At 61.0% G+C, this 57,230-nt stretch carries 50 protein-coding genes (1 of these 50 running past the window's edge); 38 read left to right on the forward strand and 12 right to left on the reverse strand.

Annotated elements, in window-relative coordinates; genetic code table 11:
- Positions 1-282: 282 nt before the first annotated feature.
- The 4 genes from B0E42_RS14730 to B0E42_RS14745 all read right to left on the reverse strand — a co-directional run bounded on the left by B0E42_RS14730 (position 283) and on the right by B0E42_RS14745 (position 5,336).
- Positions 283-1,953, reverse strand: coding sequence for a bifunctional protein-serine/threonine kinase/phosphatase (locus B0E42_RS14730; protein ID WP_077506720.1), 1,671 nt, complete (start codon positions 1,951-1,953; stop codon positions 283-285).
- 9 nt (positions 1,954-1,962) lie between these two features.
- Entirely contained in the window at positions 1,963-3,174 is a 1,212-nt protein-coding gene (locus B0E42_RS14735; protein WP_014337339.1) for a NarK/NasA family nitrate transporter, read from the reverse strand.
- Between the two features lie 360 nt (positions 3,175-3,534).
- Complete coding sequence (locus B0E42_RS14740) at positions 3,535-4,110, reverse strand: ANTAR domain-containing response regulator (RefSeq protein ID WP_003199539.1); 576 nt, start codon at positions 4,108-4,110, stop codon at positions 3,535-3,537.
- A gap of 14 nt (positions 4,111-4,124) precedes the next feature.
- The gene (locus B0E42_RS14745) at positions 4,125-5,336 is read right to left on the reverse strand and encodes a CmpA/NrtA family ABC transporter substrate-binding protein (RefSeq protein WP_018608725.1); all 1,212 of its coding nucleotides are present in this window, start codon (positions 5,334-5,336) and stop codon (positions 4,125-4,127) included.
- Between the two features lie 180 nt (positions 5,337-5,516).
- Here B0E42_RS14745 and B0E42_RS14750 point away from each other — a divergent pair, with 180 nt between their 5' ends.
- The 30 genes from B0E42_RS14750 to B0E42_RS14895 all read left to right on the forward strand — a co-directional run bounded on the left by B0E42_RS14750 (position 5,517) and on the right by B0E42_RS14895 (position 32,415).
- On the forward strand, positions 5,517-6,254 hold the full coding sequence (locus B0E42_RS14750; protein WP_077506721.1) for a helix-turn-helix domain-containing protein: 738 nt from the start codon (positions 5,517-5,519) through the stop codon (positions 6,252-6,254).
- Positions 6,255-6,312: 58 nt separating this feature from the next.
- The gene (gene sctC / locus B0E42_RS14755) at positions 6,313-7,908 is read left to right on the forward strand and encodes a type III secretion system outer membrane ring subunit SctC (RefSeq protein ID WP_256578310.1); all 1,596 of its coding nucleotides are present in this window, start codon (positions 6,313-6,315) and stop codon (positions 7,906-7,908) included.
- Positions 7,905-9,011, forward strand: a complete 1,107-nt coding sequence (gene sctW, locus B0E42_RS14760) for a type III secretion system gatekeeper subunit SctW (protein ID WP_077506723.1) — start codon at positions 7,905-7,907, stop codon at positions 9,009-9,011. Before sctC ends, sctW begins: the two co-directional genes overlap by 4 nt.
- Before the next feature lie 23 nt (positions 9,012-9,034).
- Complete coding sequence (locus B0E42_RS14765) at positions 9,035-11,086, forward strand: EscV/YscV/HrcV family type III secretion system export apparatus protein (RefSeq protein ID WP_053186759.1); 2,052 nt, start codon at positions 9,035-9,037, stop codon at positions 11,084-11,086.
- Positions 11,087-11,100: 14 nt separating this feature from the next.
- Positions 11,101-11,508, forward strand: a complete 408-nt coding sequence (locus B0E42_RS14770) for an invasion protein B family (protein WP_033062704.1) — start codon at positions 11,101-11,103, stop codon at positions 11,506-11,508.
- Complete coding sequence (gene sctN / locus B0E42_RS14775) at positions 11,505-12,791, forward strand: type III secretion system ATPase SctN (RefSeq protein WP_077506724.1); 1,287 nt, start codon at positions 11,505-11,507, stop codon at positions 12,789-12,791. The genes B0E42_RS14770 and sctN overlap by 4 nt, the downstream gene beginning before the upstream one ends.
- On the forward strand, positions 12,775-13,230 hold the full coding sequence (locus tag B0E42_RS14780) for a type III secretion protein (RefSeq protein WP_053186769.1): 456 nt from the start codon (positions 12,775-12,777) through the stop codon (positions 13,228-13,230). Before sctN ends, B0E42_RS14780 begins: the two co-directional genes overlap by 17 nt.
- On the forward strand, positions 13,227-14,135 hold the full coding sequence (locus B0E42_RS14785) for a type III secretion effector protein (protein ID WP_077506725.1): 909 nt from the start codon (positions 13,227-13,229) through the stop codon (positions 14,133-14,135). Before B0E42_RS14780 ends, B0E42_RS14785 begins: the two co-directional genes overlap by 4 nt.
- The gene (locus B0E42_RS14790) at positions 14,132-15,055 is read left to right on the forward strand and encodes a FliM/FliN family flagellar motor switch protein (RefSeq protein ID WP_077506726.1); all 924 of its coding nucleotides are present in this window, start codon (positions 14,132-14,134) and stop codon (positions 15,053-15,055) included. Before B0E42_RS14785 ends, B0E42_RS14790 begins: the two co-directional genes overlap by 4 nt.
- Complete coding sequence (locus B0E42_RS14795; RefSeq protein ID WP_077506727.1) at positions 15,048-15,707, forward strand: EscR/YscR/HrcR family type III secretion system export apparatus protein; 660 nt, start codon at positions 15,048-15,050, stop codon at positions 15,705-15,707. Before B0E42_RS14790 ends, B0E42_RS14795 begins: the two co-directional genes overlap by 8 nt.
- An 8-nt stretch (positions 15,708-15,715) precedes the next feature.
- Positions 15,716-15,970 (forward strand): EscS/YscS/HrcS family type III secretion system export apparatus protein, encoded by a 255-nt coding sequence (locus tag B0E42_RS14800; protein WP_014337351.1) that lies wholly within the window; start codon positions 15,716-15,718, stop codon positions 15,968-15,970.
- A 4-nt stretch (positions 15,971-15,974) separates the two neighbouring features.
- Positions 15,975-16,769: a type III secretion system export apparatus subunit SctT gene (gene sctT, locus B0E42_RS14805; protein WP_018608706.1), complete on the forward strand. Its 795-nt coding sequence runs from the start codon at positions 15,975-15,977 to the stop codon at positions 16,767-16,769.
- Positions 16,744-17,778: an EscU/YscU/HrcU family type III secretion system export apparatus switch protein gene (locus B0E42_RS14810; protein WP_018608704.1), complete on the forward strand. Its 1,035-nt coding sequence runs from the start codon at positions 16,744-16,746 to the stop codon at positions 17,776-17,778. Before sctT ends, B0E42_RS14810 begins: the two co-directional genes overlap by 26 nt.
- A gap of 279 nt (positions 17,779-18,057) precedes the next feature.
- Positions 18,058-18,540 carry a type III secretion system translocator chaperone SicA gene (gene sicA / locus B0E42_RS14815; RefSeq protein ID WP_018608702.1) on the forward strand — a complete coding sequence of 161 codons (483 nt, stop codon included), beginning with the start codon at positions 18,058-18,060 and terminating at the stop codon, positions 18,538-18,540.
- Between the two features lie 2 nt (positions 18,541-18,542).
- The gene (sctE, locus tag B0E42_RS14820; RefSeq protein WP_077506728.1) at positions 18,543-20,312 is read left to right on the forward strand and encodes a type III secretion system translocon subunit SctE; all 1,770 of its coding nucleotides are present in this window, start codon (positions 18,543-18,545) and stop codon (positions 20,310-20,312) included.
- A gap of 24 nt (positions 20,313-20,336) precedes the next feature.
- Positions 20,337-21,434: an IpaC/SipC family type III secretion system effector gene (locus tag B0E42_RS14825; RefSeq protein WP_077506729.1), complete on the forward strand. Its 1,098-nt coding sequence runs from the start codon at positions 20,337-20,339 to the stop codon at positions 21,432-21,434.
- A 13-nt stretch (positions 21,435-21,447) separates the two neighbouring features.
- Complete coding sequence (locus B0E42_RS14830) at positions 21,448-22,554, forward strand: IpaD/SipD/SspD family type III secretion system needle tip protein (protein WP_077506730.1); 1,107 nt, start codon at positions 21,448-21,450, stop codon at positions 22,552-22,554.
- Positions 22,555-22,683: 129 nt separating this feature from the next.
- Complete coding sequence (locus tag B0E42_RS14835) at positions 22,684-22,893, forward strand: acyl carrier protein (RefSeq protein WP_256578313.1); 210 nt, start codon at positions 22,684-22,686, stop codon at positions 22,891-22,893.
- A 43-nt stretch (positions 22,894-22,936) separates the two neighbouring features.
- Positions 22,937-23,323: a hypothetical protein gene (locus tag B0E42_RS14840; protein WP_139353159.1), complete on the forward strand. Its 387-nt coding sequence runs from the start codon at positions 22,937-22,939 to the stop codon at positions 23,321-23,323.
- Between the two features lie 14 nt (positions 23,324-23,337).
- A complete protein-coding gene (locus tag B0E42_RS14845; RefSeq protein WP_256578311.1) occupies positions 23,338-24,699 on the forward strand; it encodes a hypothetical protein in 1,362 nt (453 codons plus the stop codon).
- 313 nt (positions 24,700-25,012) lie between these two features.
- Complete coding sequence (locus tag B0E42_RS14850; RefSeq protein ID WP_174599579.1) at positions 25,013-26,272, forward strand: winged helix-turn-helix domain-containing protein; 1,260 nt, start codon at positions 25,013-25,015, stop codon at positions 26,270-26,272.
- Positions 26,269-26,733, forward strand: a complete 465-nt coding sequence (locus tag B0E42_RS14855) for a transglycosylase SLT domain-containing protein (RefSeq protein WP_053181442.1) — start codon at positions 26,269-26,271, stop codon at positions 26,731-26,733. Before B0E42_RS14850 ends, B0E42_RS14855 begins: the two co-directional genes overlap by 4 nt.
- A gap of 146 nt (positions 26,734-26,879) precedes the next feature.
- Positions 26,880-28,097 (forward strand): hypothetical protein, encoded by a 1,218-nt coding sequence (locus tag B0E42_RS30225; RefSeq protein WP_139353160.1) that lies wholly within the window; start codon positions 26,880-26,882, stop codon positions 28,095-28,097.
- A gap of 132 nt (positions 28,098-28,229) precedes the next feature.
- Positions 28,230-29,402, forward strand: a complete 1,173-nt coding sequence (locus B0E42_RS14865; RefSeq protein WP_077506732.1) for a PrgH/EprH family type III secretion apparatus protein — start codon at positions 28,230-28,232, stop codon at positions 29,400-29,402.
- 7 nt (positions 29,403-29,409) lie between these two features.
- Positions 29,410-29,670, forward strand: a complete 261-nt coding sequence (gene sctF / locus B0E42_RS14870; protein WP_018608684.1) for a type III secretion system needle filament subunit SctF — start codon at positions 29,410-29,412, stop codon at positions 29,668-29,670.
- Positions 29,671-29,728: 58 nt separating this feature from the next.
- Positions 29,729-30,037, forward strand: a complete 309-nt coding sequence (gene sctI, locus B0E42_RS14875) for a type III secretion system inner rod subunit SctI (RefSeq protein WP_053181429.1) — start codon at positions 29,729-29,731, stop codon at positions 30,035-30,037.
- Positions 30,034-30,756 (forward strand): EscJ/YscJ/HrcJ family type III secretion inner membrane ring protein, encoded by a 723-nt coding sequence (locus B0E42_RS14880; protein WP_077506733.1) that lies wholly within the window; start codon positions 30,034-30,036, stop codon positions 30,754-30,756. The genes sctI and B0E42_RS14880 overlap by 4 nt, the downstream gene beginning before the upstream one ends.
- On the forward strand, positions 30,743-31,309 hold the full coding sequence (locus B0E42_RS14885; protein ID WP_077506734.1) for a secretion system protein: 567 nt from the start codon (positions 30,743-30,745) through the stop codon (positions 31,307-31,309). Before B0E42_RS14880 ends, B0E42_RS14885 begins: the two co-directional genes overlap by 14 nt.
- Entirely contained in the window at positions 31,281-31,988 is a 708-nt protein-coding gene (locus B0E42_RS14890; protein WP_077506735.1) for an oxygen-regulated invasion protein OrgB, read from the forward strand. The genes B0E42_RS14885 and B0E42_RS14890 overlap by 29 nt, the downstream gene beginning before the upstream one ends.
- A complete protein-coding gene (locus B0E42_RS14895) occupies positions 31,978-32,415 on the forward strand; it encodes a hypothetical protein (protein WP_235862389.1) in 438 nt (145 codons plus the stop codon). Before B0E42_RS14890 ends, B0E42_RS14895 begins: the two co-directional genes overlap by 11 nt.
- Positions 32,416-32,592: 177 nt before the next feature.
- Here B0E42_RS14895 and B0E42_RS14900 read toward each other — a convergent pair whose 3' ends face one another.
- Positions 32,593-34,104: a hypothetical protein gene (locus tag B0E42_RS14900; RefSeq protein ID WP_256578312.1), complete on the reverse strand. Its 1,512-nt coding sequence runs from the start codon at positions 34,102-34,104 to the stop codon at positions 32,593-32,595.
- Between the two features lie 218 nt (positions 34,105-34,322).
- Here B0E42_RS14900 and B0E42_RS14905 point away from each other — a divergent pair, with 218 nt between their 5' ends.
- A complete protein-coding gene (locus tag B0E42_RS14905; protein ID WP_018608672.1) occupies positions 34,323-35,342 on the forward strand; it encodes a quinone-dependent dihydroorotate dehydrogenase in 1,020 nt (339 codons plus the stop codon).
- Between the two features lie 289 nt (positions 35,343-35,631).
- Here B0E42_RS14905 and rmf read toward each other — a convergent pair whose 3' ends face one another.
- Positions 35,632-35,847 carry a ribosome modulation factor gene (rmf, locus tag B0E42_RS14915; protein WP_003223300.1) on the reverse strand — a complete coding sequence of 72 codons (216 nt, stop codon included), beginning with the start codon at positions 35,845-35,847 and terminating at the stop codon, positions 35,632-35,634.
- Between the two features lie 531 nt (positions 35,848-36,378).
- Here rmf and rlmKL point away from each other — a divergent pair.
- Together rlmKL and B0E42_RS14925 are read left to right on the forward strand one after the other, a co-directional pair.
- Positions 36,379-38,649, forward strand: a complete 2,271-nt coding sequence (gene rlmKL, locus B0E42_RS14920) for a bifunctional 23S rRNA (guanine(2069)-N(7))-methyltransferase RlmK/23S rRNA (guanine(2445)-N(2))-methyltransferase RlmL (protein ID WP_077506737.1) — start codon at positions 36,379-36,381, stop codon at positions 38,647-38,649.
- Positions 38,650-38,792: 143 nt separating this feature from the next.
- Positions 38,793-41,177 (forward strand): diguanylate cyclase, encoded by a 2,385-nt coding sequence (locus B0E42_RS14925; RefSeq protein WP_077506738.1) that lies wholly within the window; start codon positions 38,793-38,795, stop codon positions 41,175-41,177.
- Between the two features lie 261 nt (positions 41,178-41,438).
- Here the strand turns inward: B0E42_RS14925 and dacB are convergent, their stop codons facing one another.
- Positions 41,439-42,905, reverse strand: a complete 1,467-nt coding sequence (gene dacB, locus B0E42_RS14930) for a D-alanyl-D-alanine carboxypeptidase/D-alanyl-D-alanine-endopeptidase (protein WP_018608653.1) — start codon at positions 42,903-42,905, stop codon at positions 41,439-41,441.
- A 231-nt stretch (positions 42,906-43,136) separates the two neighbouring features.
- Here dacB and B0E42_RS14935 point away from each other — a divergent pair, with 231 nt between their 5' ends.
- On the forward strand, positions 43,137-43,481 hold the full coding sequence (locus B0E42_RS14935) for a YggL family protein (RefSeq protein WP_003199553.1): 345 nt from the start codon (positions 43,137-43,139) through the stop codon (positions 43,479-43,481).
- A 158-nt stretch (positions 43,482-43,639) separates the two neighbouring features.
- Here the strand turns inward: B0E42_RS14935 and B0E42_RS14940 are convergent, their stop codons facing one another.
- A complete protein-coding gene (locus tag B0E42_RS14940) occupies positions 43,640-44,830 on the reverse strand; it encodes a benzoate/H(+) symporter BenE family transporter (RefSeq protein WP_077506739.1) in 1,191 nt (396 codons plus the stop codon).
- Positions 44,831-45,074: 244 nt separating this feature from the next.
- Here B0E42_RS14940 and B0E42_RS14945 point away from each other — a divergent pair, with 244 nt between their 5' ends.
- Positions 45,075-45,839, forward strand: a complete 765-nt coding sequence (locus B0E42_RS14945; RefSeq protein WP_003183531.1) for a GntR family transcriptional regulator — start codon at positions 45,075-45,077, stop codon at positions 45,837-45,839.
- A 125-nt stretch (positions 45,840-45,964) separates the two neighbouring features.
- On the opposite strand, the gene guaD is transcribed toward B0E42_RS14945, so the two are convergent.
- The 4 genes from guaD to xdhA all read right to left on the reverse strand — a co-directional run bounded on the left by guaD (position 45,965) and on the right by xdhA (position 52,100).
- A complete protein-coding gene (gene guaD, locus B0E42_RS14950; RefSeq protein WP_077506740.1) occupies positions 45,965-47,269 on the reverse strand; it encodes a guanine deaminase in 1,305 nt (434 codons plus the stop codon).
- Positions 47,270-47,288: 19 nt separating this feature from the next.
- Positions 47,289-48,131, reverse strand: coding sequence for a xanthine dehydrogenase accessory protein XdhC (gene xdhC, locus B0E42_RS14955; protein ID WP_077506741.1), 843 nt, complete (start codon positions 48,129-48,131; stop codon positions 47,289-47,291).
- Between the two features lie 122 nt (positions 48,132-48,253).
- Positions 48,254-50,653: a xanthine dehydrogenase molybdopterin binding subunit gene (gene xdhB, locus B0E42_RS14960; protein ID WP_077506742.1), complete on the reverse strand. Its 2,400-nt coding sequence runs from the start codon at positions 50,651-50,653 to the stop codon at positions 48,254-48,256.
- Positions 50,646-52,100: a xanthine dehydrogenase small subunit gene (gene xdhA, locus B0E42_RS14965; protein WP_077506743.1), complete on the reverse strand. Its 1,455-nt coding sequence runs from the start codon at positions 52,098-52,100 to the stop codon at positions 50,646-50,648. The genes xdhB and xdhA overlap by 8 nt, the downstream gene beginning before the upstream one ends.
- Positions 52,101-52,482: 382 nt before the next feature.
- Here xdhA and B0E42_RS14970 point away from each other — a divergent pair, with 382 nt between their 5' ends.
- From B0E42_RS14970 to zipA, 3 genes are all read left to right on the forward strand, one after another.
- The gene (locus B0E42_RS14970; protein WP_003199566.1) at positions 52,483-53,142 is read left to right on the forward strand and encodes a GntR family transcriptional regulator; all 660 of its coding nucleotides are present in this window, start codon (positions 52,483-52,485) and stop codon (positions 53,140-53,142) included.
- Positions 53,143-53,144: 2 nt separating this feature from the next.
- Positions 53,145-56,633 carry a chromosome segregation protein SMC gene (smc, locus tag B0E42_RS14975; protein WP_077506744.1) on the forward strand — a complete coding sequence of 1,163 codons (3,489 nt, stop codon included), beginning with the start codon at positions 53,145-53,147 and terminating at the stop codon, positions 56,631-56,633.
- A gap of 258 nt (positions 56,634-56,891) precedes the next feature.
- A protein-coding gene (gene zipA, locus B0E42_RS14980; protein WP_018608644.1) for a cell division protein ZipA crosses the window boundary here: on the forward strand, positions 56,892-57,230 show its 5' end (the start). The gene runs 507 nt beyond the window's last position; only the first 339 of its 846 coding nucleotides appear in the window; it begins with the start codon at positions 56,892-56,894; its stop codon lies off the right edge, out of view.

The raw sequence follows: 57,230 nt of genomic DNA on the forward strand, positions 1-57,230 counted from the left end.
CCCTGTGGCAGCAAATTCCCTGTGGGAGCAGATCCCCTGTGGCAGCAAATTCCCTGTGGGAGCAGATCCCCTGTGGCAGCAAATTCCCTGTGGGAGCAGATCCCCTGTGGGAGCAGATCCCCTGTGGGAGCAGATCCCCTGTGGCAGCAAATTCCCTGTGGGAGCAGATCCCCTGTGGCAGCAAATTCCCTGTGGGAGCAGATCCCCCTGTGGCAGCAAATTCCCTGTGGCAGCAGATCCCCTGTGGGAGCAAAGCTTGCTCGCGATGGGCGCGACCGGATCTCAGCTATGAAACACCAGAAACAGCAGCACCAGATTCACCACCAACGACACCAGCGCCAACGTCCGCCAGACCTTCAGCGGCTCCCTTTCCAGCAACGGCCTGGGCCTGACGCTCAAGCTGCGGCGCTCGCCCTGTTCCAGCAGCAACAACCATTCCTCGGCCGTCTCAAAACGCTGCTCCGGATCCGCCGCGACGGCGCGGTCCAGGCTTTGCCCGAGCCATTCGGGCAGGTCCGGCCGATAGCGGCTGGCACTGACCGGCACGCCAAAGCGCGGGCGTTGGAAGGCTTCGATTTCGCCGTAGGGATAGTGCCCGGTCAGCAGGAAATACAAGGTCACGCCGACGGCATACAAATCCTGCTGCGCCGTGGGTGCGATGCCGCCGAAAGCTTCCGGAGCAATGTAGCTGGGCGTACCGGGCAAGACGTTGGCCTGGTCCTCGGACAGGCCTGGGCAGTAGGCCAGGCCGAAATCCAGCAGGCGCAATTCGCCGTCGTCGCCCAGGTGCAGGTTGTCCGGCTTGATGTCGCGGTGGTAGATCTGCCTTCGATGCAACAGGCCTACCGCCCGTACCAGCCGTTGCGCCAAGTCCAACCACTGTGCCAGGGGTAGCGCCCCGGCCTGGTTGAACAGCTCGGCCAGGGTCGCACCCGGATATTCCCGCATCACGTAGTACAAATGCTGGCGCTGGGGAACACCATGGACCTCGGGAAACTGCCGCCCGGCGACGCGCTTGAGAAACCATTCCTCCGAGAGCAAGGCCTGCCCAGCGCGGCTATCGTCCCGTAACTGCACGGGCAAGGTTTTCAGCAGCCAGGGTTGGCCCTGGCCGTCGCGTACCCGGTAGAGCAACGATTGCTGACTCTGGCCGAGCAGGCTTTCGATCTGCCAGCCCTCGAACACCTGGCCCGGTTTCAGCGCAGGCGGCAGGGGCCATTGCTGTAACTGGATCAGGGCATCGCCAATGCTGGCTTCGCCCACGGCATCGACCCGCACCAACAAGGCGCTGGCGTTGTCCTGGCTGCCGGCCAGGTGCGCGGCGTTGACCAGCGTCTGGGCCGCAAGGTCCAGGTCCGGTTGGTCGCGCAGGATGCCGGCGATGGCCGTGTCCCCCAGGACTGCCCAGACGCCATCGCTGAGCAATACGAAGGTTTCGTCGGTGCGCAGTTCACCGTCGAGGAAGTCGAGGATCAGGTGTTGATCCAGTCCCAGGGCGCGCTTGAGCACATGTTGCATGCCTTGCTGTTCCCAGACGTGATCTTCACTGACCCGTTGCAGATGATCGGCGTGCCAGCGGTAGACCCGGCAATCACCGACGTGGGCCAGGGTGAAACGCCGGCCCCGCAGGACCAGGGCGCTGACGGTGGTGAGCAGCGGTTGCCCGCCACCGTTGGCTTGCAGCCAGCGGTTCTGGGCCAGCAACAGCCGGTCCAGCGCCTGGGCCACGCCCCAGGTTTGCGGCGTGGAATAGTAGTCCAGGGCCAGCGCCTGCAAGGTCGAACGGGCGGCCAGTCCGCCATCGGCGCATTGGCTCACGCCGTCGGCGATGGCGAACAGGTAACCCTTGCTGGCGGCCAGGGCCGGGGCGGGGGTGACCAGGCGCAGGGCGTCCTGGTTTTCCTCCCGCGGGCCGATGGCGCTGGCTTCGGCGAAACTCAGTTGCAGGCTCATGGTTGCAGGTTATACCCGAGCGGCGGTGACAGCTGCCGAACCCCAAGTGGTTCTCCAGCGACGCTTGACGCCGTACAGGCCGAACCAGGCCAGGACACCGAGGCTGGCGAACAACCACAGGGCCAGTTGATAGCTGCCGGTGCTTTGCTTGATCGCGCCCATGCCCGCCGCCAGGGCGAAGCCGCCGATACCGCCGGCCATGCCGATCAGCCCGGTCATCACGCCGATTTCGCGACGGAAGCGTTGTGGCACCAGTTGGAACACCGCGCCGTTGCCTGCACCCAAACCGAGCATGGTGCAGACGAACAGGGCCAGGGCTGCGTAGGAGCTCGGCAGGTTGAAGCCCACTGCGGCGATGCAGACGGCCGCTACGGTGTACATGCCCAGCAAGGTGCGGATGCCGCCGAAACGGTCCGCCAGGGCGCCGCCCAGGGGACGCATCAGGCTGCCACCGAAGACGCAGGCGGCGGTGTAGTAGCCAGCGGTGACCGGGCTCAGCCCATATTGGTCGTTGAAATAGCCGGGCAGGGCGCTGGCCAGGCCGATGAAGCCGCCGAAGGTCACGCTGTAGAAGAACATGAACCACCAGCTGTCACGGTCGCCCAGGGCCTTGAGGTAGTCGGCCATGGATTTGGCTTTCGGCCGCTCGGGGGCGTTCTTGGCCAACCAGGCGAAAAGGACCAGGGTCAGCACCAGTGGGATCAGCGCGAAGCCGAACACGTTGCTCCAACCGAAGGCTACCGCCATCACCGGTGCGATCAGCGCCGCGAGCACGGTGCCCGAGTTACCGGCACCGGCGATGCCCATGGCCTTGCCCTGATGCTGTGGCGGATACCACTGGGAGGCCAGCGGCAGGGCCACGGCGAACGAAGCGCCGGCCACGCCCAGGAACAGGCCGAGCAGCAGGGCTTGTTCGTAGCTGTGGATGCCCAGTTTCCAGGCGCAGAACAGCGCACCGATCACGATCACCTGGCCGACCATGCCGGCGGTTTTTGGCGAGATCCGGTCGGCCAGCAGGCCCATGAACAAACGCAGCACGGCGCCAGCCAGGATCGGTGTGGCGACCATCAGGCCGCGTTGCTGGGTGGTCAGGTGCAGATCGGCGGAGATCTGTACCGCCAGTGGACCGAGCAGGTACCAGACCATGAAGCTCAGGTCGAAGTAGAGGAAGGCCGCGAACAGAGTCGGGGTATGGCCGGATTTCCAGAAGCTTGAATTCATCGCGCACCTCAGCTGTAAAAGTCTCGAGAAATGAGTCAGTGCTTAGAGCAGTGCGCCGCCTGTGGTCGCACCACCGGCCCCGAAGAGCCAAAACAAAAAAACGCCGCAACCCGGATCGCCAGAGAGGCAAGGAGGGTGTGCGACGTCTTTGTCGTAGGTGGGGCAACCGCCGTTGGTTACCTGTGGGTTTGCTTAAGCGAGATCTGTGCCAGGTCTGTCATGATCGTTCCTACGCTCTGCGTGGGAATGCATCTCGTGACGCTCTGCGTCACCTTGTGAAGCGGAACGCGGAGCGTCCCTGGCGGCATTCCCACGCAGAGCGTGGGAACGATCATTAGTAGGCCAGGCGCTACAAGGCTTTCAGCCGAGCAGCTCATTCATGGCAATGATCTGCTCTGCAACCTGGATCAGTTTCTGCTGGCGGCTCATGGCCTGGCGGCGCATCAGGGTGTAGGCCTGTTCCTCGTTGCATTCCTTCATCTTCATCAGCATGCCCTTGGCCAGTTCGATGCGCTTGCGTTCGGCCAGTTGCTGGTCCCGGGCCAGGAGCTGGGCGCGCAGGGCCTGGTCGCTTTCGAAGCGGGCCATGGCCACGTCGAGGATCGGTTGCAGGCGCGCGGCGTGGATGCCTTCGACGATGTAGGCGCTGACGCCCGACTTGATCGCCTGGCGCATCACATTGGGGTCGTGCTCGTCGGTAAACATGACGATTGGTCGTGGCTGGTCGCGACTGACCAGCACCACTTGCTCCATCACATCGCGCCCGGGTGACTCGGTATCGATCAGGATCACGTCCGGACGCACCGTTTCGACGCGCGCTGGCAGGTCGATGGTCAGGCCGGATTCGTCAATGACTTCGAACCCGGCCTCAATCAGGGCAGCCTTTAGGCGCCCGACTTTTTTCGCGGTGTCGTTGATCAGCAGGATACGCAGCATGGTCGTGGCTCCTGTCAGCGGCTGGCGAGAAGGGGAGCCGCATCGCTCAAGGCGTGCAGTTTGAAGCTGCGGGCGTACCCGGCCGGGTCCGAGCCGTCCCAGGTGGTGCCGTCGATCAGTTGGCTGCTGCGCATGTCCTGGCGCGGGGACGCGATGTCCAGCGCCGCGCAGGCTTCGCGGTACAGCTTGAGTTGCTGGACGCCCTGGGCCACGGCCAGGTAATCCGGGTCTTCGCGCAGTAGGCCCCAGCGGCGGAACTGGGTCATGAACCACATGCCGTCCGATAGGTACGGCAGGTTCACCTCGCCATTGCCATGAAAACGCATGGCGTGGGGGTCCTGCCAGCTGTTGCCCAAACCGTCGGCATAAATCCCCAGCAGGCGCGGCTCGATGCAGTCCAGCGGGGCGTCGAGGTATTCGGGCGCACTTAACAGTTGCGCGGTGCTGCGACGGTTTTCGCTGCTTTGTTCGATGAAGCGGCTGGCTTCGAGGATCGCCATCACCAGGGCCCGGGCGGTATTGGGGTATTGCTCGACGAACGCGCGGGTACAACCCAGGACTTTTTCCGGGTGATCGGGCCAGATGGTCTGGGTAGTCGCCAGGGTAAAACCGAGGTTCTGCTTCACCGCGCTGGCGCACCAGGGCTCGCCGACGCAAAACCCGTCGATACGCCCGGCTTGCAGGTGCGCGATCATTTGCGGCGGAGGCACGACCACGCTGTCGACATCCGACAACGGGTGGATGCCCTGGGCGGCGAGCCAGTAATAGAGCCACATGGCGTGGGTGCCGGTGGGGAAAGTCTGGGCGAAGGTCAGTTTCGGGCGAGTTTGGTGCACGTGCCGTTCCAGTGCTTCAGGACTGGTCACGCCTTGGGCCTGCAAGCCATGGGACAGGTTGATGCTCTGGCCGTTCTGGTTCAGCCCCATCAGCACGGCCATGTCGCTCGCCGCGACCCCGCCGATGCCCAGGTGCACCGCGTAGATCAGCCCATACAGGCTGTGGGCGGCATCGATTTCACCGCTGACCAGCTTGTCGCGCAGGTTGGCCCAGGACGCCTGGCGCTTGAGGTTCAGGGTCAGGCCGTAGGGCTGGGCGAAGCCCTGGGTGGCGGCCACGACGACCGGGGCGCAGTCGCTCAAGGCCATGAACCCGAGGTTGACCGCGCTCTTTTCCGGGGCATCGCTGCCGTTGACCCAGGCCAGGGGGTTGGCTGGAACTTCATTCATCGCGCTTCACCTTCCACTTAATCAGTCTGGCACTCATTTGGCCTTTGGCACCGGCGCCGATGAGCAGTAATGGTGCAAGGCATATGCCAGCCGAGCCCTCATCACCTTCCCATCAAGATTCCAGGCGTCGTGTCTTTCATCCTGTCGGTCCTTCCAACGCCAGGCAGCAAAGGGGACCGTATGCAGGACACAACAATTCGCGCCACGGCATTGCCCGATCTGGGTGAACGCGTGCTGCACCTGCGCGTGGCCCGGGCCCCGGTTCAACTGAGCGCCGGGCGGTTGGGCCGCAGCCACTGCCTGCCCGTCGGTTGGGAGGGGTTGGTGGTGCAGAGCGATTCGCTGCGCTTGAGTGGCGGCGAGTTGCATGTCACGCCGGTTTGCGAAGCGACGCTGGTCAAGCTGCAGGCGTTCCTGGACATGAGCGATGCCCTGGTGGATGCCGGGCAACGACTGCACGCGGAGCCATGGGCCCTGTTGCCGGTGGCGGGGGAAACCGTCCGCTCGCCGCAACGGCTTGAACGCTGGTACATCGGCCAAGCGATGAGCGGCACGCCGGCCTATCACGCGGTCGCCCACCTGCTGCGTCATCACGAGAGCTACGGGCTCGTGCGTTTCCTTCTGGAGCAAGGCACCCACAGCGAAAAACTGAACACGCTGGCGCAACGCTACGGCGTATCGGTTTCGCACTTTCGCAGGCTCTGTCGCCAAGCCCTGGGCTCTGCCGCCAAACCGGCCTTGCGTGGCTGGCGCACGGCCCAGGCGCTGTTGAACATGAGTCTTCAGGACGGCTCGTTGACCGATGTCGCGCTGGAGTTCGGCTTTGCTTCGTCGTCACATTTTTCCAAGGAGATCCGCGAACTGGTGGGTTTCGCACCCAGCAGCCTGGCGGATATCACCTACCTTCCAGGCAAGTGAGCCGATGAGCCGCCAACCGTTATCCCCATCCCTTTTATTCGTCTGCCTTAGCGCTGTGATGCTGCTCGCATCCGGTGCCGCAAGGGCCGATGTCTATACCTTCGAGGCTCGCGAACAGAGCGCGCGGACCTTTTTCAGCGAGCTGTCCGGGTCATTGGGCAAGCCGGTGATCGTCAGCAAGGCCGCGGCGGCCAAGCGCATTGGCGGTACGTTCGACCTGCGCACGCCGCAACGGACCTTCGAGCGAGTCAGCGTGCAGATGGGGTTGATCTGGTACAGCGATGGCCAGGCGATCTATTTGTATGACGCCTCGGAAATCAAGAGCGCGATGATGTCGCTGCAGACCCTGACCGTCGCCAAGCTCCAGGCGTTCCTGGGGCGTTCGGGCTTGCACGATGCGCGTTATCCGCTGCGTCACGACGGTTTGCGGACCTTCCATGTGTCGGGCCCGCCGATGTATGTCGACCTGGTGGTGCAAGCGGCCGGGTTGATGGACAACCAGCGCTCGGAACTGTTGCTGGGCAAGCAGCAGATTGGCGTCATCCATGTGCGCAACACCTTCGTCAGCGACCGTAAATATGAGCTGCGTGACGACAAGGTGACCATCCCCGGGCTGGCTACCGTGATCGAAGCGCTGTTGCGCGGCGAGAAGCAGCAGGTCGAGCCAACGGTGGCCCAACCTTCCACCCAGCAGCCACGAGGCGCGATGCCGGTGTTTCCCCTCGAAGGCCTGGCGAACAGCTCTTCGGACCAGGACCCGACGGCACCGCGAATCATTGCGCGCGAGGTGGCCGCCGGCAACATTCGGGTGGTCGCCTACCCGGACACCAACAGCCTGTTGGTCAAGGGGCTGCCCGAGCAGGTGCGCTTTATCGAGAACCTGGTCAATGCCCTGGACACGCCGAAACGCCATGTCGAGCTGTCGCTGTGGATCATCGATCTGCACAAGGATGAACTCAATCAGTTGGGTATCAACTGGCAAGGCGCGGTGAAGTCCGGCGGGCAATTCAGCGCCTCGCTCAACGCCGGTTCGGCCACCACCCTCGACGGCGCCTCGTTCGTGACCCAGGTCATGGCGCTGGAGCGCACCCAGCGGGCGAACGTGGTCTCGCGACCGGTGATCCTGACGCAAGAGAACGTGCCGGCGATCTTCGACAACAACCGCACGTTCTACGCCCCGCTGGTGGGGGAGCGCAGCGTTGACCTGCAGCACATCACCTACGGCACGCTGGTCAGCGTACTGCCGCGTTTCGCCCAGGCGGACGAGATCGAGATGTCGCTCAATATCGAAGACGGCAACGAAGTCGAGAACCCCGGCCGGGGTGAGCAACAGAGTGCGTTGCCGACGGTCGGACGCACGCGCATCAGTACCGTGGCGCGGGTGCCCCAGGGCAAGAGCCTGCTGGTGGGCGGCTTCACCCGTGATGACCATGGCGAGCAGATCGGACGCGTGCCAGTGTTGGGATCGATTCCGTGGATCGGCCGCTTGTTCAGCTATCGCCAGAACCGCTCGGCCAACACGGTGCGGGTGTTCCTGATCCAGCCCAAGGAAATCCGCGACGCGCTTGAACCCGTGGAGACGGGCATGCCGTTGCTGACTCCCGAGCAGCACGAACGTGTGCGTCGAATGTACTTCCGGATGTCAGAGCGATGATCCTGCCAACGGTTTCCAGCGGTGGCCGGGTTGCCCAGGCGCGGCTGAACGCCGAGAAGGCCGCCGAACATCCACAACCGCAAGTCGACGCCGAGGCGGGGCTGGACGACAGCGCAACGGCGGCGGTGGCGCAGCGCATCGTGCAGATCAGCGACGAGCTGTCGGCGGCGCTGACGCAGTTCCGTGGCCGGCGCTTGTTCGAACTCAAGTCCGAGACGCTGACCGACACCTTCGAACGCGTGCTCGAGGACGACACCGTACCCAAGGCACGACAGGTGCTGAGCTTGGCGCGGCTGGCGGACAAGCCCGTGGCCTGGTTGCTGCAAATGGCGCGCAGCCTGTTCCCCGACGACAGCGACCTGGCGCTGGTGCTGCGGGCGTTGTTGCGCCGCCGGAACCTGGAAACCCGCACCCGCCAGCGGCTCGAAACGCTGTTGCAGACGGTGGTTGCCCAAAGCTCGCCCAAGCGCATGAACGCCGGGATCAACGCGGCGCTCAAGGCCAGGATGTTCGGCGGGAGCATGGCGGTGCGGGCCGGCCTGCTGCGCGAGACCTACCGGGATTTCCTCGAGTCCGACGAAGGCCCGCTCAGTTGCTACCAGGACTGGATTGCCCTGTACGGCCCGGCACAGCGCACGAATGTGCTGGCCTTCATCGAAGCCGCGCTGCTTACCGACATCAGCGCCCAGGACCCCAGTTGCTCGCGCATCGAGTTCGGCCAACTGTTGACCCGGGTCACCGACCTCAAGCGCCTGCGCTCGGCCGATGCGCTGTTTATCGGCGCTGTGCTCGGCGATGCACTGCTCTGCCGGCACAACCCCCACGAGGCCGACTGGCTGGTGTTCATGTTCGGCGTGTTGACCTACCCCGATGACCTCGACCAGCTGTTGCTCGGGGCGTTGGGGGAGGGGGTGCTGCTCAGTGCCCACCGGGAGCGTTCGACGGTGTTGCAGGCCGTGCGTCGGCTCAGCCTGCAATTGCCGACGCCGCTGTTTGCCGATGAAGAGGCGCCACAACGCCTGGCCATCCAGTTCACTCGCCTGGCCGACGTCGCCTATGCCCACGAACTCATCGAGCAGCGACTGCCCGGTGGCCGCCCATGATCTTGTCCCGGAGCCAGGCCTGAATGCTCAACGTGTTCCTGCGCAATGTCGGCGCGCGCCCGGAGCTGCTGATCCTCACCTTGATGGTGATGATCATCGCCATGCTGATCATCCCCTTGCCAACGGTGCTGGTGGATTTTCTTATCGGCCTGAACATCGTCATCTCGTTGTTGGTGTTCATGGGCTCGTTCTACATCGAACGGATCCTCAGCTATTCGACGTTCCCAGCGCTGCTGCTGTTGACGACCTTGTTCCGCTTGGCGCTGTCGATCAGCACCAGCCGGCTGATTCTCAGCCAGGCCGATGCCGGCGAGATCATCGCGTCGTTCGGCGACTTCGTGATCGGCGAAAGCCTGGTGGTGGGTTTCGTGATTTTTTCCATCGTCACCATTGTCCAGTTCATCGTGATCACCAAAGGCTCGGAACGGGTCGCCGAAGTGGCGGCGCGCTTCTCCCTGGACGGCATGCCCGGCAAGCAGATGAGCATCGACGGCGACCTCAAGGCCGGTGCCATCGACGCGGCCCAGGCGCGGGAAAAACGCAGCGTGCTGGAGCGTGAAAGCCAGTTGTACGGTTCTTTCGACGGGGCGATGAAATTCATCAAGGGCGATGCCATCGCCGGCATCATCATTATCTTCGTCAATTTCATCGGCGGCATGGCCATCGGCGTCGGGCAATTGGGCATGGACATGTCCACGGCCTTGTCCACCTACACGCTGTTGACCATCGGCGATGGCCTGGTCGCGCAGATCCCCGCGCTGCTGATTGCCATCGGCGCCGGCTTCATTGTCACCCGGGTCAACGGTGATGACAGCAACCTGGGGCGCAACATGCTTGCCCAGATGCTGGGCAACCCCTTCGTGCTCGGTGTCACCGCGTTGCTGGCGGTGGGCGTGGGCCTGTTGCCCGGTTTTCCGCTGCTGACCTTCCTCTCGATTGCCAGTGTGCTCGGGCTGGTGGTGTTTGTGCGCCACCGCAAGTCCTTGCGCCAGGCCAGCCCGGGCGAAAGCCGTAGCGAACCTGCCGAGCCAGGCGCGGCGCAGGGTGAATCGGGATTGCTCGACGACGTCGACAACGTTGCCACTGAAACCATCGCCCTGATGCTGCTGGTGCCCCCAGCGCGCCTGCAAGCGTTGGAGAAGGAGCGTTGGGCGGCGCGCTTTCGCAGCCAGTTCTTCGTCGATTACGGGCTGCGCATTCCCGAACCGCGGCTACGGGCCAGCGAGGCGTTGCCAGCCCATCAAGTGGCAGTGCTGATCAATGAAGTGCGCGCCGAGCAGTTCGATATTCATTTCGATCACTGGCGCCTGCTGGACTATTCGCCGGAGCTGGAGCCGTTGGGCTTTGCCCTGGTGCGTGGCAACGACAGCAATCGCCTCGGTGGTGTCTGGCTCACCGCCGCCGACCGCGAGCGCGTGCAGCAGTTGGGCTATCACCTGCGACCTGCCGACGAAGAATGCTATCGCTGCCTGGTCACGCTGCTGGCGCGCAACATCCAGGAGTTTTTCGGCGTGCAGGAAACCAAGCAGCTGCTCGACGAAATGGAAGCGCGCTACCCCGACCTGCTCAAGGAAGTCTATCGCCACGTCACGGTGCAGAAGATCGCCGAGGTGCTGCAGCGCTTGATCGGCGAGCGCATCTCCGTGCGCAACATGAAGCTGATCCTCGAAACCCTCGCCCATTGGGCCTCCCGGGAAAAGGATGTGCTGGCGCTGGTCGAGCACGTTCGTGGCGCCATGGCCCGCTACATCAGCAACAAGTTTGCCCAGGGCAACGACCTGCGCGTGCTGCTGTTGTCGGCGGAGTTCGAAGACGTGGTGCGCCGGGGCATCCGGCAAACCTCGGGCGGCAGTTTCCTCAACCTGGAACCGGCCGAATCGGAAGAACTGATGGACCGCCTCAGTGTCGGCCTGGACAGCGTGCACATCGCCCACAAGGACATGGTGCTGCTGTGTTCGGTCGATGTGCGGCGCTACATCAAGAAATTGATCGAGGGGCGTTTTCGGGAGCTGGACGTGATGTCGTTCGGCGAGGTTTCCGAGACGGTCTCGGTCAATGTCATCAAGACGCTATAAAGGAAATTTTACCAATGGTACCAACGGATATCGCCGGGCTATTACGCGAAGCGCTGCGACACAGCGGCTGCGTAGACAGTCAAATAGGGCATTTCGACAGCCACAGCACGATAGAAATGCAGATGAAAAATCTGCCGGATATCAGTGTGGCTGAGGTGGAAGGTGATGTGTGGGTCTGGGCGGCGGTCGCCGAAGCGACGCCATCGTCATTGAATTATTGTGCTTTCGACCTGCTGCAGTTCCTGCTCGAAGGCAACCCGTTTTCCCGTACCGGGCAATTGCACTTGTGCGAAGTCGAAGGGCGGCTGGAGTTGCGTTTTATGGCTAGCGCCTATGCCTTGAACGCTGCCGAGCACTTGGCCCAAGCGCTGGATTCCTTCGTGCAAGCCATTGAACGGCTGTTGGAAATCCTGCGTCGATGAGCATCCACCTGGAAAGACGGGCGGCCCATCCCTTGCGTTTGAGCGGCCCATTGATCGAAGCGGCGCTGCGGGAGGTGGTGGTCGGCGAAATCTGTGAAGTGCGCCGGCATTGGCGTTCGCACCAGGTTGCCGCCCGGGCGCAGGTCATCGGCTTCAAGCCTGGTGCGGTGCTGCTCAGTTTGCTGGGCGAGGCGAAAGGCTTGTCCCGGGAGTCGATGATCGTGCCCACTGGTTCGACCCTGCAACTGACCTGCAGCGATGCCTTGCTCGGCAGTGTGGTCGATCCCCAGGGCGTTATCGTCGAGCGCCTGGCGCCGTCGACAGCGGTGGCCCAGCGCGACTGTCCGGTGGATGCCGCCCCGCCGTCGTACCAACAACGGCGCCCGGTGGTGGAGCCCTTGCGCACCGGCATTCGGGTCATCGACGGTTTACTGACCTGCGGTGTCGGCCAGCGCATCGGCATTTTTGCCGCCGCCGGCTCCGGCAAAACCACCTTGATCAACATGCTGATCGAACACACCGACGCGGATGTTTTCGTGATCGGCCTGATTGGCGAGCGCGGGCGCGAAGTGACCGAGTTCATCGAGCATTTGCGCCAGTCGCCCCAGCATTCCCGTTGCGTGGTGGTGTACGCCACGTCGGATTTTTCCTCGGTGGATCGTTGCAACTCGGCGCTGCAGGCCACCACCATCGCCGAGTATTTTCGCGACCAGGGCCGGCGCGTGGTGCTGTTGCTGGACTCGTTGACGCGCTACGCCCGCGCTCGCCGCGACCTGGCCTTGGCGGCCGGTGAAGCACCGGCGCGGCGCGGCTATCCGGCCTCGGTGTTCGATGCCTTGCCGCGCTTGCTCGAACGTCCGGGCGTGACCGCGTCGGGCAGCATCACCGCCTGGTACACGGTGCTGCTGGAAAGTGACGACGAGCCGGACCCGATCGCCGAGGAGATTCGCTCCATTCTCGACGGCCACGTCTACCTCAGCCGGACCCTGGCCGCCAAGGGGCACTACCCGGCCATCGATGTCTTGCGCAGCGTCAGCCGGGTGGCGACGCAAGTCACCTCGCCACAGGTCCGGCAACTGGCGGCCGCGACCCGGGACACCCTGGCGCGTCTGGAACAACTGCAGGTGTTTCTCGACATGGGCGAGTACAGCCCGGGCGTGGACGCGGCCAATGACCACGCGCTGCAACGTCGCGAAGCCCTCAGCCAGTGGCTGCGCCAGCCGACGGATCAGTGCGTTGAACCGGATGAAACCTTGCGGAGCCTGCATGAACTCATTGCTTGATCGACGGCGCCTGCTGGCCTTCAGTCAGTTGCGTCGGCAACGCGGCGAGCAGGCGCTGTTGCGCGTCCAGCGTCAGTTGCAGCCGCTGTTGCAGGAACAGTCCGGTTTCGAGGAACAGGAGGCTGCGCTGCAACGTTTGTTGAGCAGCCATCGGGCCAATGACTGTGTGCTGGATCACGGGCAGTTGTTGGCGCTGTTGCGGACCCAGGCGGTCATCCGTCGGCGCATCGATCTGCTGCGCGTCGAGCGTGACCGCGTGGATCAGCAGCGCCGGCAGGTCGAGCAACAGCTGCAGGTGCAGCGCGAACAACTGCGCGGGCTGCAACGCAAACACGACAACTATGAGCGCGCTGTCCAGCAGCTGTTGCGTGGGCAACGGTTGGAGGCGGTGCGCCGCGAAGAGCGAGAGCTGGAAGAGTTGATTGGAGTTCGGCGATGAAAGAGGTCTGTGTGCCGCCAACCCGTCTGGTCCACGCCTTGGAACCGGTCGACGAAGACCCGCTGGATGAGCTGCAAGATCTGCTCATCCCGGTGCCGGAGGATGAGCTGCCGCAAGGCGTGCTGGACCTTGTGGTTGCGCTGGTTCGGCAGCAGCGGCCCCCGATGGAAACCGCCCGTGTGCCGGCCTGGCAGGCGATGAGCGTGGGGCAGGAAACGCAGGCGCTCGATCGTGATGAAACGCAGCCGATTGCCCGGGAGACGCGGGCGGTTGAACCCTATGGCAGACGATTGCCCGCCCGGGAAACAATCGCTGTTCCACAAGCAGGTCCATTGTTCAGCGAGCCCACGCAACGTCCGTCACCGCAACGCCTGCCGCCTGTTGTTGCTGTCATCGATAAAGCCACAGTGCCGAGGGATGGGGTGTCGATCGAGCCGCTACCAATGGCCCCTGTCATTGTTCCCCGTGCACGGTCGGCCCCCCGTATCGACGAACAGTTGCCTCAAGCGCCGTTGAGTTTTCAGGGCGCGCGCCATGGGTCACCGGTTGCACCGGTGGCGCTGCCCGCACCAGCGCTACCGCCAGCGTTGCCGCCAACGCTACCGCCAGCACTTGAGGTCATGGTCGAGGCCTTGCCGGACACGGGCCGGGGCTTGCTGCAAATACCGTTCAGTCGAGGGGCCGCCAGTGGACAGATCACGATCAGCCGGCTGCCTGAAGAGCCCACTCGGAACCTGACGCTCAGCCCAAGCAATGCCCTGGTGCTCGAGCAGCTCAAGGCACCTTTCGAGCTGGCCCGGGAGCCAGCCTGGCGCTTGGCTGACAGTGGCGGCGAGCAGCCGCGCCAGGGCTCGCATCAGGCGCCGGATGAGGAGCAGGACGAACAGGGCGAGCGTCCGGCATGAGCGCGTTGCAGTTACGGCGGGTCGACCCTCTGGCGCATGCCCAGGCCCAGGCGATTCAACGCTGGCGGCGTGCCGGGCGCGACGCGGGGTTGGGCAAGGTGCCAGAGCGCTCCGGCTATTTGCGGTTTTGCGCCCAGGGTGACGGCGGCGAGTGGCAGGGGCTGATCGTGGCCCATGATTGGCTGCATCGCGCGCTTCCACAGTTGCGGTCTTTGCTGACGAGCGAAACGTCGTGGACGAATGTCCTCGGATTGTTTCGCGCCGCGCCGCACCCCTTGCTGCTGGAGGTGGATGAGCTGCACTACCGGGCGTTGTCCGACATCGAAGGCGTCGCCCCGGCGCGATTGCCAACCCGCGACCTGCCATGGCTCGACACCCCTCGGGGACGGGTTTGGTTGCTGCAACTGCCGCCGGCACGTTTTGCCAGCGAGCGCTTGGACGCCGACTCATGGCTGGATGAATTGCCGTTGCACCTGGAGCTGATTCTCGGCGTCAGCCACCTGAGTCTTGCCAGCCGCAGACGCCTGGGTGAGGGCGATGTCCTGCGCGTCGTCCAGCGCACTCAACGGTGCTGTCTGGCCAACCGTTGCCTCGGCACTTTTACCTTTACCCAAGAGGGGCTACACATGCAACCGACTGTGACCGATACCGATCCAGAGCAGCCGCCGGAGTCTGGCGCGGCCATCGACCTGGGCGCGCTGCCGGTGCGCCTGGAGTTCCTGCTCGCCACCCATCAAACCGACCTGGCGACGCTGTCGCGCATCATCGAGGGACAACTGATCCCGTTGGCCGAAGATGCCGCGCGGCACATCGAGGTGCGCGCCAACGGCAAGCCGGTGGCCCAGGGGGAACTGGTGCAGTTGGACGGCCAGTTGGGGGTCGAGTTGTTCAAGGTCTATAGAGCAGGCGCCGATGAATGACGTCTCGCTGATCGCGCTGCTGGCGTTTGCTTCGCTGCTGCCGTTCCTGGTGGCGGCGGGCACCTGCTACCTCAAGTTCTCCATCGTCTTCGTCATCGTGCGCAACGCGTTGGGCCTGCAGCAGGTGCCATCGAACATGGCGCTCAATGCGATTGCCCTGATGCTGGCGATTTTCGTCATGACGCCGGTCATGAAGCAGGGCCATGACTACTACAAGCGCGAGGCGGTGACCTTTACCGACATTGCGTCGGTGGTGGACTTCGCCGAGAACGGCCTGGGCAGCTACAAGGATTACCTGCGCAAGTACACCGACCCGGAGCTGGCGCAGTTCTTCGAGCGGGCCCAGGCGTTCCAGGCTGAAACCGACGCGGGCCTGCCTGCCGATGAAGAGGTTGAGGCCTCGCTGTTTTCGCTGCTGCCGGCCTATGCGCTGAGTGAAATCAAAAGTGCTTTCAAGATTGGCTTCTATCTGTACCTGCCCTTCGTGATCGTCGACCTGGTGATCTCCAGCATCCTGCTGGCACTGGGCATGATGATGATGAGCCCGGTGATCATTTCCGTGCCGATCAAACTGGTGTTGTTTGTCGCACTGGACGGCTGGGCGTTGCTGTCGACCGGGCTGGTCAAGCAATACCTGACCTTGCTGGCCTAGGTGCACCGATGAACGATCTGGTCTATGCCGGCAACAAAACCTTGTACCTGATCCTGCTGATGGTGGCCTGGCCGATCATCGTCGCCACGGTGGTCGGCCTGGTGGTCGGGTTGATCCAGACCGTGACGCAGTTGCAGGAGCAGACGCTGCCGTTTGGCTTCAAACTGTTGGCGGTGGCGGCGTGCCTGTTCCTGCTTTCGGGCTGGTACGGCGAAACCTTGCTGGATTTCAGTCGTGAAGTCATTCGCCTGGCGTTGAGTTAGGCCGATGTCGGTGGCGTTGTTTTTCGAGCTGTACGCCTGGTTCGCTGCGGCGGTGTTGGGTGTGGCGCGTCTGGCGCCGATTTTCTTCATGTTGCCGTTTCTCAATAGCAGCGTGCTGACCGGTGTCACGCGCCAGGCGGTGATCGTGCTGGTGGCGCTGGGCTTCTGGCGCTACGTCGGCGTGCCTACGCCAGCCCTCGACAGCGTGGCGTTCCTCGGTCTGGTGCTGCGTGAGGCGGGTATTGGCGTGCTGCTTGGCGTGCTGCTGGGCTGGCCGTTCTGGGTGCTGCATGCCATGGGCAACCTGATCGACAACCAGCGCGGGGCCATGCTCAGTAGCACGGTGGACCCGGCCAATGGTGTCGACACCTCGGAGTTGGCGAATTTTCTCCAGTTGTTTGCCGCGGCGGTTTATCTCGAAGGTGGCGGCCTGTTGTTGATGCTCGAAACCGTCGGCCACAGTTATCGCCTTTGCGCGCCAGCGAGCAGTTGTGAGCTGCACCTGCCTGCACTCTATTCATTGCTCGATGCACTGGTGAGCAAGACCCTGGTCATCAGTGCGCCGGTGGTGGCGACCTTGCTGGTCAGCGAGGCGCTGCTTGGGTTGCTCTCGCGGTATGCGCCGCAAATGAATGCTTTTTCGGTGTCGCTGACGGTCAAGAGCCTGGTGGCGCTGGTGGTCTTGATGCTGTATTTCGGCGTGCATCTGCCGGACGAAGTTCTGCGCATGGGCATGCTGTCCGACGGCTTGGCGCAGTATCTGGAGGGCGGAGATGTCATCCAGCGCCTCGAAGACTGAAAAGCCCACCGCCAAGCGCCTCAGGGATGCCGCGCGCAAAGGACAGACGTTCAAGGCCAAGGACCTGGTCATCACCTGCCTGACCCTGTGTGGCATCACCTACATGGTCTTCAACAGCTCGTTGATCGAGATCATGGAGGTCTACCGGCGCATCATCGCCAGCGATTTCGACGCCGACCTGCAAGCCTACTCGGCGATGCTGGTGCTGGTCGGCCTCAAGGCATTGCTGCCATTGTTGCTGGTGTGCGTGCTGACCAGTGCCTTGCCGGCCTTGCTGCAAAGCGGTTTTGCCTTGGCCAGCGAAGCGTTGAAACTGAATCTGGGCGCGTTGAACCCGGTCAATGGCTTCAAGAAGCTGTTCAGCCTGCGCACCGTCAAGGACACCTTCAAGGCGCTGTTGTACCTGGGCAGTTTCGCCATGGCGCTGTGGATTGTCTGGCTGACCCAGCGGCAATTGCTGTTCGCCCAACTGTTCGCCCAGGCGCCGGCGTTGTTCGCGATCTGGGGGCGTTTGCTGCTGGTGTTGGTGCTGGCATTCCTGGCCTGCGTCCTGTTGATCGTCGTACTCGATGCCCTCAGCGAATACTGGTTGTTCATGAAAGACCAGATGATGGACAAGGATTCGGTCAAGCGTGAACACAAGGAGCAGGACGGCAACCCGCAGATCAAGGGCCGTCGCCGCGACTTGCACATGGAGCTGTTGTCGGAGCAGGTCAAATCCGATGTGCGCAGCTCGCGCATGATCATCGCCAACCCCACCCACATTGCCATCGGCGTGTATTTCCGCCCGGAGATCACGTTGCTGCCGTTTATCTCCCTGATGGAAACCAACCAGCGCGCCCTGGCGGTTCGAGCGTACGCCAAGGAAGTGGGGGTGCCGGTAATCAACGACATCGCCTTGGCCCGCCGCATCTTCAAGACCCACCAGCGCTACAGCTTCCTCCAGGTGCAGGAAATCGAGGAGGTGCTGCGGCTGTTGATCTGGCTTGAGCAGGTTGAGCAGGCGTGAGGCCAGGCACAGCCAGGCACAGTCCTTTGTGGTGGGAACCTGTGGGAGCAAGGCTTGCCCGCGATGCAGCCGCCTCGTACTTGCGCAGACCGCATCGACTTTATCGCGGGCAAGCCTTGCTCCCACATATAAATCCCCTCGCCACAAAAGCACTCTCATCAGGCAGGAGGTTCGTGTGCGTTTCAACGGCGGCATGAGCGCAATTTGGCAGCGGCCCTGCCGACATTTTGGCCCAATGCATCGGTCAGCGACGCTGGCGTTTTTTCAGGAGTGTGGCTGATGAGTCGCGATAACAAACAAGACGAGCAGGTGGCCCTGGACGTCGTCGATGCAGTGCTCGGTGGTGCGGCGTTGAAAGACGTGCAAGGCATCAGCGACGAGCACATGGGCAGTCTCTATGCCTTCGCCTTCCAGTTCTACGAACAGGGGCGATTGGACGATGCCGAGAAGTTCTTTCACTTCCTGTGCATCTACGACTTCTACAACAGCCATTACTGGATGGGACTGGCTGCGGTGCACCAACTCAAGCAAAACCACCAAAAAGCAATCGACCTGTACGCGATCGCCTTTGCCCAGGGCAAGAACGACTATCGGCCAATGTTGTACACCGGCCAATGTCACTTAGCCCTGGGTAAGGTCGGCAAGGCCCGGTTGTGTTTCGAATACGTGCTCGAGCAAGCCACGGAAGACGATCTGCGCGAGCAGGCCAAGGTGTATCTCGACACCCTGGCCCACATGGAACAGCACTGTTCGGAGGACTGAACATGAGTGAAATCAGAAACACCCCAAGCCCCGCATTCCAGGGCGCAATGAGCCGCAGCGAGGCCTTTGAAAAATACGGCGCGGCGGCCAGCAAGGCCGCCAGGACCGCGGATTTTCAGGAGGCCGGCCAGAAAGCGCTGGCGGACCTGATGTCAGTGAAATACGAAGGCCACGACGGCCCGTCCGCCGCCAGTACCGGTCGGCCCGCATTACACCCGCCTGCGCCGCGCGCCGATGGCAATAAACAGGAAACCAGCGGCGATCTGTTCACGTTATTGATGGCGATGATCAGCGAGCTGATCGGCGAGGTCGACGTCAAGAAACTGAAAAATCGCCTGGCGATGCTGCAGAGCATGGCTGGCGCCAAGCAACAGGCCCATGAAAACCTCTCGGCTGAATACACCGCTGCCGTCGAGGCCATGACGGCGGCCGAGGGCAATGTCGGCAGCAGCCAGGAACACCTCGAACAACTGCGCGATAGGGTCTTGCACTTCCAGGGACTGCTGGATGAAAGCGAGGCGCGGCTGGCGCAACTGGACCCTCAGTCGCCTGAATATGCACAGGAGCTGGCCCGTCGCGACCAGCTCAAAGGCGAAGTGGCGAACCATACCCAAGCCTTCAACGTGGCGACCGATGCGCATCTGAAGCTGATTGAGATCGCCACCGCCTGCGCCAAGGCTGTGGGCACGGTATTCGCGAAAGTGGTCTCATCCAGCGTGAACAGCTCGACCCCCAAGCCGACCGATGAAAAGGCCCTCAGCAGCAGTGCGCTGGCGTTGTTGAACCGCTTGAAAATCATCGAACTGCTCGGCGAGTCGGCGCAGAACAAGGAGGAGCTTAGCCAAGAGCTGTTCCAGGAACTGCAGGCCAGGCTCCAGGCGCACATGGAGCGTGAATCGGAAAAATACCTGGAGGAAGTGCGCAAGGCCGAGGCCTTGCAAAAAACCATGGGCTGCATCGGCAAGATCGTCGGGGCGATCCTGACGGTCGCGACCATCGCCGCCGGGGTCCTGACCGCTAACCCGGTGCTCATCGCCGTGGGCGTGGTCGGCGCGGCCGTGATGATTGCCGACTCGGTGATCCAGGACAAAACCGGCGTGTCGTTCATGGCTGAAGCCATGAAGCCACTGACCATTGTCATGCAAGAAGCTATCAAGCTGTTCACCGAGATCTACACCAAGTTGCTGAGCGGCCTGGGCGTTGATGAAGACACGGCCAAGAAAATCGCGCAGATCGCCGGCATGATCCAGGGCATCGCTTCTACCTTGGCGGCTGTCGCGTTGGTGGCCGTGGTCGGGGTGCAGGTGATCGGGCCGATGGTCAGTGCCATCGCTTCGAAACTGGCCTCGGTGGTCGCCCAGGCCACGCCTGCCGCGATGCAAGCGATGAAGCAAGTGGCAACTTCGGTCGGTAACACCTTGACCCAGATGCTCACCCAGTTGCGCGGGTTCATCACCAATGGTGCTGATCCGGTATTGCTGGCGCGTTACGCCGCCAACCTGGAGATCGCCCAGGCCGTTACCGAGTTCGGCAATGTCGCGGTGCAGGGCGGGCTGCAAATCAAGAGCGGCCAGCACCAGGCCCAGGCCGCCGTGCACCTGGCCGATGTGCGGGTACGCATGGCCATCAGTGAGGAGATCAGCGCCTACCTGACCCAGGTGGTCGAGAACTATGGGCAGGCGATGCAGGAGCGAACCCGGCAAATCGAGCATTTGTTTGCCGATATGCGGAGTCACGATTCCGTCATCCTGAAAATGGTTCGGAATGTTTGAAATCACGGACAACAGGTATCCACGATGACCACTATTCACGTTCCAACCGCAATCGCTTTCCCTGTCATTGATCACGACCGGATCAATGGCGCCGGGCTGGGCAAGTTGATTGCCCAAGAGCCATTTTCAAAGCACAAGTCCCTTGAGGGGGCGTCGATCCTCGACCAGATCGCCGCAAAGCAGATACTCCAGAACGGCCCCTTCGCAGCCCCTTCTGCTGCGGAGCTGGAAAGCCGGATCAATGCCTATCAGCCCACCGAAGCGGATCGGGAGGACTTCTCTGAAGCCAAGTCCATGGTCGGCGATGATGTGCGCAACGATCTGGTTTTCGACCCGGGCGCCTGGGAGAAACACGCCAACGTACTGGTGGCCGCGATCATCGCCCTGAACATCGCACGAGTCGCCAATGCGCAACTGCGCGGCCATTTCAGTGTCATGGCTTCCGAGGCGGCGAAGTCCCAGGGCGCGGCCATCATCGAGTCCGGCAAGGCGGCGCTGAACAGCGCCATTACCGCCGCGGTGGTGTCCGGCGCCATCGCCGGGTTCGCCATGGTCAAGACCTTCCAGGGCCAGGCGATGAAGCATGCGGACATCGACCTGCATCGCCGCAACGCCATGGACGCGGGCAACCTCGAACGCGACCTCAAGCTGGAGCGCAATCGCAATGAGTGGAGCCCGGACACCACTTACAAGATCAAGACCCTCGATGATTTTGCCCGCCCGACCACCGTCGACTTCAAACCCAAGGGCTCGACACTGACGAACCAGGAACAGGCCTGGTTCGACGGGGAAATCCTCAAGGCCCAGAAGGTTGGTCAAACGTCCGACTGGCTGAGCCAGATGGGCAGCAAGGGCATCGAAAAGAAACTGGAAATCGGCCGCGCGCTCAATGCCATGTCGATGAGCATGAGCCAGGTGGTGGCGAAGATTGTAGGTCTGGATGAGTTCAAGGCGCGTGCAAAAGGAGAGCTGATGCAAAGCGTGCAAAACACCCAGAAGAGCCTGAGTGACGGGATTGGCCAGAAAGACGCGGCCGAGGCGGCGTTGGTGCAGAAGCTGATGGAGATGGTGATGCAGCTGTTTCAATCGCGCAGTGATGTTATCCGTGCCGTGACGGCGTGAAGGAGAGAGGTCTATGGAAATTACCCAATCGATTCGTTCGCCTATCGTATTGCTGCCGAACGTAGAGGCCATCACGGATACCGCGTCGCCTGTGGACGTACCCGCTGAGATTCAAACGGTCAGTTCCCTGACGAATCTACTCGATCGGTCCATGAACGCAATGAATCGCAGCCTGGGCCATTTGCTCAAGTGCCCGTCAATCATCGCCAAGCCTCTGGAAGGCACGGCCGCCGAGACCACAGCACAACACCTGATCGCGGAGTTCGTCGAACAGATCCACTCCAAGCGTGACCGAGCGCAAATGTGGGCCGTGCAGGTGCGCCAGTGCTGTGCGGTGATGACCCACAGCCAGAAAACAGGGCCCTTGGATGAAAGTCAGCGCCAGCCGCTCAATGACGAACAAAGCAGGATCCTTCGCGCCCTCCAGGAACATCTGGAAGAGCAGAAGCCCCGTGAGATCGCGGAGGCTTTGGATGCGACGATCAACTCATCGAATGACTTCTTTGAAAAACTGCTCGAACTGATCGACCTGATCAAGAACGGTTACCTCGCCGGCTACGAGCACATCATTGCGGCTTATTCGGACTTCTTTTCCGACTTCAACAGCGAAATCACCGCGATGATGAAGGACTGGATCGAAGGGGCGAACGACGGCAAGGAGGTCAAGTTGAATGTGGGCGCGTTGCGCAATGCATTGGATAGACTGATCGCAAAATATTCCCTACCCAACTCCGCTGCCATCCTCTTTCCCAAACCACCTGAAACAGGCGCAACTAAGGAAGAGGCGGAAAACTGGCTCAAGGCACTGGGCCTACCTGCGAGTTGCCTCAAGCAAAATCCCGCCCCAAACGGTCCTTGGTGTGTCGTCATCGACACCGGGCCACTGACAACGATGAAAAGTAGTCTGCCGTCGGGCGGCGGCACGGTGACCTGGGATACCGCCAAATTCAACGCCTGGCAAACCGGCTTCAACGCCCAGGAAGAACGCATGAAAAACATGCTGCAGTCGTTTACGCAGAAGTATTCGAACGCCAATTCTTATCATGACAATTTCAATAAGACGTTGTCGGCGCATTTGAATCAGTTTGCGGATATGTTGAGGGCGATGTTGAATTTTTGACGGATATCAAAATAAGCGATCCGTTCCGGTGTTCAGTGTGAGTCTGTTTTTAATTAATAAAACTAGCTTTTTGTCGTAATCTAAACGTTGGGTGGCGCTGTGTGTGATGTTGAGCGACAGATCATTGAAGTGCTGTCAGTTTTTTTTAGCGGTCACTATAAAATTGAACTGGACTATCGATTGGTTGAGGATTTGCATGTTGATTCCTTGGAGGTCGTTGAAATTGTCATGGTGTTGAATGAGAGACTCTGTATCGAGCTGACTGGAGAGATGGTGGCGAAATGGGAGACTGTGAGAGATATTTGTTATTGGGTTGTTTTTTGTAAAGAAGAGGGGTGAGGAATAAGTGGATGGGGGTAGCATCTTTGGTGGGGGAGTTAGATTGCTGGTTGACGAGTTTGTAGAGGTTTTAAAGACTAATTATGGTGTAAGTGATGTGTTTGTTGATGAGTTTAATGCTGTTAGCTTGAAGCTGGAGGGTGAACTTTATTTCTACTTTGAAGTTGGCGCTACAGCTTCAGTAATCATGTTGTTTTTGCTGCGATTACCAGCCGTGATGACAGAAGCGGAAATTTATGCAGCTAATGAGATTGTGCAGTCTCAAAGAGATGGAGTGGTGGGTGGTGTGGCGCAATTGCCCGACTGTGAGCTGGTTTACTTTAATATGATTGAGGATGAGGTAGGTGTTGAGCTGTTGTTGGATGTGCTGAGTGGAATGGTTGAACGTTGGAAAGACGTTGTGGTTTGTGTTGATGTGGTTAATTACTGAAGGTGAGGTTTGTTATGCTTAATGTATCATCAGCTCTTTCTCTCTCACGGGCGTCAAGTTTCACTTGTCTGGCTGTTGAAGTTCAGGCCAATATTTTGCGCGGTGCGAATGCCACCTCGGTAGAACAGCGTGAAAAATTAAATGCTATTGCTGGGTACCTAAAGGAACAAGGAAAGCAGTTATCGGAAACCTCAGATGACGGCTTTAGGGTGCGTTCTAATTCTACCAATCTACCGTCAAAAAATATTCGGGACTTAAGGGGACGAAAGCAGGAGAAAAATTTAAATGTGTTCGATCATAGCCCTTATAAAGAAAAGGCCAGCGAGAACAAGAAGCTTGAACTGATTGTCGGGAAAAATCTGAGCTGCAACGCCGAGCTTGCTTCGATTGCAAAAACGATCAGGGAAGTGACAGGAAGTCCGATGAAGTTCGCTGATTTCTCTCAGCGGCAACAAGAAAAAATCAGAGAGGAAAGTTCTCATATTGGAGGCGCCAAAGAGTTAATGGCCGATATGGATACATTGGATGCTCATGTTTTAGCGACTCTTGTGAAGGCGGAAAGCGAGGAGTATGACCTAGGTGACATGGAGCGGAGGAAATGTATGTTCAACCACGTTCGCTCGCCGGATAACCCAATTTATCCTTGGAATAGTCATCGATTTGATCTAGAGGTTTTTGAGGTGACGAACCCTATACAGTACACCGAAAATATTCGCAATCTTATTGCCGATAGATGGAGTGAGCTTCTTGCCAAAACGGAAAACGTCGAAAATTATTTATTTGATAAGATAGGGGTTTCATCTGTAAATTTGCAGGACGGTATTTTAAATATAATTCAAGGCCTCGATGGGGCTGACAGAAAAAAATTATTGAAAGACATTTTGCATATCAACTGGAGTACGGAGACGTTCATTGAAGATGAAAAAAATGATCGTTCGGCCAACCCGTTAGGGGCTGAGTTTCGACAACACACTACAGGTGCGAAGACGAACGTTGTCAGAGTCTCGGATAAAGAGGATAAAAATGTCAATAAATGGGTTTATGAAGCAATTGTGTACGGTAAGCCGGTTACGTCTGGGCCAAGTGGGCATACACTTCGGTACTTGAATCATTATGCTATGTGCAGTGAAATGCATAATTTGTCAAATTCAATGCTTGGAAAAATGCCTTCTCTACAGGAAGCGAGGCTAGTCATGCTCGCGAATTTGATGGCTCCGAAAGATCATCACTCCTATCATGAGATAATGCTTGCTTCCATAGGTGTGTTCAATGGGGAGGAGGTTCTGGAATACAATAACAAAGACTCGTATGCTGACATCGCTTCCGTACCTATTGGGGCTGCCGCGTTAGAAGTTGCAAACGCTGAAATGTCCTAAATATTACATTCTCTAAGTATATCAATTGGCGTTTGAGTTGGATTTTTGCTAAATAGCTCAAAACTATGGGTGTTGATTTTTTATATGCGTGGAGGATGGTATGGCTTTATTGGGAGGGCGCTTCTATGCGGGTGTCGGCTTAACCCAGGCTTGACCTACAGTCTATGTCGTACTTTCCTACGTCAATATATCTGAAGTTCCTACGGAATCCCCCCACGCATCTTCCTATAGTCACGCAGCTCGCCATCCCGAGCCTGTGCCTGCCACAGGCTCAATCGCGCTTCAGTAACTTTCTATAGAGAAGTCTCAACGTATGGACAGTGCAACTGATCAAACCCCAGCCAAGTCATTCGTGTTTGACCACTGGCTACTGCAAAGCGATGGAACGCTGATGCGAGATGGACAAGGAGTTCATGTTCCACCCAAAGAACTGCACGTGCTGCGCCTCCTGTTGAAGTCAGCAGGCACGGTCGTGAGTAAGGATTATCTGCTTGATCATGTCTGGCCGCGGATGGATGCGGCGGAGGAGTCGTTGACCCGTTGTATCTATGCCTTGCGCAAGTTGTTCAAGGAGCACAAGGGCTACATTGCGACGGTTTACGGCCAGGGTTATCGGTTCACCGGTTCCGTGGTCGAGCTCGACGTGACGAGCCAGGCGAGGGCGGCGGCGCCGTCGTTGGCGGTGTTGCCTTTTCGCAATCTGGACGAGATCGCGGCGCTGGATCTGCAGGATCTGATGATCCGCCAACTGACCACGGCGTTCGGCGAGGCGCTGCATGTCATTCCCTCGGGGGTGATCGCGGCCTGCGGGGCGTCGGGCGATGTGCGGTCGTTGGCCGGGCGGTTGTCGGCGGATTATTGCTTGAACGGTCGCTTTATCGGTGCGGGCGGGTTGCAACACTGGTCGATCGAGTTGATTCGTGGACGCGACCAGGCGTTGCTGCATGGCCAGACGCTGGACGCCTGGGATCCGGGGGAGGCGCTGGGCGCATTGACCTGCCTGGTTGCCCAGCGCGTACCGGGGTTGCGTCCGGTTGGCGATCGCTGCGGGTCCTATCCGGTGGCGGTGGCGTACCTCAATGGGTTGTGCAGCGTGCAGCAGCACACGGTGCAAAGCCTGCGCGATGCCCAGGTGCTGTTCGGGCAGTGCTTGAAACTCGACGCCGGGTACGCGCCGCCCTGGTGTGGCTTGGCCGATGTGTGTTTGGGGCGGGTGATGATGGGCCTGGGTGACCCGGTACGTGCAATCGAGGAGGCACATGCGGCGGTGTCCAGTGCCTTGGCGCTGGACCCTGGCAGCCTCCCGGCATTGACGCGCCTGGCGTTGCTCACCAGTTTGCGCGGTTGCGAGCAGGCGGCCCAGGTGTTGTTCCGCCAGTGCCTGTTGTCGGCCGATCAGGCGGACGTGTTGTACTTTCATTCCTGGCATCACTGGTTCTGGCGGCGCAACGAGCAGGCAACGCAGATGATCGACCAGTGCTTGGAGCATGATCCGGGTTGTGTCCGGGCGCAGATCTTGCGCGTGCGCATTCACGAACAGCTGACATGGATCGGCGAGAGGCGCTTGGCATGAAGCGGCGCCGCAAAACCTGGTTGTGCCTGCCGGTGTACCTTGGCCTGGGCTTTGGCATGGCCCAGGCGCATGCCTGGTGCTGGAACAAGGCGGGACAGATGCATGCCATCGAACCCGAATTGCTGCAAGCGATTGCCGATGTGGAATCGGGCCTGCGCTCCGATGCCATCAACCACAACCGCAACGGCACTCGCGACATTGGGCTGATGCAGATCAACAGCATTCATCTATCACGCCTCAGCGCCGAGGGCGTTACCGAGCAGCGCCTGCTGGATGAGCCTTGCCTGTCGGTGGAAGTCGGGGCGTCGGTGCTGGCCGGTTTTATCGCCCGCTATGGCTATAACTGGACGGCGGTCGGTGCCTACAACGCTGGCAACTCGCCCCATCGCCAAGCCGCGCGGCTGCGTTATGCGCGCAAGGTCTGGCAGCGCTATCAGGTGATCACTCGCGGGCGAGAGTGATGGCGTCATGAGGGATTCTGATCCTATGCCACCACGCAATCGGCAGAATTGGATCAGGAACCCTGCGGTCCGGCTTTTTAATATGCTCGGCCCACTTGATTGCCCGCATTATTGCTAAGGCGTGGATAATTAAATATTAGGTTCTAATGAAAGTAGCAAACATTCGGCAGACAGGTATCGTTTGCAAAGATAAAGATCCCGATCCAACGAGTCTGGCAACAGTCTTGAGTAAAACAAGGCAAAGCAGCAATCACTTATCGTTACCAGTAAAAGGCTCTGAGGCTGAGCCTGGTTCGAAAGTCGCATCTTCTCATATTGACCCGGCTCGACGCTCCGATGTTGATGACGTAACCGCTGAGTTAGCGTTATCCCAGACAGTGGCTGCAAGAACCCTTCTTTATTTTCCTGGGCATTGCCTTGTTCAAGAGCTTGGTGAGGTGGCCGCAGTGTTACGTGAACTTATTCGGGACCTAGGTTCCGAAGATCAAAATACTGTGAGTAAACGTTTGTTCGCAGATGGAGGGTTACTCGGGGGTAAAAAAATAGAGGTGCTGTTCGATTCTCTTACTCGAGTAGGGAACGAACAAATGGCCCCCTATACATCGGAAGCTGCCACGGGGTTAGATCGGGCGGTGGTCATCGCCTTGATGGGGGATATTGGAGAGCTCTACGCAGGCACTGCTGTCAAAGGCAGCGAGAGGGAAGTCCAAGAGCAAGCGGATGCTTTAAAGAGTTTTAATGATCTGATGAGGGGGCGAGGGTTAGCTGCGCTGTCGGATGAGGCCATCCATGGTATCCACAGCAGGGATGGCTTTTATAAGCCTGGGCCTCTGAAGAAAGTTGAGCGCAGCCGACCATTTGAAAAACTTTCCCATCTGAATGGAATTCACAATTTTGGTGAGGCGGCTGACAGGCGCATCGGCATCGCACAGGAGGAAAAAATTCCAGGAGTTGGATGGAAGATTGCACATATTAGTGTTGATCGGATACGCGATAGTATCGAACCCTTGGCTGGACATATGTCGGGCTCGCCGGTGGAAATTTTGCAAGTTTGGGATATGTTACGAGGCGATGCTCATGAATTGCAATTTTTTGACATGATAAGCAAAGGCAATCTACAGGGTGATATCTCAATGGAAAGAAAAGACCAAAAACTTGCACGGGCGTCGGGCGCGGCGGCTTTTCTTATCGGCTTGGGCTATCACAGTGCAGTGGAAGTGTCAGAAACGATACTGTTATATATGGGGCAGACCCTGAGAGTAATTCTGGATAAGCCTGAACACGATGCGGCGCAAGTTTTTGGTCACGGCGCCGCGACTAGTTTGATTTGTGAGCTCCTAGAAAAACAGGCGCGCACTCATTAACTGATATCAGCGTTATGAGCAGTCGCTTAATTCTGATCCTATGCCACCACGCAATCGGCAGAATTGGATCAGGAATTCTGCGGCCGGCCTTTCTAACCTACCTGCTCATTCGACCTTCCTGGAGTTTGGACGGTGACAGTCCCTACGGCCCCCACGCTACAGCCCTGCATCCTGCGGATCCTCAACGGTCCGTTGCAGGGCTGCGAATTCCCGCTCGGCGAGGGCACGACCCTGTTCGTCGTCGGGGCAGTGGAGGTGTTGGGGGACGGCGCACGTGTTGCCAGCGTGCCGGCGGATGCGATCTTCGTTCCCCTGGAGGAGGGTGGCTGCAATTTCGAGGTACTGGCCGACCAGGCCACGCCGGACGGTGTGCCGGTGCGCTTGCTCGGTGATTCGATCGAAGTACGTCACTGCGTCTTCCAGGCCCGTATGCAACTCGGCGGGTTGCAAGTGGCCTTGCGTCCAGCAGATCAATCCTGGGCGCCCGAGTGTCTTGGTCCGGCAGATAGCCCGTGCAATGCCGCCGTGTTCAGCGGATGGCGTGCCCATTGGACCCGCGGGATTGCCGGTGCTCTGGCGTTGGCTGCGTTGGTCTCTGTGGTCAGCCTCTGGTCGATGCCGGGGCCGTCGCCTGAAACCGATATTCGTGGGTTGATCGCCGGCGCCAGTGCGCCGGTCCAGGTGCTGCGCGGTCGTGATGAGGCGGTTTATGTCTTCGTGTCTTCCGAGCGCGATGCCGGTTGGAGCCGGCAGGTGCTGACGCGCCACGCCCGCCTGAACAGCGAGGTACTGCTGCTGGAGCAGGAGCGTCGCCGGTTGGAGCAACTGCTGGTCGACCATGATCCGCAACTGGCTTGGCATTTCCTGGATCTCAAGGATCCGTCGGTGCCGCGCCTGTTGCTCAGCGCACAACGCAATCTGCTCACGCCGGACAAGGAGGCCAAGCTGCTCGATACGTTGCTCGCGGCTGCGCCTTATGCCCGTGACGTGGTGGTGCAGAGGCAGGATGACGCGCTGCTCGCTGACCTTGCGCAGGGCGGTTTGCAGCGCCTGGCATTGACCTTCAGCCGGGTCGAACACGCAGATGGGGTCTCGTTCGCCATCGAGGGCAACCTGCAAGACGGCGAACTGGCCGCTGCGCGCCAGTACGTCGAAGATTTTTACCGGCAGTGGGGTGATCGCTACGTGCACTTCACGGTCGAGCTCAAGAACGATGCGCTCAAGGGCAAGTCGTTCCAAACCGGCCCGCAGGGCTACGTCAAGACGAGTCCTTCGTCTTGGTATTTTTCCAAACAGATACCGTAGGTGAGCAATGGCTGATATCGGTTTACCCATCAAATTTCCCGACGACTTCCTCGGCGACCAAGCCTCCGCGTTCGAGGAAGGGGCAAAGCTACTCAAAGTAGCTTTGGACGAAGCGCTTACAAAGCTGCAAGGCGATGCCTCTGATCCCGGATTGTTGGCGGCCTACCAGACCGCATTTTCCTCCTACACGGTGTTCCGCAACGCCCAGACCAACACGATCAAGGGCTTCAAGGATATCGACATGGCGATCATCCAGGCGGCCCGCTGACGCTTTTCCTTTCGACTGGCCATTGCTCGTGACGATGGCCATTTCATGAGTGCATCGTATGTCCATCCAGAATCTTGCCCCGTCGCTTATCGCCCGGTCCGCCTTCGTTGAATTGCGTGGCCCACAGGAAGGCCCGATCGTTTCCCTGGAGTCGCGCTTGATCGAGGCGTTTGCCGGTTCCGCCGTCGACAGCGCGCAAGAGGTCTCGGCGATCAATCAGCTGCTGCAACGTCCGGATATCACCGACCCTGAAGTATTGACCCAGTTGCTGGAGCTGACAGGGCAATACAACGTGGAGATCAACTTGCTCAACGTGCTGGTGCGCAAAGCCGTGGGCACGGCAGAAACCCTGTTGCGTGCTTCATGAAACCGGGCGTGCTTCTGCTGTTGTTGTGCCTGGCGCTGGTGGGGTGTCGCCAGCCGAACCTGCTGGAAGGGCTGGATCAGCAGCAGGCCAACGAAGTGCTGTCGGTGCTGCAACGCAACAACATCGCGGCGGTGAAAGTCGACACCGGCAAAACCGGGTATGCGGTGAAAATCGACGCCCGTGATTTTTCCGCCGCCGTTGATCTGCTCAATCTCTATTCGCTGCCTTCCCGGCCACGCCTGCAAGTGGCCGAGATGTTTCCGTCCGATTCCCTGGTGGCCTCGCCCCGTGCGGAAAAGGCCCGCTTGTATTCAGCGCTGGAGCAGCGCATCGAACAGTCGCTGAGTGTGCTCGAAGGCGTGGTGTCGGCGCGAGTCCATGTCAGTTACGACCTGGATGCCGGCGAGGGCGGGCGCAAGTCGCCGCCTATTCATCTCGCGGCGGTGGTGCTGCATGAGCGTGATGTCGAACCGCAATTGTTGATCACCGACATCAAGCGTTTTCTCAAGAACAGTTTTGCGGCGGTGGAGTACGAGAACGTCTCGGTGGTGCTGTCCAAGCGCTCACCGACCCAGCATGTCGCGCCGTCGGTGGCTGTGACGCGGGGGCATTCGCCGTGGCCGTGGTGGTTGGCGGCGATCAGCGCGGTGTTAGTGGCCGGTGGCGGCGCTTGGGTCTATCGCCAGTCAAGCGCAGGGCGGCGTGATGTCGGAGCTTGAGTGCCTGGAACAGATCCTCGCCGAGCCTTTGGCGTATCTGCACCCCCAGCGTCTGGTTGTACCGGCGGGATTCGAAGGCGTCGAGGCACGCACGTTGCTCAACCGGATCGTGCTCGAAGGGTTGGGGCTGCACGGCCCGTGGCCTTCGATGCCGTTGTCCGGCGTGGCGAAGCAATGGGTTCGCCATTGGCGACAATTGCCCTATATCGCCTTGCTGATGGGTGCCTATCGCTTGATGCCCGACCTGGCGCGCGGCGCTGCGCTGCAGTGCTTGCCCGTGTCGGTTCGTCGGTTTGCCAGCTTCAATCTGGGGGCTCGTGGCGGCCTGCCGGTGGAGTGCGTGCCGGTTTCAATGGCGCGGGTCGAAGCGGCCGGCCTCAATGCGTTGTGGAGCTGGGACGAGCACGTTCCTCATCTATTGCTCGAGCGCCTGAGCTTGCAGTTCTGCGAGCCGGTCGTTCGCTTGCATCGGCAATGGCCCGTGACGAAACCTGATCCAACCCTGTTCTTTTTGGCGGTGCAGCATGCTCGACTCCATCCGACCCCTGACTGACCTGCCCGCATGCGAAGACGTGCGCCTGGCTCGCGAAGACATTGCTGCCGCGCGCCGTCGTCAGCGCTTACAGCTGGAGGCCCAACGCCGCGCGCGGGAGTGTCTCGAGCAAGCGCACCGTGATGTCGAGGCGGTGCATGCACAGGCGTTCCAGCAGGGCTATGCCGAAGGCGTCCTGCGCGCGAGCGAACATCTGGCTGAAGGCCTGCTGAATTCGCAAACCCTGGGATTGCAATTGCGCAACGATCTGGCCCGGGCCGCTGGTGATCTGCTCGGGCAAGCCTTGAGTCGCCCCGAGTGGCTGGATGAAATGCTGGAACGTTGGCTGGCCGGGCAGGCGGGCGACTCGGGCGCGGTCCTGCACCTGTTGTTGCCAATGCATTGCCGTCCGCGCGGCCAAGCGCTGCGTGAGAGCGTGGGCAGGCGATGGAACGGCGAGCTGATCCTGGAATATCACCCGCAAGACCGCTATGTGCTGCGCCTGGCGGATCAACTGCTGGAGTTCGATGTCGAGGCGACCCGGGAACGGCTGGTGCCCCGGTTACTGGCGAGCCTCGCCAACCTGCCGGAGACGGTGCGCTTGTTGGATCAGGCCTCAAGGCAGGCGCTGGCGGATGTGTGCGCAAGCTTCACCGGTTTCGCGCCAACCGACACTGCCGAGGTTCGCCATGAAGATTGAATCCATGACGGTTTCCAGCCTGCTCGATCACGACGCGAATGAGTCGGTCCAGACCCTGGAATCGCGGCTGCTGGCGGCCCGCGAGCAAGCACCTGACAGCAAACGCCCCAATCCCGAGTTCGAACACTTGTATCAATTGCTACTGGCGATGGAGGGGCAGGGGGAAAAGGCGATTCATGAATTCCTCCGTACGTTGCGCGGGCCGGATGGCATGGCGGCGGCGTACCCCACCGCCCAGGCGTTGATGGCGATCACGCTGCAGGTTTTGGTGCGATTGAAGGACGATGGGTTGGAAAAGTCGCAGATCTATAAGGAGGTCAGCGGCGCCAATGGGTTGGCGTTCGCGATGGACCTGTTTACCAAAAGCTTTATGCGGGACGTGTTCCAGCCGATGGGGGATGAGGCTTGGGAGAAGAGTGAGTGGTAAAGAAGGCAAGACGGGCGATGCCTGTCTGTTAAAGGAAGAGAGGGTAAACGGTGATTTCGTGGCGAGGGAGCTTGCTCCCGCTGGGGCGCGAAGCGGCCCTTCCTTGGGGCTGCTGCGCAGCCCAGCGGGAGCAAGCTCCCTCGCCACGGTTACGCGTATTCCAGGCAAGCCGATGAGTCAGGCGTTTGCTGCGGGAGTGGTGCGTGCGTTGACGTAAGCCGTGCCGGGACGTACCGCGAACACGACGGCGGCGACCAGCGCGTTGGCGATATGGTCGACCATTTCTTTTGAAATGGGCAGGGTTGAAAAGTAGCGGGTTGCGGCGACGACGACGGCCATGATTATCTGGCCCACGGAGGTTCGTATCGCATTGGTGGACAGGAGTTGATTGGCCGCCTGCTCGGCAGTGGGCATTCGTACAGAAATGGGGTTGATCCGAAAGCCTTTTTCAGACGGGTTTTTTTGGAAGGCGTGCATTGCCTCGCCCATGAGCACTTGGCCGGCGACGTCGGCTCCGGCGTTGTAGACGCCCCGTAATACATCGTGTCCCAGTACCGGTTCCAGGGATTCGACAATTTGCTCGGCCCGGGCCTCAACCGACAGATTTGGATCATGCGGCGTATTGGCCTGTTGTTCCATCCAAGCCGACAGTTGAAAGGCCAAGCCTTCCGTTTCTGACGATGGAGGCTTGTTACCTTGGGCCATGGCATACCCGGCACCTGAGTGTGGGGCGGTGTAGTTCATGGCGGTGAAGGACAGGATCTGGAGCATACCGTTCAGCATGCCTGCGGCTGCCGTACCGCTGGGGTTGGGTTTTGTATTGTCGCCGGTGGGGCAAAACAGGCTCACCAGATCCTGGGCAAACGTGTAGAACAACATTTGCGAGCCGGAGGATGCCAATGCTGGCAGTGCGGAGGGCACGGCTATGGCAGCTGCCAGGGCCAAGGCCGATATTGTGAGGGTGATGAAACGTGCCAGGCGCGTTTCGGCGTTTGCGGTTCCATTGCACTCGTCCCTGATGGCGCCGAGGATATTCAGCAATGGGCCGATGCTCTGGGCAATCGCACCGATCACACTGCGTGTCAGTGGCGAAGCGGCATTGGATTGGAGGGTCTTTTCCATGGCGAATCCGACCAGTTGCCGGATTACCGTGAGGGTGCCGGTGACCAGGCCGGTGCGCAGGCTGGAAATGGTCAGGTTGCTGGCCCAGCGTCCGAGATCGCCTTCGAATTCGTTGCGGGTCAGTTTGCCCAGTTGTTCACCGAGGTATTCTAGGACGATTTGGCCGCGTTGTATGAATGTGTCGGAATTTGACGAGTGCCTTGAGCCTTCGAATTGCTTCAGGTTGGGAATTTCTAGCAGAGAGAAATCGTTGTTGGACGTTGAGTCGTCAAAATGGCCCTCTATCTGCACTGCGATGGTGTTGATGAATTCCAGCGTGGCGTTGTCGGCGCTGCTCTTCTGCTCGGTAATGATTGCATTGAGCGCTTCCTCGACGCTCATCAGCCCAAACTTCGCGTCTTGCGAGGAGAGTTGGCTTCTCTGCTCGGCAGGAATGAATTTATCGAGCATCTCTATAGTAGTGTGGGGTGATCCTCCTTCAATATTGATGACAGTGTCCGACTCTGGGCGAACGGGCTCGTTTGAACGGTATTGCGTGGCATGTGCGCTTGTGGGTGATATAGGCATTTTCTGCTCCTGCGTGGCGGAGGGCTGCCGGGGGGGCGTTGCAGTTGCATCGATCTTTTGCAGGCTTTTTGCGCTTCCAACTATCAAATAACGCTCAGAGGCAAGGGCCGCGGCGCGTCGAGGCAAAGATGGCCCCCGGAATCAAAGCGGTTCTCGCCGCTGGCGCTCCTGCTCGGTATAATCCCGTCACTTTTTATCGCCCAGAGTCAAACCCACCCATGTACACCCTGGCCCGTGAGCTGCTGTTCAAACTTTCCCCGGAAACCTCCCACGACTTGTCCCTGGACCTGATCGGTGCGGGCGGACGTTTGGGCCTCAATGGGTTGCTGTGCAAGGCCCCGGCGAAATTACCGGTGACGGTCATGGGCCTGGAGTTTCCCAACCCGGTCGGGTTGGCGGCGGGCCTGGACAAGAATGGCGCGGCCATCGACGGTTTTGCCCAGTTGGGTTTCGGTTTCGTGGAAATCGGCACCGTCACCCCCCGACCGCAGCCGGGCAACCCCAAGCCACGGCTTTTCCGCCTGCCGCAAGCCGAGGCGATCATCAACCGCATGGGGTTCAACAACCTGGGCGTCGATCATCTGCTGACTCGCGTGGCCGCGGCCAAATACAAGGGCGTGCTGGGCATCAACATCGGCAAGAACTTCGATACGCCGGTGGAGCGCGCCGTCGACGACTACCTGATCTGCCTGGACAAGGTCTACGCCCACGCCAGCTACGTGACCGTCAACGTCAGCTCCCCCAACACCCCGGGGCTGCGCAGCCTGCAATTCGGTGATTCGCTCAAGCAACTGCTGGCCGACCTGGCCCGGCGTCGTGCGGAACTGGCGTTGATTCACGGCCGGCACGTGCCGCTGGCGATCAAGATCGCCCCGGACATGACCGACGAAGAGACCACCCAGGTGGCCCAGGCCCTGATCGAGACGGGCATGGACGCAGTAATCGCCACCAACACGACCCTGGGGCGCGAAGGTGTCGAAGGGCTGGAACACGGTGACGAGGCGGGCGGTTTGTCTGGCGCGCCCGTGCGTGACAAGAGCACCCACACCGTGAAGGTGCTGGCCGCTGAATTGGCGGGGCGCTTGCCGATCATCGCAGCGGGGGGGATTACCGAAGGCCGCCACGCCGCCGAGAAGATCACCGCAGGGGCGAGCCTGGTGCAGGTTTACTCGGGCTTCATCTATAAGGGGCCGGCGTTGATTCGTGAATCGGTGGATGCCATTGCGGCGTTGGGTTGATTCAGGAACGGTCGGCATCTATTGATGCGAGCAAGTTGTGGGAGCAAAGCTTGCTCGCGATGCAGGCGCCTCGGTTCCAGTTAGACCGCGTCGTCTTCATCGCGGGCAAGCCTTGCTCCCACAGGGTGTCGCCACAACAGTGTTTGCAGCTCAACCTCTTGAAACCCAGGCATTAAAAAGGGCTCCTCGAAGGAGCCCCCTGGGCCGTAGCCCGCCGTCCGGATGGGACGTGCGTGGTTAAATCGATATGGGTGTCAAATTGTCGAGTTCTTGAGTATTAAGCCCTGTGTCAGCCGACGGCGTGAAGTTCGTTGAGTCTGTGGATACCCGCAGTGCCGGTCATACCGTCCCAGTTGTCGCCGCGTCCTTCTCGCCAGCCATTGATCCAGGCTTGACGTACCGACGGTAGAGTAAAGGGGCAAAGCTCACGGGATTTACCACCAACGCCATATTGGTAACCACGTAAAAATGCTCTTTCCAACGGATCACGCTTAAGTCTTCTCATAGGGTGTTGCCCTCACTTGTTGACTGTTACTTAGCGTCGACCTCTATCGAGGCCGGGGCAGAATCATTCTGCCGTTGGTGGCTCGTTGCCGGCGTGACGAGCCGAGGTGTTGACGCCGTTGCGACGTCAACCTGTGTTGAGTTCTAACCAAAGCGTCACATGGATGGAATGATCGTTTTGTCATAAGCACGTAACAATAAAGATGTTAGGGCGATAAGTAACTTGATGTTCGTTGACCGCTTTTGAGCAAGACCCCTGTATGATCGGCCCTGCGCCAAAGAGGATGGCCTTTCCTCGAATGAGAATGTCCCCCTGTTGCACTCGGGTACTATTCGACGAAAGGGTCGAGTTTTCACAATTTGTTGCACAGAATTTTTTTTCTGCCTTCGCATCTAAGCTCTTTTAACCTGAGCGGCGAGGGTGGCACGGCACACTTTCGTGCCACGCGGGTGCTCTTGAGAAAAGCACCTGATTGAACCCGGCCCGGCAATGCGTTGCCCGGTCCACTTAGCCAAAGGCTCTGGAAATCCCATGTCCGATCGTTTCGAACTCTTCCTCACTTGCCCCAAGGGCCTCGAAGGCCTGCTCATCGAGGAAGCCGTCGGGCTTGGCCTTGAAGAGGCGCGCGAGCACACTTCGGCCGTGCGCGGCATGGCCGACATGGAAACGGCGTATCGCCTGTGCCTGTGGTCGCGCCTGGCCAACCGCGTGTTGCTGGTGCTCAAGCGCTTCCCGATGAAGGACGCCGAAGACCTCTACCACGGCGTGCTGGATGTTGACTGGCAAGACCACATGCTGGCCGATGGCACCCTGGCGGTAGAGTTCAGTGGCCACGGCTCGGGCATCGACAACACCCATTTCGGCGCCTTGAAGGTCAAGGACGCCATCGTCGACAAGCTGCGCACGCCGTCGGGCGAGCGACCGTCCATCGACAAGCTCAATCCGGACCTGCGCATCCACCTGCGCCTGGACCGCGGCGAAGCGATTCTCTCCCTCGATCTTTCCGGCCACAGCCTGCACCAGCGCGGTTATCGCCTGCAGCAAGGCGCTGCGCCGCTGAAGGAAAACCTCGCCGCCGCGATCCTGATCCGCGCCGGTTGGCCGCGCATTGCCGCTGAAGGCGGGGCACTGGCCGACCCGATGTGCGGTGTGGGTACGTTCCTGGTGGAAGCCGGGATGATCGCCGCCGACATGGCGCCGAACCTGCGCCGCCAGCAGTGGGGCTTTACCGCCTGGCTCGGCCACGTGCCGGCGTTGTGGAAGAAACTCCACGAAGAAGCCACCGAACGCGCCGCTGCCGGCCTGGCCAAGCCACCGTTGTGGATTCGCGGCTACGAAGCCGACCCACGGCTGATCCAGCCGGGCCGTAACAACGTCGAACGTGCTGGCCTGAGCGAATGGATCAAGATCTATCAAGGCGAAGTCGCCACCTTCGAGCCGCGTCCAGACCAGAACCAGAAGGGCCTGGTGATCTGCAACCCGCCGTACGGCGAGCGCCTGGGCGATGAAGCCAGCCTGCTTTACCTCTACCAGAACCTCGGCGAACGCCTGCGCCAGGCCTGCTTGAACTGGGAGGCGGCGGTATTTACCGGCGCGCCGGACCTTGGCAAGCGCATGGGTATTCGCAGCCACAAGCAGTATTCGTTCTGGAACGGCGCCTTGCCGTGCAAGTTGCTGCTGATCAAGGTGTTGCCGGACCAGTTCGTCACTGGCGAACGTCGCACCCCGGAACAGCGTCAGGCCGAGCGTGAGCAGGCCGCCTACGATCAGGCCCCGGAAGTACCGCAAGAGCGCCAGTACAACAAGAACGGCAACCCGATCAAGCCAGCACCGGCGCCGGCCCCTGTGGTCGAGCAGGCACGGTTGAGCGAAGGCGGGCAGATGTTCGCCAATCGCCTGCAAAAAAACCTCAAGTTGCTGAGTAAGTGGACCAAGCGTGAAGGTGTGGACTGCTACCGGGTCTACGATGCCGACATGCCGGAATACTCCATGGCCATTGACCTGTACCACGACTGGGTGCACGTCCAGGAATACGTCGCGCCGAAGTCCATCGACCCGGAAAAAGCCTCGGCCCGGCTGTTCGACGCCCTGGCGGCGATTCCCCAGGCGCTGAACGTGGACAAGAGCCGCGTGGTGATCAAGCGTCGCGAGCGCCAGAGCGGCACCAAGCAGTACGAGCGCCAGAGCGCCCAGGGCAAGTTCACCGAGGTCAACGAAGGCGGCGTGAAGCTGCTGGTCAACCTCACCGACTACCTGGACACCGGGCTGTTTCTCGACCATCGGCCGATGCGCCTGCGGATCCAGAAAGAGGCGGCCGGCAAGCGTTTCCTCAACCTGTTCTGCTACACCGCGACCGCCAGCGTCCACGCTGCCAAGGGTGGTGCCCGGAGCACCACCAGCGTCGACCTGTCGAAAACCTACCTGGACTGGGCACGGCGTAACCTGTCGCTCAATGGTTTTTCCGACAAGAACCGCCTGGAGCAGGGCGACGTGATGGCCTGGCTGGAAGCCAGCCGTGACGAGTACGACCTGATCTTCATCGACCCGCCGACCTTCTCCAACTCCAAGCGCATGGAAGGCGTGTTCGACGTGCAGCGCGACCATGTGCAGTTGCTGGACCTGGCCATGGCACGCCTGGCCCCGGGCGGCGTGCTGTACTTCTCCAACAATTTCCGCAAGTTCCAACTCGAGGACAACCTCGGCGAGCGCTACGCTGTGGAAGAGATCACGGCCAAGACCATTGATCCGGATTTTGCCCGCAACGGCAAGATCCACCGTGCCTGGAAGATCATGGCCCGTTGATCCGGGCCTGATTGGATCCACGAAGCCTTGTAATCCAAGGCTTCCGGCCTCGTTCTGGGGCTGGTCAAAGTGATGGCGAATAGCTATAACTTAGGCTGTGTCCAGGGTTGTACTTATGCCTGGTACCTTCGCGAGTTGTATTTATGGCATTGCATCAGGTGCGCCCCAGGATCCTGGGTTTTATCAGCGAAGACGTGTCGGCCTGGCTGGTGGCTTCGCTGGTGCTGCTGGCCGGTGCCTTCCTGACTGGCGTGCTGACCTGGGCGATGATGAACCTGGTCAATCAACAACTGCGCCAGCGTTTCGAGATGCATGTCGAGGAGCGTTTCAGCCGCATTGAGGAACAGTTCCAGGACGAGGAGCAAATCCTCGGCAGCCTCGGACGCTTTTTTGCCAACTCCGAAGGGGTCTCCAACAGCGAATTCCGTGGCTACGCCGTCGCGCTGTTGCGCCGTACCCGGGCCTTCGCTTGGGTGCCCAGGGTGGTGCGCGACGAACGGCACGCGTTCGAACAGCGGGCGCAGGCAGAAGGGGCCACTCAATTTACGATCCGCGAGGCGGACGGCCACGGAGGCCTGCGACTGGCCGCCGAACGGGACGAATACGCACCGCTGCTCTACATCCAGAGCCAGGCGTCCTACGGGACACCGCTGGGCCTGGACCTGCTTTCCGAACCCGTGCGCCGCGCCACCCTCGAGCGGGCCCGCCAGCAAGGCGGGTTGGTGGCCTCGCAACCCGTGGACTTGATGGGCGCCGACCCGGTATTTTCTCGCGGGCTACTGCTGGTCGCGCCGGTGATCAGGGCGTCGGCCAGCGAACCGCTCGGGTATGTGGTGGCGGTCATCAGCATGCGGCAACTGGCGGGCGACGGGCTGCCGGCGTCCGGTCACGACAATCTGTCGATGCGGGTCATGGACCCGTCTACCAAAAACGGCGAGGAGGCATTGTTCGAGTCCCGCAACCCGCCGGGCCAGAGCGATTTGGCGGCGACCCGCCTGTTGCGTCTGGCTGATCGCGATTACCGGGTGGAATTGCGACCCAGCCGGGTGTTTCTGTCGACCAATCATTCTTCGGTCACGACCATGGTGATACTCGGCGGCTTGCTCAGCCTGCTGCTCAGCGCCTTGCTCTATGTGTTGGTCAGCCAGCGGCAGCGGGCCTTGAAACTGGTGGAGCAGCGCACCCGTGAACTGCGCGCCCGGGAGCAGGAGCTGCGCGGTACCCATGGCCAGTTGCGCGGTGTGCTGGATGCCGCGACCCAGGTCGCGATCATCGCCACTGACCTGCGTGGCGTCATCACCACCTTCAACGTCGGTGCCGAACAGATGCTCGGTTACCAGAGCTGCGAGGTCCTGCAGAGCATGACCCTGGAAAGCCTGCATGTACCGCGCGAACTCCAGGCCCGCGCCGCCCAACTCGGCGCGCGCTTCGGCAAGCCGATTCCGACGTGCCACGCGATGCTGCTCGAGGGCGGCGAGCAGGGCGGGCAACAGGCGCGGGAGTGGACCCTGGTGCGCCGCGATGGCAGCCACTTGACCGTGAACATGCTTGCCACACCGATGCTCGATGACCAGGGGCTGTGGGTCGGGCACCTGGCGATCTGCATCGATATCACTGAACGCAAGCGTGTCCACGAAGCGTTGGCTGCCCGTGACTTGTTGCTGAAAAAGCTCAGTGCCCACGTGCCCGGTGGCATCTACCAGTTCAAAATGGATTTCAACGGTCGCTTCAGCGTGATCTATGCCAGCGACGGCATTCGTGACATCTATGAAATGGAACCCGATGTGCTGGTGCAGAACGCCGAGGCGGTTTTCTCGCGGATCCACCCGTTGGACAGCACGCGCGTCCGCGCTTCGATTCGTGCTTCGGCCCATACCTTGAGCCCGTGGCGGGAAGAGTATCGGGTGCAATTGCCCCTGCGCGGGCTGCGCTGGGTACGCGGTGAGGCCACGCCGGAGGAACTGCCCGGCGGTGGAGTGTTGTGGCATGGCTATGTCTCGGATATTTCCGACCTCAAACGGGTGGAAGAAGAACTGCGGGCCTTGTCCGTCACCGATGCCCTGACCGGCATTCGCAACCGCCGCTATTTCCAGGATCGCCTGACTTCGGAGATGGCACGGGTCGAGCGTGGTTCCGGGGGGCTGGCGGTCATCATGCTCGACATTGACCACTTCAAGCGCATCAACGACCAGCATGGCCACGCAGTGGGCGACCGGGTGTTGCAGGCGGTCTGCCAACGCGTCGCCCAGCGGTTGCGGCGCACCGATGTGTTTTGCCGGCTGGGTGGGGAAGAGTTCGTCGTGCTGTGCCCGGACACTGACAGCGAAAATGCCTACATCTTGGCATTGGAGCTGTGGGAAGGCTTGCGGGCGGCGCCCATCGAGGATGTGGGGTTTGTCACCGCCAGCTTCGGTATCGCCACCTGGCGCGCCGGGGAGGGCGCCGATGCGTTGCTGCTAAGGGCTGACTCGGGCGTGTATGCGGCCAAGCAGGCCGGGCGAGATCGGGTCGAGACGCAGTTGGGTTAGCCACTTTTAGGTCTAGGGGGGCAAAGTGTGGGAGCGGGCTTGCTCGCGAAGGCGGCGTGTCAGCCAACGCAATGCTTGAATGTTATACCGCATTCGCGAGCAAGCCCGCTCCCACACTTGATCTTCAGTGGGCACAACCTTCGTGTGTGACACAAATCCCCTGTGGGAGCGAGCTTGCTCGCGATAGCGCCAGGTCAGTCACATCCATACCAACTGACCGACTGAATCGCGAGCAGGCTCCCACATTGGGTTTGTGCTGTGTCAGAGCACCGAAGCCGTCTGCGGCAGTTTCGGCTGGCGGTACAGGTCCAGCAGCACCTGGTCCAGCACCGACGAAGCGCCCCAAGGCTTCGGGTCGTTGAGAATCGCCACCACCGCCCAGGTATTGCCATTGATGTCGCGGCTGTAGCCGGCGATGGCGCGGACGGTGTTCAGGGTCCCGGTCTTGACGTGGGCCTCGCCCGCCATCGCGGTGGTCTTCAGGCGTTTGCGCATGGTGCCGTCGGTGCCGGCAATCGGCATCGAACTGATGAACTCGGCCGAGTACGGGCTGCGCCAGGCGGCTTGCAGCATCGCCGCCATTTCCCGGGCGCTGACCCGTTCGGCGCGGGACAGACCGGAACCATTCTCCATCACCAGGTGCGGTGCGGTGATGCCTTTCTTGGCCAGCCACTGGCGTACCACCCGCTGCGCCGCCTTGGCGTCATCACCGTCGGCTTCGTTACGGAACTGCGCGCCGAGGCTCAGGAACAGTTGCTGGGCCATGGTGTTGTTACTGTATTTGTTGATGTCGCGGATGATCTCCGCCAAGTCCGGGGAGAACGCCCGGGCCAGGACCTTGGCGCTGCTCGGGGTCGCTGCCAGGCGGTCCTGGCCCTGGATGCTGCCACCCAACTCTTTCCAGATCGCTCGCACCGCACCGGCAGTGTAGGTGGCGTGATCCAGCAACGACAGGTAGGTCTGGGAGCTGCAACCGTCCCCGAGCTGGCCGCCGACGGTCACTGTCACGCTGCCGTCTGCTTGCGGTACCGGGTTGTAGCGCACGCCGCCGGCGCATTGCTTGGAATTGACGGCCTTGACCTGGTTGTCGATGCGAATGCTCGCAATCGGCGGCTCCACCGACACCAGCACCCGGCCGCCGTCGTTACGGGCGACGAAGCGCAGGGCCTTGAGGTTGACCAGCAGCGAGTCGGGCTTGACCAGGAATGGTTTGTTTTCGTCGTTGCCGTCGTCGTTGAACTCGGGCAGTTGCGGTTGGATGAAGAATCCACGGTCCAGCACCAGGTCGCCGGTGACCTGCTGCACGCCGTTGGCCCGCAGATCGCGCATCAGCAGCCAGAGTTTTTCCATGTTCAGCTTGGGATCGCCGCCGCCCTTGAGATACAGGTTGCCGTTGAGGATCCCGCCGTTGAGAGTGCCGTCGGTGTAGAACTCGGTTTTCCACTGGTGATTGGGGCCGAGCATTTCCAGGGCCGCGTAGGTGGTCACCAGCTTCATGGTGGACGCCGGGTTCACCGAGACGTCGGCGTTGTACAGGGTCGGAGTGCCGGGGCCGTTGAGTGGCACCATCACCAGGGACAGCGCGTCGTTCTGCAGCTTGCTGTTCTTGAGGGCCTTTTGCACGTTGGGCGACAGGGCGGTGTTGATGGTGGCGGCGTAGGTGGTGACAGGGAGGGCCAGGGGAAGAAGAAGGCTGGCCAGAAGCAGTGGACGCAAAGATTTGATCATTTGAAATAAAACCCTACGGGCGAGGGGGAAATAACGAGGACATGAAAATGAACGCCCTCAACGGTCATGAAAGTGTCGGCATTATGCCCCAAGCCGCAACGGCTGGGGCCGTGCCTGAGCCCTTCGGCTGCTATTTTTTACCGACGGTAGGTCGATACGCCCGATCAGTCGGGCAATCGCCGCACCAAACTGGTAAAGTGCCGGCCGTTATTACTTATGAGGATTGTTCCAATGGCGACTAACCGTTCCCAGCGTCTGCGCAAAAAACTGTGCGTGGATGAATTTCAAGAGCTGGGTTTCGAACTGAACCTGGATTTCAAAGAAGATCTGGCCGATGAGGCTATTGACGCTTTCCTCGACGCTTTCCTGAAAGAAGCCATGGAAGCCAATGGCCTGGGCTACGTCGGCGGCGACGACTACGGTCTGGTTTGCCTGCAGAAGCGTGGCTCGGTTTCCGAAGAGCAGCGCGCTGCCGTTGAAGCCTGGCTCAAGGCACGTCCTGAGCTGACCAGCGTTGAAGTCAGCCCGCTGATGGACGTCTGGTACCCGGAAAAGCCGATCAATCCGGTCGCTTGATGGTCAGAAACCGGCAGCCCTTTCGGGCGCCGGTTTTTTTGTGCCTGTCTGTTGGGTAGCTGTTGCCCTTCAGGCCGCTATCGCGAGCAAGCTCGCTCCCACAGTGGTGATGTGAACGACACACATCCCCTGTGGGAGCGAGCTTGCTCGCGATGCTTTCAATCGTTGCGCCAGTTCAGGATCAGCAAGGTCAACACCCCCGCCACAATCCCCCAGAACGCCGAACCGATGGAGAACAGCGTCAGTCCCGACGCCGTGACCATGAAGGTGATCAGTGCCGCTTCCCGCTCCTTCACTTCGCTCATGGCGATGCTCAAGCCGTTGATGATCGACCCGAACAGCGCCAAGGCCGCGATGGACAGCACCAGCTCCTTGGGCAGCGCCGCGAACAACGCCGCCAGCGTCGCGCCGAACACCCCGGCAATCCCGTAGAAAATTCCGCACCAGACCGCCGCCGTGTAACGCTTGTTGCGATCTTCGTGGGCGTGGGGGCCGGTGCAGATCGCCGCGCTGATGGCCGCCAGGTTGATGCCGTGGGAACCGAGCGGCGCCAGCAGCAGCGAGGCGATGCCGGTGCTGGTGATCAATGGTGAGGCAGGCACGTGGTAACCATCGGCCCGCAGCACGGCGATGCCGGGCATGTTCTGCGAGGTCATCGCCACCACGAACAACGGAATGCCGATGCTGATGGTGGCCGCCAGGGAAAAGTGCGGCGTGGTCCACACCGGTGTCGCGACTTCCAGGGCAAAGCCGCTGAAGTCCAACAGCCCCATCAGGCCCGACAGCGCCGTACCGATCAACAGTGCCGCCAGTACCGCGTAGCGGGGCGACAGGCGCTTGACGATCAGATAGGTGAAAAACATCCCCAGCACCAGGCCGGTGCGATGCTGGGTGGCGACGAAGATCTCGCTGCCGATCTTGAACAGGATCCCCGCCAGCAGCGCCGCCGCCAGTGAGGCTGGAATACGCTTGACCAGGCGCTCGAAACTGCCGGTCAGGCCACAGATCGTCACCAATACTGCACAGGTGATATAGGCGCCGATGGCCTCGCCATAACTCACGCCGCCCAGGCTGGTGATTAGCAGCGCTGCGCCGGGTGTCGACCAGGCGATGGTGATCGGTGTGCGATAGCGCAGCGACAGGCCGATGGAACACACCGCCATGCCGATGGAGATCGCCCAGATCCACGAGGAAATCTGCCCGCTGGTCAGCCCGGCTGCCTGGCCGGCCTGGAACATCAGCACCAGGGAACTGGTGTAGCCGGTCATCATCGCGATGAACCCGGCGACGATGGCTGAAGGTGAGGTATCGGCCAATGGACGAAGTGGCGTGGTCGTGACTTCGGTCATGGTGGGCGGTGGTCCTTGTTGTAGATTGGCTGGGCCTGATCGCGCCACAGATTTTGGGTTTGCAGCCTAAACTCAACGCAGTAGCCGATTGCAATACAGCCATGCCCGCAAACAGCCGTACAGTCGTGTTGCCATCAGAGGTTGTGTACAATCGAGCTGTTTTTTACGCGATACTTGCCAGCGACCCGCTGTGCCGTATTACAGTCACGGTCAATTCGCCGCAGTTCTCCCGACTCGAGTGCCCATGAACGAACAGTTGCAACCCCTCAAGAAACAACCGCGAGCCGGTAAAGCCGGCCGCAGCGGAACCCAGGACGATATTGTCTATGCGCATATCTTCGAGGCCATCCTCGAACAACGCCTGGCGCCCGGTACCAAGTTGAGCGAAGAGGCACTGGGGGAGATTTTCGGGGTCAGCCGCACGATCATTCGTCGGGCGCTGTCACGTCTGGCCCACGAAGGCGTGGTGTTGCTGCGGCCCAACCGCGGTGCCGTGGTGGCGAGCCCGAGTGTCGAAGAGGCTCGCCAGGTGTTCATGGCCCGGCGCCTGGTGGAAAGGGCGATCACCGAATTGGCGGTGCAGCATGCCACGGCCGAACAATTGGCTGAGCTGCGGCAGATGGTCAGCGACGAGCGCGACAGTTTCTCCCGTGGCGACCGCGGCGCCGGCATCCGTTTGTCGGGCGAGTTTCACCTCAAGCTGGCCGAAGCGGCGAAGAACGCCCCGCTGATCAGCTTCCAGCGCAGCCTGGTGTCCCAGACGTCGCTGATCATCGCCCAGTACGAAAGCGGCAACCGTTCCCACTGCTCCTACGACGAACACACCCAGTTGATCGACGCCATCGAGGCTCGCGATGCCACGCTGGCAGTGGACTTGATGATGCATCACATGGACCACATCGACAGCAAGCTCAACCTCGACGAGGAAAGTGCGTCGGATGACTTGCATGCGGTGTTCTCGCACCTGCTGCAGAGCAAGAAGCCTGGGCGGTCGACCGCTAAGCTCTAACCCCCGACCCTGATCGTTCCCACGCTCTGCGTGGGAACGCAGCCCGGGACGCTCCGCGTCCCAAAAGCCGAACGCAGAGCGTCCGTTGAGGCATTCCCACGCAGAGCGTGGGAACGATCAAAAATCTACCGCTGATGCACCAACCTACCGGCCGCATACGTCTGCGCCACCGTCCGGTCATCCCCCAGCGTCATCAACACGAACAACCGCTCGGCAATGTCCTTGGCCTGCTTGAGGCGATAGCCCAGCAGCGGCGTGGCGTTGTAGTCCAGCACCAGGAAGTCCGCATCGGAACCCGGTTGCAACGTCCCGATTTTGTCCTCCAGGCGCAGGGCTCGGGCGCCGCCCAGGGTGGCCAGGTACAGCGACTTGAACGGGCTCAGCCGCGCGCCCTGTAACTGCATCACTTTGTAGGCTTCGTTCAGGGTTTGCAGCAGCGAAAAACTGGTGCCGCCACCCACGTCGGTACCCAATCCCACGTGCACTTTATGCTTCTCCGCCATCGGCAGGTTGAACAGGCCGCTGCCGAGAAAAAAGTTCGAGGTCGGGCAGAAGGCGATGGCCGATCCGGTCTCGGCCAGGCGCGCGCATTCGTCGTCACATAAGTGCACGCCATGGGCGAACACCGAGCGTTCGCCGAGCAGTTGGTAGTGGTCGTAGACGTCCAGGTAACCCTTGCGCTCCGGGAACAGCTCTTTGACCCACTGCACTTCCTGCAGGTTTTCACTGATGTGGGTCTGCATGTACAAGTCTGGGTATTCCCCCAGCAACTGACCGGCCAGGGCCAGTTGTTCCGGGGTGCTGGTGGGGGCGAAGCGCGGGGTCACCGCGTAGTGCAGGCGGCCCTTGCCGTGCCAGCGCTCGATCAGCGCCTTGCTCTCGGTGTAGCTGGATTCGGCAGTGTCGATCAGGTAGTCCGGGGCGTTGCGGTCCATCATCACTTTGCCGGCGATCATCCGCAGATCGAGCTTCTGGGCCACTTCAAAAAACGAATTCACCGATTGCGGGTGCACGCTGCCGAACACCAGCGCGGTGGTGGTGCCGTTGCGCAGCAATTCCTTGACGAAAATATCGGCCACGGCATCGGCGTGGGCCTTGTCGGCGAACTGGCTTTCGCAGGGGAAGGTGTAGGTGTTGAGCCAGTCCAGCAATTGCTCGCCATAGGCGCCGACCATGCCGGTTTGTGGCAGGTGGATGTGAGTGTCGATCAAGCCAGGCGTGATCAGCGCGTCCGGGTAATGAGAGACTTCGATGTCCGCTGCGAGGGTCGGCAGCAGGTCATGGGCGTGGCCGATGGCGCTGATCTGGCCGTTTTCCACCACCAGCAAGCCGTCTTCGAAATATTCATAGGACGCCTCGATACCGACTTCGGCCGGGTCGGCGAGGCTGTGGAGCAGGGCGGCGCGGTAGGCTTTGCGTGTCAGGGGCATGGGCATTCTCAACGAGTGTTCAACGGTTTGCCTGGCTACGGCGCGAGGCCGGCAGCAGCTTGGCAATCGGTTCGGCGCGGGCGGTGTGCTGGCCGAAATCGGCGTTATAGGTGGCGATGATTTCGCCGGCGATGGAGATGGCGATTTCCACAGGCAACTTGCCTTTGACTTCGCCGATGCCCATCGGGCAACGCATGCGCTGCAAGGTGCTGCTGTCAACACCACGATCACGCAGGCGATGCTCGAACTTGACCCGTTTGGTCTTCGAACCGATCAGGCCGAAGTACGCAAAGTCGTTGCGCTTGAGGATCGCGGCGCTCAGTTCCAGGTCGAGCTGATGGTTGTGGGTCATGACGATGCAGTAGCTGCCGACGGGCAATTCGTCGACTTCATCCAGTGGCTCTTCGGTGACGATCTTGCGCACGCCATGGGGCAGCTGTTCGGGGAACTCCGCCTCCCGCGAGTCGATCCAGCGCACCTTGCAGGGCAGGCTTGCCAGCAGCGGCACCAGGGCGCGGCCGACGTGGCCGGCGCCGAACACGGCGATCTGCGCCTGGACCTGGCCCATGGGTTCGAACAGCAGCACGGTGACGCCGCCGCAACACTGGCCCAGGCTCGCACCGAGGCTGAAACGCTCCAGATGGGTGTTCTGCTGGTCGCTGGCGAGCATGTTGCGGGCGATTTCCATGGCCTTGTATTCCAGGTGCCCGCCACCGATGGTGTCGAACGTCTGGCTGGCGCTGATGACCATCTTCGAACCGGCGTTGCGCGGGGTGGAGCCGAGCTCTTCGATGATCGTCACCAGCACGCAGGGTTCGCCGCGGGTTTGCAGGTCGGCGAGGGCGCTGATCCAGTTGTACATATTCACCTCGACATCTCTGTTGTCTGTTCGGCCGCTTTCGCGAGCAGGCTCGCTCCCACAGGGGATTTGTGAACACCGACCCAATGTGGGAGCGAGCCTGCTCGCGATAGCCGCGCCGCGGATTAAAGCGAAGCCGCTTCGGCTTCAGCTTCCTCAGCCTTGACCGCCTTCAACCCCCGCATCTGCTCACACCCCCACAACACCCGCTCCGGCGTTGCCGGCGCGTCGATGTTCGGCTGGTGCTGGTAATCCCCCAGGCTCGCCACGGCGTCCTTGATGGCGCACCACGCGGCGATGCCGAGCATGAACGGCGGCTCGCCCACGGCCTTGGAGTGAAACACCGTGTCTTCGGGGTTTTTGCGGTTTTCCACCAACTTGACCCGCAGGTCCAGCGGCATGTCGGCCACGGCGGGGATCTTGTAGCTGGCCGGGCCATTGGTCATCAGCTTGCCCTTGTCGTTCCACACCAGTTCTTCCATGGTCAGCCAGCCCATGCCCTGGATGAAACCACCCTCGACCTGGCCGATGTCGATGGCCGGGTTCAGCGAGGCGCCGACGTCGTGGAGGATGTCAGTGCGCAGCATCTTGTACTCGCCGGTGAGGGTGTCGACGATCACCTCGGCACAGGCCGCGCCATAGGCGTAGTAGTAGAACGGCCGGCCACGGGCCTGGCTGCGGTCGTAGTAGATTTTCGGGGTCTTGTAGAAGCCGGTGCTCGACAGCGAGACCTGGGCGAAATAGGCCTGCTGCACGAGCGCCTCGAAGCTCAGGATGTGATCGCGCACCCGCACATGGCCGTTGTGGAACTCGACGTCTTCTTCGCTGACCTTGTACTGCCGCGCGGCGAATTCCACCAGGCGCCGCTTGATGGTTTCGGCGGCGTTCTGCGCGGCCTTGCCGTTCAGGTCGGCACCGCTGGAGGCGGCGGTGGGCGAAGTGTTCGGCACCTTGTCGGTGTTGGTCGCGGTGATTTGCACGCGGTCCATTTCCACCTGGAACACCTCGGCCACCACTTGGGCGACCTTGGTGTTCAAGCCTTGGCCCATTTCGGTGCCGCCATGGTTCAGGTGGATGCTGCCGTCGGTGTAGACGTGGATCAAGGCGCCGGCCTGGTTGAGGAAACTGGCGGTAAAGGAAATGCCGAATTTCACCGGCGTCAGTGCCAGGCCCTTTTTCAGGATCGGGCTGTTGGCGTTGTAGCGGCGGATCGCTTCGCGGCGCTCGGCGTACTGGCTGCTGTCTTCCAGTTCGGCGGTCATTTCCTCGAGCATGTTGTGCTCGACGGTCTGGTAGTAGTGGGTGACGTTACGCTCGGTCTTGCCGTAGTAGTTGGCCTTGCGCACCGCCAGCGGATCGAGCCCCAGGTGCCGGGCGATGGCATCCATCACCTCTTCGATGGCGACCATGCCTTGGGGGCCGCCGAAACCACGGTAAGCGGTGTTCGACGCGGTGTTGGTCTTGCAGCGGTGGCCGTTGATGGTCGCATCGCCCAGGTAGTAGGCGTTGTCGGCATGGAACATCGCCCGGTCGACGATCGAGGCCGACAGGTCCGGCGAGCAACCGCAGTTGCCGGCCAGTTCCAGGGCGATGCCGTGCAGGCGCCCGGTGCTGTCGAAGCCGACGTCGTATTCGATGTAGAAGGGGTGGCGCTTGCCGGTCATCAGCATGTCTTCGACACGGGGCAGGCGCATCTTGGTCGGCTGGCCGGTGAGGTGCGCGATGACGGCGCACAGGCACGCCGGGCTGGCGGCCTGGGTTTCTTTGCCGCCAAAGCCGCCGCCCATGCGGCGCATGTCCACCACGACTTTGTTCATCGACACGCCCAGCACTTCGGCCACCAGTTTCTGCACTTCGGTGGGGTTCTGGGTCGAGCAGTAGACGAGCATGCCGCCGTCTTCGGTGGGCATCACCGAGGAAACCTGGGTTTCCAGGTAAAAGTGTTCCTGGCCGCCGATGTGCAGCGAGCCCTGGATGCGATGCTCGGCGCTCGCCAGTGCCGCGGCCGAATCACCGCGCTGGTGGGTGTGGCTGTCGAGCACGAAGTGCCGCTTGCGCAGGGCCTCGACCACGTCCAGCACCGGTTCCAGGTCTTCGTATTCGACGATGGCCGCCATCGCCGCCTTGCGCGCGGTGTCCAGGTCCTTGGCGGCGACGGCCAGCACCGGTTGGCCGACGAACTGCACATCATCGATGGCCAGCAGCGGATCACCCGGCAGCAACGGGCCGATGTCCTTCAGGCCAGGAATGTCTGCATGGGTAATGGCGATGCGCACGCCTTCGAAGGCGTAGCAGGGCGTGGTATCGATGCGGATGATCCGGGCGTGGGCGCGGTCCGACAGCCGGGCATAGACGTGCAACTGGTTGGGGAATTCCAGGCGGTCATCGATGTACTGCGCCTCACCGGACACATGCTTGGCGGCGCTGTCGTGCTTGACGCTGCGGCCCACGCCGGTGGTCAGGTCGCGGGCGAACAGCTCGGCGAGTTCGGCTTGGGTCTTCTCTACGGTGTGATGGTTAGACATAAGCGGTCACCCGAGTCTCGATGTGCGGCGTTTGCAGTTCGATGAAGTATTTGCGCAGCAAGTTGCGGGCGCTGAGCAGGCGGTATTCCTTGCTGGCGCGGAAGTCCGACAGCGGCGTGAAATCCTCGGCCAGGGCAGCGCAGGCGCGTTCAATGGTGCTGTCGGTCCACGGTGCACCGATCAATACCGCCTCACAATGCTTGGCGCGTTTTGGGGTCGCGGCCATGCCGCCGAAAGCCACGCGGGCGTCGCGGACCACGCCGTTGTCGATGCGCAGGTTGAACGCCGCGCATACGGCGCAAATGTCATCGTCCAGGCGCTTGGACACCTTGTAGGCGCGGAACGCCTGTTCGGCGCTGGCTCGCGGCACGATGATCTTTTCGATGAATTCGCTTTCCTGGCGGGCGGTGACCCGGTAGTCGATGAAATAGTCTTCCAGGGCCAGGGTGCGGCGGGTCTGGCCCTTGCACAGCACGATCTGCGCGCCGAGGGCGATCAGCAGGGGCGGCGAGTCGCCAATCGGTGAGGCGTTGCCGATGTTGCCGCCGAGGGTGCCCTGGTTGCGGATCTGCAGCGAGGCGAAGCGCTGCAGCAGTTCGCCAAAGTCCGGGTATTCGGCTTTCAGGGCCTCGTAGCAATCGGAGAGGGTGGTGGCAGCGCCGATCTCCAGGCGATCGTCGAAGCGTTCGATGCGCTTGAGTTCGGCGACGTTGCCCACGTAGATCATCACCGGCAGGGTGCGATGAAACTGCGTGACTTCCAGGGCCAGGTCCGTGCCGCCGGCCAGCAGACGCGCCTGGGGATAAGCATCGTAAAGATCGGCCAGGTCGGCGACGGTCAGTGGCACCAGGCAGCGTTTGTCGCCATTGTTGAGCTCACCGGTCTCGGTCGGGGCGATGGCTTTGAGGCGGGCAATAGTCTCGGCCTCGCGGGCATCGAACTGGTCTGGCTGCTTGCCACAGCAGGCTTGCTCGGCGGCGGCCAGGATCGGCCGGTAACCGGTGCAACGGCAGAGGTTGCCGGCCAGGGCTTCGTGGGCTTTATGGGCGTCGGGTTGTTCGCTGTTCTTTTGCAGGGCGAACAGCGACATGACGAAGCCCGGTGTGCAGAAGCCGCATTGCGAGCCGTGGCAATCGACCATCGCCTGCTGGACGCTGTGCAATTGGCCCTGGTGCTTGAGGTCTTCGACGCTGATCAGTTGCTTGCCGTGCAGGGACGAGACGAAGGTCAGGCAGGCATTGAGGCTGCGATAGCGAATGCGTTCGTGGCCATCGGCGTCCGTTTCCAATTCGCCTACCACCACCGTGCACGCGCCACAGTCGCCACTGGCGCAGCCTTCTTTGGTGCCTGGTTTACCAACGTGTTCGCGCAAATAGTTGAGCACGGTCAGGTTCGGGTCCAGGGCGTGCTCGCTACGGAGTTCCTGGTTGAGTAAAAACTGGATCACGGAAGGCCTCGCAGACTCATTATTGTTGTATCGACGTGGGCCTGAATTTATCAGGTCTGACTTTTCGGTCAACGATTTTCTGACTTAAAGGTCAAGAAAAGCTATTTGGTCGATGAACAACGATCGATGGACACTGTAGAACCCTGTGGGAGCCGAGCTTGCTCGCGATGACGGCGGTATATTCAGTATGGATGCAAGATGACAGACCGCTATCGCGAGCAGGCTCGCTCCCACAGGTTCTTCCACAGGTTCTGTTTCAGCAGGAACGCTCAAACTTTTTTGCTTGAATCGTGCCAAAAACCCGGTACAGGCCCTGCGCCATGACGTATCGAGTGCGCTACACTGCGCCGCTTGTGCAAATCGAAGAGTTTGAAGGACAACCATGACGTTCAAGGCCCCGGACAGCCTCGCCGAGCAAATCGCCCATCACCTCGCCGAACGCATCATTCGCGGCGAAATGAAACCGGGAGAGCGCATCCAGGAGCAGAAGGTCACGCTGGCGCTCAACGTCAGCCGCGGTTCGGTCCGCGAGGCCTTGCTGATCCTGGAACGACGCCATTTGATCGCGATCCTGCCGCGCCGTGGCGCCCACGTCACCGAACTCACCGAACACAAGGTGCGCAGCCTCTGCACGTTGATGAGCGAGCTGTACATCCTGCTGGGCAACGCCGTGGCCCATGGCTGGAAAGAGCAAGCCGACATGGCGCCGTTCGTGGCGATCCAGCAGCGTCTCAACGACGCCTACGCGCGCCAGGACATCCGCACCTTCGTCGATGAAAGCTTCAGTGTGATGCGCGCCGCCTATCCCTTTGCCGACAACCCGTACTTGCAGGAAACCGTCGAGAACCTGCAACCGGCCATGAGTCGTGCCTATTTCCTGGCCCTGGACCAGCGCAAGGCGGAAATGAGCGAGTTCCTCGACCTGTTCCAGCGCCTGCTCGCCGCCGTGCTGGCCCGTGATTTGCCGCAGATCCGCATCGTGCTCACGGCCTACGCCCAGCGCAGTTGCGATCTGGTGGTCTCTGCACTGACGAAGGCCTGAACGTGCGGCTCAAGTGCATCAAGCTGGCGGGGTTCAAATCCTTCGTCGACCCGACCACGGTGAACTTCCCCAGTAACATGGCGGCGGTGGTCGGGCCCAATGGTTGCGGCAAGTCGAACATCATCGACGCCGTGCGCTGGGTGATGGGCGAAAGTTCGGCCAAGAACTTGCGCGGCGAGTCGATGACCGACGTCATCTTCAACGGCTCCACCAGTCGCAAGCCGGTGAGCCAGGCCAGTATCGAGCTGGTGTTCGATAACTCCGACGGCACCCTGGTGGGTGAATACGCGGCCTATGCGGAAATCTCCATTCGTCGCAAAGTGACCCGCGACAGCCAGAACAGCTATTTCCTCAACGGCACCAAGTGCCGGCGTCGCGACATCACCGATATCTTCCTCGGCACCGGCCTGGGCCCGCGCAGCTACTCGATCATTGAGCAGGGCATGATCTCCAAGCTGATCGAGGCCAAGCCCGAAGACCTGCGCAACTTCATCGAAGAAGCCGCCGGTATTTCCAAATACAAGGAACGGCGGCGCGAGACCGAAAACCGCATTCGTCGCACCCACGAGAACCTCGCGCGCCTGACCGACCTGCGCGAAGAACTCGAACGCCAACTCGAGCGTTTGCACCGTCAGGCCGAGGCCGCGAAGAAGTACCAGGAATACAAGGGCGAGGAGCGCCAGCTCAAGGCCCAGCTTTCGGCCCTGCGTTGGCAGGCGCTGAACGAGCAGGTCGGCCAGCGTGAGGCGATCATCGGCAACCAGGAAGTCAGCTTCGAAGCCCTGGTGGCCGAGCAACGCAACGCCGACGCCGCCATCGAACGCCTGCGCGACGGTCACCATGACCTGTCCGAGCGCTTCAATCTGGTGCAGGGGCGCTTCTATTCCGTGGGGGGCGACATCGCCCGGGTCGAGCAGAGCATCCAGCATGGTCAACAACGGCTGCGGCAGTTGCAGGATGACTTGAAGGAAGCCGAGCGGGCGCGCCTGGAAACCGAGTCGCACCTGGGCCACGACCGCACGTTGCTGCTGACCCTTGGCGAAGAACTGGACCGGCTCACGCCAGAGCAGGAAATCACCAGCGCCGCCGCCGAAGAGGCCGCCGCGGCCCTGGAAGAAGCCGAACTGACCATGCACGGCTGGCAAGAGCAGTGGGACAGTTTCAACCTGACCTCGGCCGAGCCGCGGCGCCAGGCTGAAGTCCAGCAGTCGCGCATCCAGCAGTTGGAAACCAGCATGGAGCGCCTGGCCGAACGTCAGCGCCGCCTGTCCGAAGAGCGCGCCTTGCTCGCGGCGGATCCGGAAGACGCGGCGATTCTGGACCTGAGCGAGCAACTGGCGGCCAGCGAAGCCACCCTCGAAGACCTGCAGGCCAGCGAAGACGCCCAGGTCGAACGGCTTGAGCAACTGCGCCAGGCCTTGCAACTGGCCTTGCAGAACCAGCAGCAGGGCCAGGGCGAATTGCAGCGGCTCAATGGGCGCCTGGCCTCGCTGGAAGCCTTGCAGCAAGCCGCGTTGGATCCCGGCACTGGCGCCGCCGAATGGCTGCGCGACCAGCACCTGGCCGAGCGTCCGCGCCTGGCCGAGGGCCTGAAGGTCGATGCCGGTTGGGAGCTGGCGGTGGAAACCGTGCTGGGTGCCGATCTGCAAGCAGTGCTGGTGGATGACTTCGGTGGCTTCGACCTGTCGGGTTTCACCCAGGGCGATCTGCGCCTGCTCAGCCCGGCTGGCGACGGCGTACGAATCCCCGGCAGCTTGCTGGACAAGGTCGAGGCCCAGGTCGACCTGTCGCCCTGGCTGGGGCAGGTCAAACCGGTGGACAGCCTTGAACAGGCCTTGGCCCTGCGTGGGCAATTGGCAGTCGGCGAAAGCCTGATCAGTCGAGACGGGTATTGGGTCGGCCGGCATTTCCTGCGAGTGCGTCGGGCCAGCGAAGCCGAGAGCGGCATGCTTGCCCGCGGTCAGGAAATCCAGCGCCTGGGCGCCGAGCGCGAAGAGCGCGAGGCCAGCGTCGAAGCCCTGGAAACCGAATTGCAAAACCTGCGGGCGCAACAGCGTCAACAGGAAAACGGCCGCGAACACCTGCGGCGGCTGTTGCAGGATGAAGCGCGCCAGCAAGGCGAGCTCAAGGCGCAGTTGTCCGCCGGCAAGGCCAAGGTTGAACAACTGGCGCTGCGCCGCACCCGCCTGGAAGAAGAAATCGCCGAACTGGGCGAGCAGCGGGCGTTGGAGCACGAACAGATCGGCGAGGCGCGCTTGCAGTTGCAAGAAGCCCTCGACGCCATGGCGCTGGACACCGAGCAGCGTGAACTGCTGCTGGCCCAGCGTGACAGCCTGCGCGAGCGCCTGGACCGGGTGCGCCAGGAAGCACGCCAGCACAAGGACCATGCCCATCAGTTGGCGGTGCGCCTGGGCTCGCTCAAGGCTCAGCACGATTCCACGCGCCAGGCCTTGGAACGGTTGGAAATGCAGTCCGAGCGCCTGACCGAAAAACGCGAGCAGTTGAGCCTCAATCTGGAGGAGGGCGAAGCGCCGCTGGAAGAGCTGCGCCTCAAGCTCGAAGAGTTGCTCGACAAGCGTATGAGCGTCGACGAGGAGCTCAAGACGGCGCAGATCGCCCTGGAGGACGCCGACCGCGAACTGCGCGATGCCGAGAAGCGCCGCAGCCAGGCCGAGCAGCAATCGCAACTGATCCGCGGCCAGATGGAACAGCAGCGCATGGAGTGGCAGGCCCTGACGGTGCGGCGCAAAGCCTTGCAGGACCAATTGCTGGAAGACGGCTACGACCTCGATGGCGTGCTCGCCACCCTGGTGGCCGGGGCGAACGAGAAGGACGCCGAGGAGGAATTGGAACGCATTGCCCAGCGCATCCAGCGCCTGGGGGCAATCAACCTGGCGGCCATCGACGAGTACCAGCAGCAGTCCGAGCGCAAGCGTTACCTGGACGCCCAGAACGACGATCTGGTGGAAGCGCTGGAGACCCTGGAAAACGTCATCCGCAAGATCGACAAGGAAACCCGCAACCGCTTCAAGGATACCTTTGATCAGATCAACGGCGGTTTGCAGGCACTTTTCCCAAAAGTTTTCGGTGGCGGCAGCGCTTACTTGGAACTGACGGGCGAAGATTTACTCGATACAGGGGTGACAATCATGGCGCGTCCTCCTGGCAAGAAGAACAGCACCATCCATTTGCTCTCCGGTGGCGAAAAGGCGCTGACCGCGCTGGCCCTGGTCTTTGCCATCTTCAAATTGAACCCGGCGCCGTTCTGCATGCTCGACGAAGTCGATGCACCACTGGACGACGCCAACGTAGGCCGTTACGCACGGCTGGTGAAGGAGATGTCTGAAACGGTGCAGTTCATCTACATCACCCACAACAAGATCGCCATGGAAATGGCCGATCAGTTGATGGGCGTGACCATGCATGAGCCGGGCTGTTCGCGGCTGGTGGCGGTGGATGTGGAGGAGGCCATGGCCATGGTGGATGCCTGAACAACGGCTTGTAGGGCTTCTACTTGGAACGCTGTAGGTATTTTTTACCCTTAGGCCTGTTGTTCAAATCACAGATTGGGCACAAGCCTGTGCGACAGACGGTGTAAAGTTATCTTTGGTCGTGCTAGTTTAATGTCAATTTTTCGTATGCGTGGGCAAAATGCCATTCAGAACATAGAGTTGGCACCACGTTTTAAAGCGGTTTGCAAATAGCTAAGCCCCTTATTTTTCAGCATTTTTATAGAGGCACGGGATTACATGGAAATCGGTCTGCGCGAGTGGCTGATCGTCATCGGCATCATAGTCATTGCCGGTATTCTTTTCGACGGCTGGCGTCGCATGCGCGGCGGCAAGGGGAAACTGAAGTTTCGCCTGGATCGCAGCCTGTCGAACCTGCCCGATGAGGATGACAGCGCCGAACTGCTGGGCCCGCCGCGGGTGCTGGACACCCACAAGGAGCCGCAGCTGGACGAACACGACTTGCCGTCGATGAGCGCATCTGCCCGTGAACCACGGGAATCGGGTTCCAAGCGCGGCAAGCGCAACAGTGAGCCGTCCCAGGGTGATTTGAACCTGAACCTCGACCTGGATGGTGGG

This window comes from Pseudomonas sp. A25(2017), assembly GCF_002001065.1.
Classification (GTDB): Bacteria; Pseudomonadota; Gammaproteobacteria; order Pseudomonadales; family Pseudomonadaceae; genus Aquipseudomonas; species Aquipseudomonas kilonensis.

What these genes read in the sequence shown, in the direction of transcription:
- rlmKL (WP_077506737.1), top strand. Translation starts at nt 36,379, where the DNA reads ATGTCCGATCGTTTCGAACTCTTCCTCACTTGCCCCAAGGGCCTCGAA.
- sctE (WP_077506728.1), top strand. Translation starts at nt 18,543, where the DNA reads ATGAGTGAAATCAGAAACACCCCAAGCCCCGCATTCCAGGGCGCAATG.
- B0E42_RS14885 (WP_077506734.1), top strand. Translation starts at nt 30,743, where the DNA reads ATGTCGGAGCTTGAGTGCCTGGAACAGATCCTCGCCGAGCCTTTGGCG.
- B0E42_RS14945 (WP_003183531.1), top strand. Translation starts at nt 45,075, where the DNA reads ATGAACGAACAGTTGCAACCCCTCAAGAAACAACCGCGAGCCGGTAAA.
- sctC (WP_256578310.1), top strand. Translation starts at nt 6,313, where the DNA reads ATGCTGCTCGCATCCGGTGCCGCAAGGGCCGATGTCTATACCTTCGAG.
- B0E42_RS14845 (WP_256578311.1), top strand. Translation starts at nt 23,338, where the DNA reads ATGCTTAATGTATCATCAGCTCTTTCTCTCTCACGGGCGTCAAGTTTC.
- B0E42_RS14880 (WP_077506733.1), top strand. Translation starts at nt 30,034, where the DNA reads ATGAAACCGGGCGTGCTTCTGCTGTTGTTGTGCCTGGCGCTGGTGGGG.
- xdhB (WP_077506742.1), bottom strand. Translation starts at nt 50,653, where the DNA reads ATGTCTAACCATCACACCGTAGAGAAGACCCAAGCCGAACTCGCCGAG.
- B0E42_RS14730 (WP_077506720.1), bottom strand. Translation starts at nt 1,953, where the DNA reads ATGAGCCTGCAACTGAGTTTCGCCGAAGCCAGCGCCATCGGCCCGCGG.
- B0E42_RS14785 (WP_077506725.1), top strand. Translation starts at nt 13,227, where the DNA reads ATGAAAGAGGTCTGTGTGCCGCCAACCCGTCTGGTCCACGCCTTGGAA.
- sctI (WP_053181429.1), top strand. Translation starts at nt 29,729, where the DNA reads ATGTCCATCCAGAATCTTGCCCCGTCGCTTATCGCCCGGTCCGCCTTC.
- sctN (WP_077506724.1), top strand. Translation starts at nt 11,505, where the DNA reads ATGAGCATCCACCTGGAAAGACGGGCGGCCCATCCCTTGCGTTTGAGC.
- B0E42_RS30225 (WP_139353160.1), top strand. Translation starts at nt 26,880, where the DNA reads ATGAAAGTAGCAAACATTCGGCAGACAGGTATCGTTTGCAAAGATAAA.
- B0E42_RS14935 (WP_003199553.1), top strand. Translation starts at nt 43,137, where the DNA reads ATGGCGACTAACCGTTCCCAGCGTCTGCGCAAAAAACTGTGCGTGGAT.
- B0E42_RS14740 (WP_003199539.1), bottom strand. Translation starts at nt 4,110, where the DNA reads ATGCTGCGTATCCTGCTGATCAACGACACCGCGAAAAAAGTCGGGCGC.
- sctF (WP_018608684.1), top strand. Translation starts at nt 29,410, where the DNA reads ATGGCTGATATCGGTTTACCCATCAAATTTCCCGACGACTTCCTCGGC.
- B0E42_RS14745 (WP_018608725.1), bottom strand. Translation starts at nt 5,336, where the DNA reads ATGAATGAAGTTCCAGCCAACCCCCTGGCCTGGGTCAACGGCAGCGAT.
- B0E42_RS14970 (WP_003199566.1), top strand. Translation starts at nt 52,483, where the DNA reads ATGACGTTCAAGGCCCCGGACAGCCTCGCCGAGCAAATCGCCCATCAC.
- B0E42_RS14890 (WP_077506735.1), top strand. Translation starts at nt 31,281, where the DNA reads ATGCTCGACTCCATCCGACCCCTGACTGACCTGCCCGCATGCGAAGAC.
- B0E42_RS14735 (WP_014337339.1), bottom strand. Translation starts at nt 3,174, where the DNA reads ATGAATTCAAGCTTCTGGAAATCCGGCCATACCCCGACTCTGTTCGCG.
- B0E42_RS14765 (WP_053186759.1), top strand. Translation starts at nt 9,035, where the DNA reads ATGCTCAACGTGTTCCTGCGCAATGTCGGCGCGCGCCCGGAGCTGCTG.
- rmf (WP_003223300.1), bottom strand. Translation starts at nt 35,847, where the DNA reads ATGAGAAGACTTAAGCGTGATCCGTTGGAAAGAGCATTTTTACGTGGT.
- B0E42_RS14800 (WP_014337351.1), top strand. Translation starts at nt 15,716, where the DNA reads ATGAACGATCTGGTCTATGCCGGCAACAAAACCTTGTACCTGATCCTG.
- B0E42_RS14895 (WP_235862389.1), top strand. Translation starts at nt 31,978, where the DNA reads ATGAAGATTGAATCCATGACGGTTTCCAGCCTGCTCGATCACGACGCG.
- B0E42_RS14825 (WP_077506729.1), top strand. Translation starts at nt 20,337, where the DNA reads ATGACCACTATTCACGTTCCAACCGCAATCGCTTTCCCTGTCATTGAT.
- sicA (WP_018608702.1), top strand. Translation starts at nt 18,058, where the DNA reads ATGAGTCGCGATAACAAACAAGACGAGCAGGTGGCCCTGGACGTCGTC.
- B0E42_RS14810 (WP_018608704.1), top strand. Translation starts at nt 16,744, where the DNA reads ATGTCATCCAGCGCCTCGAAGACTGAAAAGCCCACCGCCAAGCGCCTC.
- B0E42_RS14850 (WP_174599579.1), top strand. Translation starts at nt 25,013, where the DNA reads ATGGACAGTGCAACTGATCAAACCCCAGCCAAGTCATTCGTGTTTGAC.
- B0E42_RS14780 (WP_053186769.1), top strand. Translation starts at nt 12,775, where the DNA reads ATGAACTCATTGCTTGATCGACGGCGCCTGCTGGCCTTCAGTCAGTTG.
- sctT (WP_018608706.1), top strand. Translation starts at nt 15,975, where the DNA reads ATGTCGGTGGCGTTGTTTTTCGAGCTGTACGCCTGGTTCGCTGCGGCG.
- B0E42_RS14925 (WP_077506738.1), top strand. Translation starts at nt 38,793, where the DNA reads ATGGCATTGCATCAGGTGCGCCCCAGGATCCTGGGTTTTATCAGCGAA.
- B0E42_RS14750 (WP_077506721.1), top strand. Translation starts at nt 5,517, where the DNA reads ATGCAGGACACAACAATTCGCGCCACGGCATTGCCCGATCTGGGTGAA.
- xdhC (WP_077506741.1), bottom strand. Translation starts at nt 48,131, where the DNA reads ATGTACAACTGGATCAGCGCCCTCGCCGACCTGCAAACCCGCGGCGAA.
- B0E42_RS14900 (WP_256578312.1), bottom strand. Translation starts at nt 34,104, where the DNA reads ATGCCTATATCACCCACAAGCGCACATGCCACGCAATACCGTTCAAAC.
- B0E42_RS14830 (WP_077506730.1), top strand. Translation starts at nt 21,448, where the DNA reads ATGGAAATTACCCAATCGATTCGTTCGCCTATCGTATTGCTGCCGAAC.
- dacB (WP_018608653.1), bottom strand. Translation starts at nt 42,905, where the DNA reads ATGATCAAATCTTTGCGTCCACTGCTTCTGGCCAGCCTTCTTCTTCCC.
- B0E42_RS14855 (WP_053181442.1), top strand. Translation starts at nt 26,269, where the DNA reads ATGAAGCGGCGCCGCAAAACCTGGTTGTGCCTGCCGGTGTACCTTGGC.
- B0E42_RS14940 (WP_077506739.1), bottom strand. Translation starts at nt 44,830, where the DNA reads ATGACCGAAGTCACGACCACGCCACTTCGTCCATTGGCCGATACCTCA.
- B0E42_RS14790 (WP_077506726.1), top strand. Translation starts at nt 14,132, where the DNA reads ATGAGCGCGTTGCAGTTACGGCGGGTCGACCCTCTGGCGCATGCCCAG.
- sctW (WP_077506723.1), top strand. Translation starts at nt 7,905, where the DNA reads ATGATCCTGCCAACGGTTTCCAGCGGTGGCCGGGTTGCCCAGGCGCGG.
- B0E42_RS14795 (WP_077506727.1), top strand. Translation starts at nt 15,048, where the DNA reads ATGAATGACGTCTCGCTGATCGCGCTGCTGGCGTTTGCTTCGCTGCTG.
- B0E42_RS14905 (WP_018608672.1), top strand. Translation starts at nt 34,323, where the DNA reads ATGTACACCCTGGCCCGTGAGCTGCTGTTCAAACTTTCCCCGGAAACC.
- B0E42_RS14770 (WP_033062704.1), top strand. Translation starts at nt 11,101, where the DNA reads ATGGTACCAACGGATATCGCCGGGCTATTACGCGAAGCGCTGCGACAC.
- guaD (WP_077506740.1), bottom strand. Translation starts at nt 47,269, where the DNA reads ATGCCCCTGACACGCAAAGCCTACCGCGCCGCCCTGCTCCACAGCCTC.